The sequence below is a fragment of the Chromohalobacter sp. 296-RDG genome, from assembly GCF_029889885.1.
Taxonomy (GTDB): domain Bacteria; phylum Pseudomonadota; class Gammaproteobacteria; order Pseudomonadales; family Halomonadaceae; genus Chromohalobacter.
In genome coordinates, this window is sequence record NZ_JARANY010000023.1 from 1 (window position 1) to 42,413 (window position 42,413).

The 42,413-nt window shown below is 61.2% G+C and carries 39 protein-coding genes; 26 read left to right on the plus strand and 13 right to left on the minus strand.

The genetic code is table 11. The features are described from left to right. From OP495_RS10175 to OP495_RS10185, 3 genes are all read left to right on the plus strand, one after another. Window positions 1-573, plus strand: a 573-nt coding sequence (locus OP495_RS10175; RefSeq protein ID WP_280568931.1) for an electron transfer flavoprotein subunit alpha/FixB family protein, incomplete at its 5' end; no start/stop codon positions are given. Next, window positions 563-1,366 carry an electron transfer flavoprotein subunit beta gene (locus tag OP495_RS10180; protein ID WP_280561841.1) on the plus strand — a complete coding sequence of 268 codons (804 nt, stop codon included), beginning with the start codon at window positions 563-565 and terminating at the stop codon, window positions 1,364-1,366. The genes OP495_RS10175 and OP495_RS10180, both read left to right, overlap by 11 nt. 148 nt (window positions 1,367-1,514) lie before the next feature. Beyond that, a complete protein-coding gene (locus OP495_RS10185) occupies window positions 1,515-2,450 on the plus strand; it encodes an ABC transporter substrate-binding protein (protein WP_280568934.1) in 936 nt (311 codons plus the stop codon). A gap of 26 nt (window positions 2,451-2,476) precedes the next feature. Here OP495_RS10185 and OP495_RS10190 read toward each other — a convergent pair whose 3' ends face one another. Beyond that, window positions 2,477-3,298, minus strand: a complete 822-nt coding sequence (locus OP495_RS10190) for an alpha/beta hydrolase fold domain-containing protein (protein ID WP_280568937.1) — start codon at window positions 3,296-3,298, stop codon at window positions 2,477-2,479. Between the two features lie 40 nt (window positions 3,299-3,338). Continuing rightward, window positions 3,339-4,502, minus strand: a complete 1,164-nt coding sequence (locus tag OP495_RS10195; RefSeq protein WP_280561836.1) for an MFS transporter — start codon at window positions 4,500-4,502, stop codon at window positions 3,339-3,341. A 269-nt stretch (window positions 4,503-4,771) separates the two neighbouring features. Here OP495_RS10195 and fdhA point away from each other — a divergent pair, with 269 nt between their 5' ends. From fdhA to OP495_RS10235, 8 genes are all read left to right on the plus strand, one after another. After that, complete coding sequence (gene fdhA, locus OP495_RS10200; RefSeq protein WP_280561835.1) at window positions 4,772-5,965, plus strand: formaldehyde dehydrogenase, glutathione-independent; 1,194 nt, start codon at window positions 4,772-4,774, stop codon at window positions 5,963-5,965. A 93-nt stretch (window positions 5,966-6,058) separates the two neighbouring features. After that, window positions 6,059-6,259 (plus strand): molybdopterin dinucleotide binding domain-containing protein, encoded by a 201-nt coding sequence (locus OP495_RS10205; RefSeq protein WP_280568948.1) that lies wholly within the window; start codon window positions 6,059-6,061, stop codon window positions 6,257-6,259. A gap of 141 nt (window positions 6,260-6,400) precedes the next feature. Then, complete coding sequence (locus OP495_RS10210) at window positions 6,401-7,651, plus strand: sarcosine oxidase subunit beta family protein (protein WP_280568950.1); 1,251 nt, start codon at window positions 6,401-6,403, stop codon at window positions 7,649-7,651. A 12-nt stretch (window positions 7,652-7,663) separates the two neighbouring features. Next, window positions 7,664-8,074 carry a sarcosine oxidase subunit delta gene (locus OP495_RS10215; RefSeq protein ID WP_280561831.1) on the plus strand — a complete coding sequence of 137 codons (411 nt, stop codon included), beginning with the start codon at window positions 7,664-7,666 and terminating at the stop codon, window positions 8,072-8,074. Continuing rightward, window positions 8,071-11,130 (plus strand): sarcosine oxidase subunit alpha family protein, encoded by a 3,060-nt coding sequence (locus tag OP495_RS10220; RefSeq protein WP_280568952.1) that lies wholly within the window; start codon window positions 8,071-8,073, stop codon window positions 11,128-11,130. The genes OP495_RS10215 and OP495_RS10220 overlap by 4 nt, the downstream gene beginning before the upstream one ends. Further along, window positions 11,123-11,797 carry a sarcosine oxidase subunit gamma family protein gene (gene soxG, locus OP495_RS10225; protein WP_280568955.1) on the plus strand — a complete coding sequence of 225 codons (675 nt, stop codon included), beginning with the start codon at window positions 11,123-11,125 and terminating at the stop codon, window positions 11,795-11,797. Before OP495_RS10220 ends, soxG begins: the two co-directional genes overlap by 8 nt. Then, window positions 11,784-12,650 carry a formyltetrahydrofolate deformylase gene (gene purU, locus OP495_RS10230; RefSeq protein WP_280561827.1) on the plus strand — a complete coding sequence of 289 codons (867 nt, stop codon included), beginning with the start codon at window positions 11,784-11,786 and terminating at the stop codon, window positions 12,648-12,650. Before soxG ends, purU begins: the two co-directional genes overlap by 14 nt. A gap of 152 nt (window positions 12,651-12,802) precedes the next feature. Beyond that, window positions 12,803-13,051 carry a hypothetical protein gene (locus OP495_RS10235; protein ID WP_280561826.1) on the plus strand — a complete coding sequence of 83 codons (249 nt, stop codon included), beginning with the start codon at window positions 12,803-12,805 and terminating at the stop codon, window positions 13,049-13,051. Window positions 13,052-13,128: 77 nt separating this feature from the next. Here OP495_RS10235 and OP495_RS10240 read toward each other — a convergent pair whose 3' ends face one another. Continuing rightward, on the minus strand, window positions 13,129-14,415 hold the full coding sequence (locus OP495_RS10240) for an aromatic ring-hydroxylating dioxygenase subunit alpha (RefSeq protein WP_280561825.1): 1,287 nt from the start codon (window positions 14,413-14,415) through the stop codon (window positions 13,129-13,131). Between the two features lie 283 nt (window positions 14,416-14,698). On the opposite strand from OP495_RS10240, the gene OP495_RS10245 reads away from it, so the two are divergent. Continuing rightward, on the plus strand, window positions 14,699-15,805 hold the full coding sequence (locus tag OP495_RS10245; protein WP_280568957.1) for a hybrid-cluster NAD(P)-dependent oxidoreductase: 1,107 nt from the start codon (window positions 14,699-14,701) through the stop codon (window positions 15,803-15,805). A 33-nt stretch (window positions 15,806-15,838) separates the two neighbouring features. On the opposite strand, the gene OP495_RS10250 is transcribed toward OP495_RS10245, so the two are convergent. Further along, a complete protein-coding gene (locus OP495_RS10250) occupies window positions 15,839-16,492 on the minus strand; it encodes a cation transporter (protein ID WP_280561823.1) in 654 nt (217 codons plus the stop codon). 166 nt (window positions 16,493-16,658) lie between these two features. Here OP495_RS10250 and OP495_RS10255 point away from each other — a divergent pair, with 166 nt between their 5' ends. Then, window positions 16,659-18,962: a CehA/McbA family metallohydrolase gene (locus tag OP495_RS10255; RefSeq protein ID WP_280568960.1), complete on the plus strand. Its 2,304-nt coding sequence runs from the start codon at window positions 16,659-16,661 to the stop codon at window positions 18,960-18,962. 165 nt (window positions 18,963-19,127) lie between these two features. Here OP495_RS10255 and OP495_RS10260 read toward each other — a convergent pair whose 3' ends face one another. Then, window positions 19,128-20,360: an MFS transporter gene (locus OP495_RS10260; RefSeq protein ID WP_348521307.1), complete on the minus strand. Its 1,233-nt coding sequence runs from the start codon at window positions 20,358-20,360 to the stop codon at window positions 19,128-19,130. A gap of 80 nt (window positions 20,361-20,440) precedes the next feature. Between OP495_RS10260 and OP495_RS10265 the strand changes: the two genes are divergently transcribed. Continuing rightward, window positions 20,441-21,418, plus strand: coding sequence for an AraC family transcriptional regulator (locus tag OP495_RS10265; RefSeq protein ID WP_280568963.1), 978 nt, complete (start codon window positions 20,441-20,443; stop codon window positions 21,416-21,418). Between the two features lie 60 nt (window positions 21,419-21,478). Here OP495_RS10265 and OP495_RS10270 read toward each other — a convergent pair whose 3' ends face one another. Beyond that, complete coding sequence (locus OP495_RS10270) at window positions 21,479-21,958, minus strand: HPP family protein (protein ID WP_280568965.1); 480 nt, start codon at window positions 21,956-21,958, stop codon at window positions 21,479-21,481. 105 nt (window positions 21,959-22,063) lie between these two features. On the opposite strand from OP495_RS10270, the gene OP495_RS10275 reads away from it, so the two are divergent. Then, window positions 22,064-22,654 (plus strand): TetR/AcrR family transcriptional regulator, encoded by a 591-nt coding sequence (locus OP495_RS10275; protein WP_280568968.1) that lies wholly within the window; start codon window positions 22,064-22,066, stop codon window positions 22,652-22,654. A 159-nt stretch (window positions 22,655-22,813) separates the two neighbouring features. Next, complete coding sequence (locus OP495_RS10280; protein ID WP_280568971.1) at window positions 22,814-24,535, plus strand: thiamine pyrophosphate-dependent enzyme; 1,722 nt, start codon at window positions 22,814-22,816, stop codon at window positions 24,533-24,535. A gap of 115 nt (window positions 24,536-24,650) precedes the next feature. Here the strand turns inward: OP495_RS10280 and phnE (OP495_RS10285) are convergent, their stop codons facing one another. The 4 genes from phnE (OP495_RS10285) to phnD form a co-directional block, all read right to left on the minus strand. Then, on the minus strand, window positions 24,651-25,454 hold the full coding sequence (gene phnE / locus OP495_RS10285; protein WP_280568974.1) for a phosphonate ABC transporter, permease protein PhnE: 804 nt from the start codon (window positions 25,452-25,454) through the stop codon (window positions 24,651-24,653). Further along, the gene (phnE, locus tag OP495_RS10290) at window positions 25,451-26,251 is read right to left on the minus strand and encodes a phosphonate ABC transporter, permease protein PhnE (RefSeq protein WP_280568977.1); all 801 of its coding nucleotides are present in this window, start codon (window positions 26,249-26,251) and stop codon (window positions 25,451-25,453) included. The genes phnE (OP495_RS10285) and phnE (OP495_RS10290) overlap by 4 nt, the downstream gene beginning before the upstream one ends. Continuing rightward, window positions 26,248-27,039, minus strand: a complete 792-nt coding sequence (phnC, locus tag OP495_RS10295) for a phosphonate ABC transporter ATP-binding protein (protein WP_280561815.1) — start codon at window positions 27,037-27,039, stop codon at window positions 26,248-26,250. Before phnC ends, phnE (OP495_RS10290) begins: the two co-directional genes overlap by 4 nt. A gap of 77 nt (window positions 27,040-27,116) precedes the next feature. Next, on the minus strand, window positions 27,117-28,172 hold the full coding sequence (gene phnD, locus OP495_RS10300) for a phosphate/phosphite/phosphonate ABC transporter substrate-binding protein (protein WP_280568980.1): 1,056 nt from the start codon (window positions 28,170-28,172) through the stop codon (window positions 27,117-27,119). A 198-nt stretch (window positions 28,173-28,370) separates the two neighbouring features. Here phnD and OP495_RS10305 point away from each other — a divergent pair, with 198 nt between their 5' ends. From OP495_RS10305 to gstA, 4 genes are read left to right on the plus strand one after another with little or no spacing between them, the layout of a single operon-like run. Beyond that, window positions 28,371-29,204, plus strand: a complete 834-nt coding sequence (locus tag OP495_RS10305) for a DeoR/GlpR family DNA-binding transcription regulator (protein ID WP_280568983.1) — start codon at window positions 28,371-28,373, stop codon at window positions 29,202-29,204. Continuing rightward, window positions 29,201-30,004, plus strand: a complete 804-nt coding sequence (locus tag OP495_RS10310; protein ID WP_280568986.1) for an HAD-IIB family hydrolase — start codon at window positions 29,201-29,203, stop codon at window positions 30,002-30,004. Before OP495_RS10305 ends, OP495_RS10310 begins: the two co-directional genes overlap by 4 nt. Before the next feature lie 31 nt (window positions 30,005-30,035). Continuing rightward, complete coding sequence (locus OP495_RS10315) at window positions 30,036-30,842, plus strand: MBL fold metallo-hydrolase (protein ID WP_280568989.1); 807 nt, start codon at window positions 30,036-30,038, stop codon at window positions 30,840-30,842. Between the two features lie 45 nt (window positions 30,843-30,887). Further along, entirely contained in the window at window positions 30,888-31,493 is a 606-nt protein-coding gene (gstA, locus tag OP495_RS10320) for a glutathione transferase GstA (RefSeq protein ID WP_280561807.1), read from the plus strand. A 28-nt stretch (window positions 31,494-31,521) separates the two neighbouring features. Here gstA and OP495_RS10325 read toward each other — a convergent pair whose 3' ends face one another. Continuing rightward, on the minus strand, window positions 31,522-32,688 hold the full coding sequence (locus OP495_RS10325) for an HlyD family secretion protein (RefSeq protein WP_280561806.1): 1,167 nt from the start codon (window positions 32,686-32,688) through the stop codon (window positions 31,522-31,524). A gap of 62 nt (window positions 32,689-32,750) precedes the next feature. Continuing rightward, entirely contained in the window at window positions 32,751-34,304 is a 1,554-nt protein-coding gene (locus OP495_RS10330) for a DHA2 family efflux MFS transporter permease subunit (RefSeq protein WP_280561805.1), read from the minus strand. 460 nt (window positions 34,305-34,764) lie between these two features. Here OP495_RS10330 and OP495_RS10335 point away from each other — a divergent pair, with 460 nt between their 5' ends. The 3 genes from OP495_RS10335 (at window position 34,765) to OP495_RS10345 (ending at window position 37,950) form a co-directional block, all read left to right on the plus strand. Continuing rightward, window positions 34,765-36,162, plus strand: a complete 1,398-nt coding sequence (locus OP495_RS10335; RefSeq protein WP_280561804.1) for a GntP family permease — start codon at window positions 34,765-34,767, stop codon at window positions 36,160-36,162. 97 nt (window positions 36,163-36,259) lie between these two features. Then, on the plus strand, window positions 36,260-36,964 hold the full coding sequence (gene mtgA / locus OP495_RS10340) for a monofunctional biosynthetic peptidoglycan transglycosylase (protein ID WP_280568992.1): 705 nt from the start codon (window positions 36,260-36,262) through the stop codon (window positions 36,962-36,964). Window positions 36,965-37,023: 59 nt separating this feature from the next. Continuing rightward, on the plus strand, window positions 37,024-37,950 hold the full coding sequence (locus OP495_RS10345; RefSeq protein WP_280568995.1) for a Gfo/Idh/MocA family oxidoreductase: 927 nt from the start codon (window positions 37,024-37,026) through the stop codon (window positions 37,948-37,950). 23 nt (window positions 37,951-37,973) lie between these two features. Here the strand turns inward: OP495_RS10345 and OP495_RS10350 are convergent, their stop codons facing one another. Further along, a complete protein-coding gene (locus OP495_RS10350; protein ID WP_280568998.1) occupies window positions 37,974-38,912 on the minus strand; it encodes a LysR substrate-binding domain-containing protein in 939 nt (312 codons plus the stop codon). Between the two features lie 160 nt (window positions 38,913-39,072). On the opposite strand from OP495_RS10350, the gene OP495_RS10355 reads away from it, so the two are divergent. The 3 genes from OP495_RS10355 to araH form a co-directional block, all read left to right on the plus strand. Continuing rightward, entirely contained in the window at window positions 39,073-40,101 is a 1,029-nt protein-coding gene (locus OP495_RS10355; protein WP_280569001.1) for an arabinose ABC transporter substrate-binding protein, read from the plus strand. A 55-nt stretch (window positions 40,102-40,156) separates the two neighbouring features. Then, the gene (araG, locus tag OP495_RS10360) at window positions 40,157-41,650 is read left to right on the plus strand and encodes an L-arabinose ABC transporter ATP-binding protein AraG (RefSeq protein ID WP_280569003.1); all 1,494 of its coding nucleotides are present in this window, start codon (window positions 40,157-40,159) and stop codon (window positions 41,648-41,650) included. 53 nt (window positions 41,651-41,703) lie between these two features. Beyond that, the coding region (gene araH / locus OP495_RS10365; protein ID WP_280569006.1) for an L-arabinose ABC transporter permease AraH at window positions 41,704-42,413 on the plus strand (710 nt) is incomplete at its 3' end.

The window sequence follows — 42,413 nt, forward strand, 5'->3', positions numbered from 1 at the left end:
GGTGCGGCCGGATCGCTGGACATTCGGCGCCCCTTGCCGCGTCTCGCCCTGGCCCTGGCCGAATGTGCCGAGCCGGTCAGCGAAACGCGTCACACCGCTGCCGAACTGGCCTTGCCTCAGCCGTTGCCGTCGACCTTGTCGCGCATTCAGGATCTCGGCCAGGTGAGTGTCGACCCGTCAGGCGTGGCGCTTTCCGAGGCGGAATTCATTCTCTCTGCCGGCAATGGCGTCAAGGATTGGCAAGGGTTTCACCATGCTGCCGAGGTGTTGGGGGCCACCAAGGGCGCCTCACGCGTGGCGGTGGATGATGGTTTCATGGCCCGTGACCGTCAGGTGGGCGCCACCGGCACCTGGGTGACGGCGCGGGTCTATGTGGCCGTGGGTATCAGCGGCGCCATCCAGCATCTGCAGGGTATTCAGACCTGCGACAAGGTGGTAGCGATCAACATGGATCCCGGTTGCGACATGATCAAGCGCGCCGATCTTGCGGTAATCGGGGACTCGACTCAAATACTCGAGGCGTTGGTCACCCTGGTGGCTCAGGCACGAGAGGAGAAACGCGATGCAGCCTGAATCGGCCATGACGCCAGAACTCGAAGTGACGGTGCTGGTTTCCGTCGGTCGCCACCCGCTAACGGGAAGGGCGCGGCGTGCCGACCAGGATGCTCGGGGCGTGGAACTGGCGCGCTCCCTGGCGGATGCCCAGGTACGTCTGTTACATGCCGGCCTGCGGGATGAAAGTAGCGAAGCGGCATTACGCGGCTATCTGGGCATGGGCTTCACCGAGCTGGCGCTGCTTGAGCAGCCCGAGAGCGCCGATATACTCCCTGCGCTTGCCGAGGCTCTGGATGCGACGTCGCCGCATCTGGTGATCGCCGGTGAACGTGCCGAGCGAGGCGAAGGGTCGGGCCTGTTGCCCTATCTGTTAGCAGAGCGCCTTGGTTGGCCTCTGATAAGCGGTCTGGCGGCGGTGGAAAGCGTCGAGGACGGCATGGCGACCTTGCTGCAGGCCTTGCCGCGAGGTCAGCGGCGGCGACTCAAGGTCCGCCTGCCCGTCATCGTCACCGTCGACGATGCAGCCCCCACGCCGCGCCAGAGCGCCTATGGGCCGGCGCGACGCGGCGCGTTCGAAGCGACGGCAGGACCGGTGAGCGATGATGAAGAGTGGGCTGCATGGCAAGTGCAACCCGCGCGCCAGCGTCCCAAACGCCTCAAGATCGTCAAGGCCGCCTCGGCACGAGACCGCTTCAAGGCCGCCGCTGCCAAGGCCGAAGGCGGCGGCGGGCAGGTGCTGACGGACGTGACCCCGACCCAGGGCGCTGAGGCGATCCTGACGCTACTGCGCGAAGAAGACGTGTTGCGTTGAGGCTCGCATCGCTCCAGTAGGGTGGCGCCAGGCGTCGATGCAAGTTCATGTTAGACGCTTGGCGTGTATTTTTTGTCGTTTTATGGCAATAGTTCATCATTAAGTTGCGCAGAGTAAGAGGGTTACTAGTAACCAATGGAGTCCTCTTATGCGCAAGATGCCATTTCGCCATTCGCTTGCCTTGTTGCCGTTGGCGTGGATCGCTGCCGGACCGGTGCAAGCTGATCTCGATACCGTACGCTTCGGTGTACCGCCGTGGCCGGGGGTGACGGTCAAGTCGGAGGTTGCGTCGCAACTTCTTGAGGCGATGGGATATCACACCGAGCAAAGCGAGTTGGCGGTTGGCGTCATCCTCAATGGTCTGACCAGCGACGATCTCGACGTCTATCTTGGTGGCTGGTACCCCATTGAGGAAGAAATGGTCGAGCCGCTGGTGGCCGACGATAAAGTGGTCAAGCTTACCAAGAACATCGACGATGCCAATTCGGGGCTGGTGGTGCCGGAATACGTCCACGAAGCGGGCGTCGATAGTGTCGCCGATCTCGCCCAGTACCGGGAACGTTTCGATGGCGAGATACAAGGCATCGAGGCAGGTACAGGCATCAACGATGCGATTCTGGCGGCCATCGACGACGATAAAGTGGGGCTCGGTGACTGGGAGCTGCGAGAGAGTTCGACCTCGGCGATGCTCGCCTACGCCGACCAGCGCATCGCCAATCGGGAGTGGGTGACGTTCGTCGGTTGGGAGCCGCACTGGATGAACGTCAGCTACGATCTTTATTACCTCAAGGACGATAACGATAGTGGTGTCGCCGAGATCAAGAGCACGGTCTGGACCGTGGTGCCGCCCGAGCTTCAAGCGGAGGATGCCAATCTCTATCGTTTCCTGTCGCAGTATCGGATCTCGATCGAGGATCAGAACGACTGGATCTACGAGTACAGTCATGAGGAACGTCCCGCCGACGAAGTCGCCAGCGAGTGGATCCGCAACCACTACGATACCGTAGCCCAGTGGCTCGAAGGCGTGACCACCAAGGCGGGCGAGCCGGCCATCGATGCAGTCAAGGCACAACTGGGAAGTTGACGGTCGGGCGAGATGACAGGTAAGGCCTAGGCGTCGTCCAGGCGCGCCCGCAGCGCCTGACAGAAATCCTGCCAGGCGGCGGTCATGTCGGGCAGCTCGGCGTGGCCGTGCAGTGCCGAATGCACCATGTTTGGCGCGCAGCGGTAGCCGACCGAGGCACCGGCTGCACGCCAGCGTTCGATGGCCTGCTCCAGTGGCCGCGTCAGTGGGTCGTGCTCCACTGCCAATGCCTCGATGCGCATGGCGGGTGGGGCATGTGGGTCGAGCTTGGGCACGTCGTTAGCGGCCATCTCCCACAACGAGAGAATATCCGCGCACGAGAGCAGCGGGGCGTCCGGGCCCAGAGTCTCGGCTGTCGGCGTGCCCACCAGCGGATAAATCACGCCCAGGAGTCCTGACCACGGGCTAGTACCCGCGATGTCGAGTGCCAGGCGGCCGCCAGCGCTATCGCCGAGCACGGCGACGGGCGCGAGCGCTGCCACCACCATGTGGCAATCGTCCAGTGCCTCACCGTAGTGCGCCTCCGGCAGCAAGCGGTAGTCGACGCTGACGACCTCGCGTTCGAGCCGCTCGGCGAGATCGGCGGTGATCCCGTGGTGGCTCTTCGCCGATCCCAGATTCCAACCACCGCCATGCATATAGACGATACACTCGCCCACGGTCTGTGCCGGCAGGAAGCGGCGTACGGCGACACCGGCCACAACGTCGTCGTTGACCTGCATGCCCTCCGGGTCGGTTGGACGATATTCGGCATGCAAACGCTCGTAGATGCGCCGACGTTCGCCAAGCGGGGCATCGGCGTAATCGTCGATCAGCGCCAGACGCCGAATGAACGACTCGATCTGCATTCGAAAGCTCCTCCTATATCTCCACTCATGCTATCCCTGACTAGGGTTTCCTTTCCATGTGCTCGGGCAGGCCGCTGGCCAGGAAGATGCTGATTACACCGCCGCCCAGGGCGATCCACAGTGGCGCGGCGGGCGCCCAAAGCGCGGCGATCGGCCCCAGAAGCATCACGCCGAGAGCCGCCAGTGCGTTGGCCAGGCCCAGCGCCATGCCCGACCCCAGCGAGCGGTTCTCGGGCAGGATGTCCTGGGCAATGAGGATACCCAGCGGCAAGGTCGCGAACAGGCTGATGCCCAGCACGCCGAGCACGATCCACAGCCAGATGCCTTCGGCCAACAGGAAAGCCGTCAGCATGATGACCGAGACGCTCATGGCGACGATCAATACCGGGCGGCGACCGAAGCGATCCGAGAGTCGCCCGCCGCCGAGATTGCCGATCACACCAACGACCATCAGGACGGTGATGAAACTGGCGCCGGTGGTCAGGTCGCCGCCGCCCTGGGCCCACATCAGTGGCACATAGGTCACGACCGAGAGAATCATTAGCGAGCGTAGCGTGGAAAATGCCACCAGCCGCGATAACGGGCCGGCATGCAGACGCCAGGCGATGGGGGTGGCATCCGTGGCGCGTGGCGGCAGACGTGGCGCCCAGTGCAGCATGAACGGCAGCGTGACGAGCGCGGGCAGGGCGAGCAGCCACAGATACCCTAGGCCCCACTGCACTACCACCCAGCTCGCCAGGGCCGGCCATACGCCGCGTCCCACCTCGCCGCCGACCATGAAGATCGACATCGCGGTCCCCGGGCGCTCGCCACCCAGACGACGAATGCCGGCCAGTGCCTGGGGATGGAAGAAGGCGTTGGAGATTCCAATCAACAGCAGGGTGCCGAGCAGAGGCCAGAAACCCGAGGCGAAGCCTACCAGGGCGCCGCCCAGCGACGAACCGGCGAGCCCCAGGGCGACCATGACACGACCACCGACACGGTCGGCGAAAATTCCCACTAGTGGTTGCAGCGCCTGGCCCATCAACAAGGCCGCCATGATCGTACCCGCTAGTGCCACGGATAGATTGAGCGAGATCAAAATCGCTGGTAGTACGCCCGGTAGATAATTGGCGGCGCCGTCGTTGAGAAAATGCGCCCAGCTCATGCCGGTCAGGCGAGCAGGCTGGGAACGAGACGAGGTGGCGGCGGTCGAGGCCTCCATGGCGAACTCCGGTGGCGAATGGGTGGCAGATACGCTCCGGGGTAGGGCGTATTTCGATCATTGCTTGAATAGCACGCCCCTGGAGCCGGAACAAGTCGCGCTTATGGTAAGGGCGCGAACGATAAGCGAGGCTGCGGTTGGCATGGCAATGTCTCTTTTGAGCATGGCGATGACTCGCTGGGAACAGTACGCGCCAGCAAGAGGGCTATGGTCGAAGAGTGGCGTTGACGCCACGACGCCTCTCACTACGAAACCAAAGGATAATAGCCATGAGTGCAGCCAACCGCGGCGTGATCTACATGGGCGCCGGCCATGTAGAGGTCCAACCGATCCCTTTTCCCGAACTGGCGCTGGGCAATCGCAAATGCGAGCACGGCGTGATTCTCAAGGTCATCACCACTAATATCTGTGGCAGCGACCAGCACATGGTACGCGGACGTACCACCGCACCGAGCGGCATGGTACTCGGGCACGAAATCACCGGCGAAGTCGTCGAGTGCGGGCGTGACGTCGAGTTCATCGGCGTCGGCGATGTCGTTTCGGTGCCTTTCAACATCGCCTGCGGGCGTTGCCGCAACTGCAAGGAAGGCCAGACAAGTATCTGCCTCAACGTCAATCCCGCGCGTCCGGGTGCCGCCTATGGTTATGTCGACATGGGCGGCTGGGTCGGTGGCCAGACCGAATACGTCATGGTGCCCTATGCGGACTTCAATCTGTTGAAGTTCCCCGACCGCGATATCGCCATGGATAAGATCCGCGATCTGACGTTGCTATCCGATATCTTCCCCACCGGCTTTCACGGCTGCGCCACCGCCGGCGTCGGCCCTGGCAGCACCGTCTACATCGCCGGGGCCGGCCCGGTCGGCCTGGCCGCAGCGGTTTCCGCCCAACTACTGGGTGCCGCCTGCGTCATCGTCGGCGATATGAACCCGCAGCGTCTCGGTCAGGCCGAAAGCTTCGGCTGCGAGACCCTGGACCTGCGCCAGGACACGCCGATGGCCGATATGCTGGAACCTATCCTTGGCGCGCGCGAAGTGGACAGTGCGGTGGATGCAGTAGGCTTCGAGGCGCGCTGTCATGGCCATAACCACGCGCATGAGCAGCCCGCCACGGTGCTCAATGCCTGCATGGACGTCACCCGAGCTGGTGGCCAGATCGGCATCCCGGGACTGTACGTCACCGAAGACCCCGGCGCCGAGAGTCAGGAAGCCCAACATGGCAACCTCTCGATGCGTCTTGGCCAGGGCTGGGCCAAGTCCCACTCCTTTCATACCGGCCAGTGCCCGGTAATGAAGTACCACCGGCAGCTGATGCAGGCGATCCTGTTCGACAAGGTGAACATCGCCGATGCGGTCAATGTCGAGGTCATCTCCCTGGACGACGCGCCGCGCGGATATGCGGACTTCGACGGTGGCGTGGCCAAGAAATTCGTCATCGACCCGCACGGCAGCGTAGCCGCTTGAGCGGCATTGAATGGCCCCGGCACGAGACCGGGGCTAACATGCAACGAGGCGCCTGTCGCAAGACAGGCTGGCCAAACCCCGGGGCTGCTCTTGATGGCGCCCCATCCCGCCGGAAAGCGCATTCGAATCCCATTGATGCAGCAAGGCATGGTGTTCGTGCCTTTCTGCTATCTGGAAGCGGCGGCCAATATCCTGACCAACTCGGCGATCGACCCTTTCGGCAAGATTCCCGAGTTCAAGTATGCCGCCAGCCGTTTGCATCGCGGCGAGGTGTCGACGGAGCTTGATGGCTGATCCGAGTCGGTGTGTCGCAAACGCATCCGGCCGTGACGTTTGCAAGCACTCCATCCAAGGGGCGACAGGGCTACCATCGCGGCATGTAAAGACACGTCGTCGTGCCAGTCCAGAGCACGGGGGCCGCGGAGGGGAGAGGGTATGCAACGTTATTCAGGCTTCGGGCTCGTCAAGCACGCGCTGCGTCACCACGAGGGTTGGCAACGCCAATGGCGCAATCCTACGCCCAAGCCGCGCTACGACGTGATCATCGTCGGCGGCGGGGGGCATGGCTTGGCGACCGCTTACTACCTGGCCAAGGAGCACGGCATCACCAATGTCGCGGTGGTGGAAAAGGGCTGGTTGGGTGGCGGCAATACCGCGCGCAACACGACCATCGTGCGCTCCAACTATCTATGGGATGAATCGGCGGCACTCTACGAGCATGCCATGAAGCATTGGGAGGGGCTCTCGCAGGAACTCAATTACAACGTCATGTTCTCCCAGCGTGGCGTGTTGAATCTGGGCCATACGCTGCAGGACATGCGTGATATTCAGCGCCGGGTCAATGCCAACCGCCTCAATGGTATCGATGGTGAAGTGCTCGACGCCGAGGGCGTTCAGTCGTTGGTGCCGATCATGGACTGCTCGAAGCGTGCTCGGTATCCGGTCATGGGCGCTTCCTGGCAACCACGCGCCGGCGTGGCTCGCCACGATGCCGTGGCCTGGGGCTACGCCCGCGCCGCCGACGCGCTGGGTGTCGATCTTTTGCAGAATACCGAAGTCACCGGCTTCAAGATTCGCGACGGGCAGATCCAAGGCGTGCACACCAATCGCGGCGACATCGAGGCCAAGACCGTTGGCTGCGTGACAGCGGGCAATTCCAGCGTGATGGCGGGTATGGCCGGTCTCAATCTACCGCTGGAATCGCATCCATTGCAGGCATTGGTTTCCGAGCCGCTCAAGCCGGTGCTGGATACCGTGGTGATGTCCAATCACGTGCACGGCTATATCAACCAGTCGGATAAGGGCGATCTGGTTATCGGTGCGGGCATCGATGGCTACAACGGCTACGGTCAGCGGGGCAGCTATCCCACCGTCGAACATACCTTACAGGCCATCGTCGAGATGTTCCCGATCTTCTCCCGGGTACGCATGAACCGCCAGTGGGGCGGCATCGTCGATACCTGCCCGGATGCCTGTCCGATCCTTTCCAAGACGAAGATCAAGGGGCTCTACTTCAACTGCGGTTGGGGGACGGGCGGTTTCAAGGCGACGCCAGGATCGGGGCATGTGTTCGCCGCGAGTTTGGCCAAGGGCGAGATGCACCCCATCGCCGCGCCGTTTTCCATCGACCGTTTCCACAGCGGGGCGTTGATCGATGAGCATGGCGCCGCTGGCGTCGCGCACTAAGGGAGAGCCATCATGTTCCATATCTATTGCCCCTACTGCGAAGAATTGCGCGAGGAAGAGGAATTCCATCCCAAGGGCCAGGCGCACATCGCACGCCCCGAGGAGCCGGACACCTGCAGCGACGAGGAATGGGGCGATTATCTGTTCTTCCGCGACAATCCGCGCGGCATCCATCACGAGATGTGGCTGCACGCAGTGGGCTGCCGCAAGTTCTTCAACATCACGCGCAATACCGTGAGTTACGAGATCCTCGAAACCTACAAGATGGGCGAACAGCCGACGATCACCGCCGAGCATCTGGCGCGTGAGGAAAAAAACGCGCGTGAGGAAAAAACCAATAATGCGCAGGTTGCCGAAGGCGGCCAGCAGACCGTAGGTGCCAGCGACGCCGCCGTGGCGTCGGTCAAGGGAGCGCAGGCATGAGCCAGACAGCATCACAGCCCAACCGCCTGGCGCAAGGCGGCCAGGTCGATCGCACGCAGGCGTTGACTTTCACTTTCAACGGTCATACATACACCGGCCATCCCGGCGATACCCTGGCCTCGGCCTTGCTGGCCAATGGTGTGGATCTGGTCAATCGCAGCTTCAAGTACTCGCGCCCGCGCGGCATCGTCGCGTCCGGCGCGGAAGAGCCTAACGCGGTGGTCCAGTTGGGCGCGACGGAGGCGACTCAGGTGCCCAACGTACGGGCGACCCAGCAGGCGCTGTACGACGGCCTGGTTGCGCGTAGCACCAACGGTTGGCCTGACGCGCAGCGCGACATCATGCGCTGGATCGGCAAACTGGGCAGCCCGTTCATGCCGCCGGGGTTCTATTACAAGACCTTCATGGCACCGGCGTCGATGTGGATGACCTATGAAAAATTCATCCGCAAGACGGCCGGTCTGGGGCGCAGCCCGACACAGTCCGATCCGGATATCTACGATCACATGCATCGGCATTGCGACATGCTCATCGTCGGCGCTGGCCCCGCAGGCTTGAGCGCGGCGTTAACGGCGGCGCGTGCCGGGGCACGGGTGATTCTCGCCGACGAACAGGAGGCGATGGGCGGCTCGCTGCTCGATACGCGCGAGACACTGGACGATCAACCCGCCGCGCAATGGCTGAAGACGACACTGGCGGCGCTGGCGGAACACGACAACGTCACCTTGCTGCCGCGTACCACTGCGCATGGTTATCATGATCATCATTTCGTGACCCTCCACGAACGCCGCACCGAACACCTGGGCGATAGTGCCCCGTCCAAGGCCGGTTACCGCCAGCCGCGCTCACGGCTACACCGGGTACGCGCCGGGCAGGTGATCCTGGCGACCGGCGCTCATGAGCGTCCGTTGGTGTATGCCAACAACGATGTCCCCGGCAATCTGCTGGCAGGGGCGGTGTCGACCTACATTCGCCGCTACGGCGTGGTGCCCGGCGAGAAGATGGTGCTTTCCACCAGCAACGACCACGCTTATCGCGCCGCATTGGATTGGCAGGAAGCTGGACGCGAAGTGGTCGCCATCGTCGATGCCCGCACGGCCCCGCAGGGCGATCTCGTTGCGCAAGCCAAAGCGGCAGGCATCCGTGTCATTACCGGCAGCGCCGTGCTCGAAGCCAAGGGGGCGCAGCGCGTCTCGGCGGCACGTGTGGCGGCCATCGACGTGGACGCCTTCAGGGTCACCGGAAAGGTCGAGACGCTTGAATGCGACACCATCGCCAGCTCCGGCGGCTACAGTCCGGTGATTCACCTGGCCTCGCATACCGGTGCGCGTCCGGTCTGGAGCGATGCCATCATCGGTTTCGTGCCTTCGACCGTGGCGGGTGTCGCCGCGAGTGGTGGCGCGCGTGGCGTTTATCCACTGGATGAGGTGCTGGCGGACGGCGTCGAGGCCGGCGTTAACGCGGCCACGGCACTGGGATTCGATGTCACCGTTGACGATGCGGACCTGCCGCAGGTCGCGTCGCGCCATGAGGGCCCGGTCTGCGCGCTGTTCCAAGTGCCACATGAGAAAGCGACGCTGCGTGCACCCAAGCAGTTCGTCGATCTGCAGAATGACGTTACTGCTTCCGCCATCGAAGTGGCGACGCTCGAAGGGTTCGAATCCATCGAGCACGTCAAGCGCTACACCGCCATGGGCTTCGGTACCGACCAGGGCAAACTGGGTAATATCAATGGCATGGCGGTCACCGCGCGCTGCCTGGGGCAGAGCATTCCCGAAACCGGTACCACGGTATTCAGGCCCAACTACACGCCGGTGACCTTCGGTGCCGTGGTCGGTCGTCACTGCCGCGAGCTCTTCGACCCCGAGCGCTACACGCCGATGCAGGCCTGGCATGTCGCCCGAGGCGCTGAGTTCGAGGATGTCGGGCAGTGGAAACGCCCTTGGTACTATCCACGCAAGCGCGCCGATGGCGGGCTCGAAAGCATCGGGGAAGCGGTTGCCCGCGAATGCCGCGCGGTTCGCGAGGGCGTGGGCATTCTCGACGCCTCGACGTTGGGCAAGATCGATATCCAGGGGCCGGATGCTCGCGAGTTTCTGGGTCGCATCTACACCAACAAGTGGCAGAAGCTGGCGCCTGGTCGCGTGCGCTACGGACTGATGTGCGGCGATGACGGCATGGTGATGGATGACGGTACCACCAGTTGCCTGGCCGAGAATCACTTCCTGATGACCACCACCACGGGCAACGCCGCACCGGTGTTGGAATGGCTCGAACTTTGGCACCAGACCGAATGGCCGGAACTCGATGTGTACTTCAACTCGGTCACCGATCACTGGGCGACGATGACCGTGACCGGCCCCGAGGCGCGCAAGCTGCTCACCGACTTGACCGATATCGACCTCGATCGTGAGGCGTTCAAGTTCATGGACTGGCGCGAGGGGCACGTAGCTGGCGTACCTGCGCGGGTGTTCCGTATCTCCTTCACCGGGGAACTGGCCTTCGAGATCAACGTCCAGGCGCATTACGCCATGCACGTCTGGGAGGCGTTGTTCGCACGCGGCGAGGCCTTCGATCTGACCCCCTATGGCACGGAAACCATGCACGTCCTGCGCGCCGAAAAGGGCTTCATCATCGTCGGCCAGGACACCGATGGTTCAGTGACGCCCGAGGATCTCGGCATGCACTGGGCTATCGGCTACGACAAGCCGTTCCCGTGGGTTGGCAAGCGGGCGCTGACGCGTGCCGATACGCGCCGCGAAGGGCGCAAGCAGCTCGTCGGCCTCAAACCCAAGGACGCGAGCGTGGTACTGGAAGAGGGCGCCCAGATCGTCTTCGAGCCAAATCACGCCATTCCCATGCCCATGGTGGGCCATGTCACCTCCAGCTATTACAGCCCCACGCTGGAAAGCGGCTTCGCGCTGGCAGTGGTCAAGGGCGGGCATCAACGCATGGGCGAGAGCGTTTACTTGCCCATGGTCGATGGCCGTGTGCATGAAGCCGAAATCGTCAGCACCCAATTCGTCGATCCCAAGGGAGAGCGCCAGCATGTCTAACTCGGTCCATGTCTACGACGCCCGCACCGATCACGCTACCGTTACCGCCGAGTCGCCGCTGGCGTATTCCTTCCAGCGCAGCGGTATGCCCGCGCCCGGAGACGCGTCTGGAGAGGAAAGCCGTGCGGTGATTGGCGAACGAGCATTCCTGGGGCATCTCATCCTGCGCGGCGGAGCCATCGTGCTCGACGAGGCATTGCGCGAGGTGCTCGGTATCGGCCTGCCCGGGCGTCCCAATTCGCTCACCGTGGACGCCGATGGTCAGCGCTCCGTGCAATGGTTATCGCCCGATGAATGGTTGCTGATCGTCCCCGGCGACGAGACCTTCGGTCTCGAGACGCGGCTGCGTGCACATCTTGGCGGGGCGCATGTCGCCATCGTCGACGTCAGCGCGGGGCAGACGCTGATCGAGCTCTCCGGGGAGGCGGCGCACGAAGTCCTGATGAAGTCGACGGTCTATGATGTCGACCCGCATACGTTCACGGTGGGCAAGGGCGTGACCACGCTCTTCGCCAAGACCAGCGTCATTCTACGTCGCCCGGACGCGTCGCGCTGGGAGCTCATCGTACGGCGCAGCTTCGCCGACTACGTGTATCGCTGGCTGCTGGATGCCGGCGAGGAATATGGCATTGGTGTCGCTCGAGAAAGCCGCCATGAGCCGCAGTGACGATACCTGGATCATCGCTGCGCAGTGCCCCAGCCGCCTGGGCACCGTGGATGTCGTGACCCGCTTCCTCAAGGAGCGCGAGTGCTACATCACCGAACAGCAGTCATTCGATGACCGCCTGGGCGAGCGATTCTTCATCCGTACCGAATTTCGGCCTCTGGCCTCCGATTTCGATGCCGAGGCCTTCCAGGCCGACTTCGCGACCCGGGCCTTCGAGTTCGAGATGGATTTCGAACTGACCCCGCCCGAGCGTCGCACGCCGGTGGTGATCATGGTCTCCAAGGCGGATCATTGCCTGCACGACCTGCTGTATCGCTATCGTACCGGGCAGTTGCCGTTGGATATTCGCGCGGTGATCTCCAATCACCCCGATCTCGAATCCTTGGTAGCCGGACATGGACTGCCATACCACCATTTTCCGGTCACGCCCGAAACCAAGGCGGCGCAGGAAGCTCGCGTCCTCGAGGTGATCGAAACCACCGGCGCCGAGCTTGTGATCCTGGCGCGCTACATGCAGGTACTTTCCAGTGAGATGTGCGCGCGTCTAAGCGGGCGCGCGATCAATATCCATCACTCGCTATTGCCGGGATTCAAGGGCGCCAAACCGTATCATCAGGCCTATGAAAAAGGCGTCAAACTGGTCGGTGCCACCGCGCACTACATCAACGACGATCTCGACGAAGGCCCGATCATCACCCAAGGCGTGGAGCCGGTCAGTCATGCCGATTATCCCGAGGATCTGGTGGCCAAGGGGAAAGACATCGAATGCTTGACCCTGGCGCGGGCGGTATCGCTTCATCTGGAGCGCAGGGTGTTTTTGCATGCCAAGCGCACCGTGGTGTTCAAGCGCTGACGATGCGGGGGCGGGCATTTTGCCACCGCTCTCCTAAACTTTGATAACGCCGGTGGCGATAGGCGTTCACGACAGTGATTGCCCACAACACCACCATCGCGGTCGCGGCCGGTGACACATACCGGCGTGCCGTCACTCGAGGAGGGTAAGACATGATGCTCGCGGAACTGATCGACGGCGACGACTTTCGTCAACGCCTGCAAGCGCTGGGCGTGCGCATCCCCGACGGTGCTTGCCCCGAAACCTGTGCCCGCATGGCGGCATGCAAGCACAACGAAGTCGGCGTAGAAGGCTTGCCCGAAGCCATTCACGACATGCTGCAGCACAGCGATGAAATGCTGCCGTCGGTACGCCAGGCAATCGACACCCACCTACTGCCTCGCCTGCGAGCGAACGAATAAATAAAGCAACCAACGTCCACCGCCGCGCCGGTATCGGCGCGGCGGTGGTGTACATTGCTAGCGCATGATGTCAGGGGTCAGCCCTGTACGACCTGCAACGAGGGCGTCTCTGCTTCCAGGTAGGAGAGCAGGGTTTCGCTATACCAGTCGACGAAGTCGATCACGCCGAACTCGTAAGTCTCGGAGTAGGGGCCGGGCTGGTAGGCGATGGAGTTGATGCCGCGCTGGTTCTCCTCCGCCAGTTGCCGGTCCTGATCGTTGGTGGCGTCCCACACCTTGCGTAGCCATTGCGGGTCGTAGTCGACGCCTTCCTGGGCATCTTTGCGGACTAGCCACTTGGTGGTCACCAGGGTCTGTTGCGGGCCCAGTGGTAGCACCCGGAAGACCACGGCATGATCGCCCATGAAATGGTTCCAGGAATTAGGCAGGTGCAAAATGCGCAGCGAGCCCAGATCGGGACTCGTCAAGCGTCCCATCAACTTTCCGCAGCCAGGCTTGCCGTCCATGGTCATCGACATGACGCCGTCGATCATCGGCGTGCGAGTCAGGCGTTGGCGCTTGCCGAAGTACTTGAGCTCCCAGGGCACCTGCAGGCTTTCCCAATGCGCTTGCTGGCGGGCGACCAGTTCGCGATAGGCAGGCGTGGCACGTGGGTCGTCGGTGTCGTCGTACTCGATCAGCGAGTTGAGCAGCTCCGGGTGGGCACCGTTGCAGTGATAGCACTCGCGGTTGTTCTCGATCACCAGCTTCCAGTTGGCCTGCTCGACGATGCTGGATTCCGCCGCGACCTTGACGTTGTCCATCTCGTAAGGCGCTAGGTACTCATCCAGTGTCGCTAGAAAGTCGTCGATGGCCGGTGGCTGGTCGGCGAGGCTGATGAAGATGAAACCGCCGGCGCTCTTCACTGCCACCGGCTTGAGGCCATGAGCTGAAAGATCGAAATTTTCGCCCATGTCCTGCCCGGCGAACAGCAGGCGGCCGTCGAGTTCATAAGTCCATTGATGATAGGGGCAGACCAGCTTGGCGACCTTGCCTTTCTCCTGTGTGCACAGCCTTGATCCACGGTGGCGGCAGACGTTGTGGAAGGCATGCAGCGTGCCTTGATCGCCACGTACGACGATGATGGGGTTGTCGCCGATCTGTACGGTCAGGTAATTACCCTTGGTGGGTAGCTCGCAGGTCATGCCGACGAACAGCCACTCATGGGTGAAGATTTCCTGCATATCCAGCGCGAACACGCGCGGATCATTATAGAAGGGTTGCGGCAGCGAATACGTGCGCCGACGCTGGCGAAGCATGTCGGCGGTCGCGTCACGCGCGGCGGCCAAGGGATCGTCGAGTGCGGATGTAGCGAGCAGATCCATGAAGGCATCCTCTTCGTGCGCCGTGTCGGATAACGGAGGCGCCATGACATTGAGTGAGTGTGCTTGAGAGGCGTGAGTGACACGGAGTGTGGCGTATTGCTACCAGTGGGGATTGTCTGCCCGCGACATTGGCCGATGCCGTGACGACGTCAGTTGGCGGTTGCCCTCGTGATGGCGGCTGGAGCAGGCATGCGCGTGTCGTTGGCAGGCAAGTGGTCGGTGCGGGGGGCGCCCACAATGCGCCTGACAGTCAGATACCGCCGTGCGACCGGGTAGCCATCTTATGACCTTGAACTATTTCAATCCCGTCAATACCCAGACCTGGACCAATGGGCGCCATAATGTGCGTTGCGTAAAGGTCATCCAGGAAACCTGGGATGTGCGCACCTTCTGCTTCATGGCCGATCAGCCAGTGCTGTTCTTCTTCAAGCCCGGGCAATTCGTGACACTGGAACTGGAGATCGATGGCGAGCCGATCATGCGCTCCTACACGATTTCCAGCTCCCCCTCGGTGCCCTATAGCTTCTCGATCACGGTCAAGCGTCTTCCCGATGGACGCGTTTCCAACTGGCTACATGATAACCTGCAGGTCGGCAGCGAGTTGGTCGTTCACGGGCCGGTGGGGGATTTCAACGTCATCGACTACCCCGCCGACAAGGTGCTCATGCTTTCCGGCGGGGTCGGTGTCACCCCCTTGATGTCGATGACGCGCTGGTTTTTCGATACCAACGCCAATGTCGACCTACAGTTCGTGCACAGCGCACGCGAGCCACGCGACATCATCTTTCACCGCGAGCTGGAACATATCTTCTCTCGGATCCCCGATTTCCGGCTGCATATCGTCTGTGAGCGCGGCGATGAAAACGGTGTGGCCTGGGCGGGATTCCGTGGCTATCTGGCGCAGTCGATGCTCGAGTTGATGGTGCCGGATTACCTGGAGCGCGAAATCTTCTGCTGCGGCCCCACACCGTACATGAAGGCCGTCAGGCAGGTGTTGCAGAGCAACGGCTTCGACATGAGCCACTATCACGAGGAGTCGTTCGGGGCCACGCCCGCCGATGTCCGGGCGGATGTGGAAGAACTCGCCGAGCAGGCCGAAGCGGAATTGGAAGCGGTCGACACCGCCGACATGCTGCAGGTCGAATTCAGTAATAGCGGCAAGAGTATTCGCATTCTGCCTGAGGAGACCGTGCATTCTGCCGCCGCCAAGCTCGGTCTACACATCCCCAAGGCCTGCGGGATGGGCATCTGCGGAACTTGCAAGGTCAAGAAGCTCTCGGGCGACGTCAATATGGAGCACAACGGCGGCATTACCGAGGACGACGAAGCGGACGGTTACATCCTGAGCTGCTGCAGCACGCCCAGGAGCAACGTCGCTATCGAGTTCTGAAGAAGAGGGAGTAATGACCCGGCGAGGAACCGTTCAACGAGGTTCGGTGGACGGCATGCCGGGTCTTTCTTTCGCGTGCGCTTGACGCAGCTCGCCACGCGCCTGGCGGGCGATCTTCCAGCCGCCGGACAGCGAGAGAAACGCGAATACCCCACCGACGATCAAGTCGGGCAGGGCGGTGCCGCTGCCGAATACACCCAGCGCGGCGAGCAGCACGGCACCGTTGCCGATGACATCGTTGCGCGTGCAGATCCACACGCTGCGCATGTTGCTGTCGCCCTCGCGATAGCGCATCAACAGCAAAAGCACCGCGAGATTGGCGATCAGTGCCAAAAGCCCCACTGCGCCCATGGTCGGCGCGTCCGGATAACTGCCCGCTATTAGATTATGCAGCGTCACTCCCAGTACAACGACGCCGAAGCCTGCCAGCGTCGCGGCCTTGATGAGTGACGCGCGAGCACGCCAGATCAGGCCCATGCCCAGTACGCCGAGGCTGATGGCGTAATTCGCCGCGTCGCCGAGAAAGTCGAGCGAATCGGCCATCAGCGAAGTCGAATCCGCCTTCATCCCCGCCAGCATCTCGAAGCCGAACATCACCGCGTTGACCAGCAGTGCTATCCACAGTACGCGCCGGTAACGCGATGTCGATTGTGGTGGAGGGGAAGAAGGACCGCAGCAGCATGCCATTAGAGACCTCGTATCGTTTGTCGATCAATATGCCCTGATTTTACAACCCTAAAGTGGGCTCCAGGGCAAGCGCTCTTTCACAGATGAGCGTAATTTGAACGAGAAATCAAAATTATGAATAATGGAAAAGACAATCTTGGATAATAATTCAATATTAGAGGGGCTCATGACACGTTCAAGATGGAACCTCTTGCCGCTGGCGGCACTGACCTTGGGCGCTGCCTCACTGACGCAGGCCGATGTCAGCGTGACGCGCGGCGCAACCGACATTCCCGATGGCGAGGCCTCTCACGTCGAGGACATTACCGTCGCCAACGACAAGCTGGCCTTCGCGCTGGCCGTCGAGTCACGGCCGCCCTGGGGCGTGCCGCGTGGCACATTGGTCGACTTGGCGGCGGTAAAAGGCGGCGAGATCGACCTCGACCGCGTTGCCTTCGCCGATTTCATTCCCAACAACTGGTCTGCCTGGCCCAACGACGGCAAGAACGTCGAAGTCGTCGATAAGTCGCCCGAGCGCGCGGTGGTCCGCGTTAGCCGCAACTTCGGCGAGGCGATGGTCACCACCACCTACACGCTGGATGCCGACAGCGACCGAGTGCATCTGGAAACGGTGCTCGACAACCAGGGCGACGAGCCGTTGGACGCCATTCGCTCCGGCTTCACGCTGTGGCCGGATACTGGCTATCTGTTCGGCGTACCCGGCCTGGGCGACGCCAAGGAGACCGAAGCCAGCGACGCACTCACCGACCGCATGGTCGCTTACGACCAGGATTGGGCCTTCGCCCTGCATGCGCCATATTTTGATCGCATCAACTACGAAGGCCAGGACATGTACCTGGAACACAGCCTGAAAGCCGGCGAGTCGCGCCGTTTCGAAGGCTGGTTGCAGGTGGTGCCGGAAGGCGATCTGGTGCCGGTGGTTGCCAACGAGATCGAACGCAAGAATCTCGATAGCGGCGAGATTCATGGTCGGCTAAGTGATGGCGACGGCGAGGCGCCCGCCAATGGTCTGGTGATGGTCGAGAAAGAAGGCGCGCCTTACGCTTGGACGTTGGCCGACGATGGCAAGTTCTCGATGCCGCTGCCGGCGGGCAAGTACCAGGCTTACGCCACTGCGGAAGGCTTTGCCAACTCCGAGCCGGTCGAACTGAATGTCACCGACGGCAGCGAGCGCGAGCTGATCTTCGACGACATGCGCGGTCCCGGCACCTTGTCGCTGGATATTCGCGGCGCTGACAATGACACCCCGCGCGACGCACGCCTGACGATTCTCGAAGGCCAGCAGCCGCCGGTGGAATTCCTCGGTAAGCAGACCTTCTTCACCGAACTGGACCCGGCCGGGCATGCCGAGCTCAAGCTGGCGCCCGGCGATTACCGCTTGGGCGTCAACGCCGGCGCCGGTTTTACGGCCCGCGAGAAAACGCTGGATGTCAGTCTTGAGACCGGCGAAGAAATCGACAGGACCATTGAGATCGAGCGTCTCGTCGAACCCAACGACGAACACTGGTATGGCGCCGATCTGCACCATCACGCCAATGTGCTGGAAGGCACTACACCGCCGGACATGGTGGTGCGTGCACAGTTGGCCACGGATCTCGATCTGACCTTCATCAGCGATCACGATTCCACTGCCAATCACGCTACCTTCCGCAAGCTCTCCGCCGAGCGCGGCGTGCCGTTCATACCCTCCATCGAGATTTCGCCCTCGTGGGGCCACATGAACCCGTTCCCCATCGAAATGAACGGTGAGCTCAAGGTCGATCCCGGTACCGATGACGTGCAAGACATCCTCAAAGACGCGCGCCGCCTGGGTGCCGAGGTGATTCCCATGAATCATCCGTACAACGCCTATGGTTATCTGCAGAACTTAGGCGCTGGCAAGGTACCCGGCGGCTTTACCACCGGCTTCGACCTGCTCGAGCTCAACGCCGAGGTGGATAACGCGCCGACCTTGAAGGCCGCGCATCGCTTGTGGGATCAAGGCACGCGCATGTACTTCACGGCGGGCACGGATACCCACGATGCCTGGAACGACCTCACCGGTCGCATCCGCATGATGGGCCACGTGCCCGGTGAGTTGAGCCCGAGCACCTTCGCTCGTGCCCTCAAGGATGGCCACGGCTACGCGACCCAGGGGCCGCTGCTGTTTCCCGAGAACCACATGTTCGGCGACAGCCTACGTCTGGTGGAAGACGCCAAGGGCGAATGGACCCTGAACGCCACCGCCGTCAACGGCCTCAAGGAAGCGCGCTTGATCGGCCAGGGAGGCGAAGTGCTTGCCACGCAATCCCTCGACGGCACTGACGCGACGTTGACCTTCGATATCCCCGGCGACGCCAACGGCTGGGTCGCTCTCGAAGTCGACGATGCCGATGGCGATACTGCCTGGACGAACCCGCTGTGGCTCGAACGTTCTAGCAAGACCGATTATCTTGGTAATAAAGACGGCGCCGACGAGGAAGACGCCTGATCCCGCTATCCGGCCCTCGTCACCACAACCACGATAACGCGTCGTCAAACCCCCTGCTCAAAGGGGCTTCAAGGGAATGCCACGCCTTCGGGCGTGGCTTTTTTGTGGGCGGTCGGGGAGGGCCGTCAACCGTGCTGTTTCTCGATTGACGGATGCTTGTCTGCTTTATTGGCAGGCTACCGCGACGGCATCATCATCGGTGGAGACAGTCGGCTGCGTTCTCACGCCGACAAGCACCAGAGCGGCGGCAGCCAGCAATAGCGTGCCGGCCGTCGCGCACACTCCCAGCACGCCGCTGATATCGAACATCACCCCACCGACGGCGGCGCCCAGCGCGATCGCCAGCTGGATCGAAGCGACAATCAAACCGCCGCCGCTTTCTGCCTCATCCGGTACGACGCGGGTGATCCAGGTCGACCAGGCGACTGGCACGGCACCGAAGGCGAAGCCCCATAGGGCCACCATGAGGACATCGGTGCCCATTGAAATGCCGCCCAGCGTGGCCAACAGCCAGCCCAGCATGCCCATGATCAGCGGCATCAGCAGCAGTGTCAGTCGCAGGCTGCGCTCAAGTAGATAACCCGCGACCAACGTGCCGACGAAGTTCGCCACACCGAACGCCAGCAGGGTCGAAGAAAGCTCGTTGATGCCCATCCCGGACACGGCTTCGAGAAACGGACGAACATAGGTGAAAAAGGCGAAATGGCCGCAGAACACCAGCAGAATGGCGACGATGCCGACTGCCATGCCCGGCCGTTTTATTACACTCACCAACGTACCAAGGGGTGTCGGACGCTCAGGTGTCATCCGTGGCAGGGTGGCGTACTGCAGTATCAGCGTGAGTACTGAGAGCGCGGTCGCGAGAAGGAAAACGTTGCGCCAGCCAATCATGTCGCCGAGATAGCTGCCCAGCGCAGCGGCGCTAATGGTGGCGATGGGGACGCCGGTAAACAGCAGCGACAATGCGCGCGGAACGTCATGTTCCGCCACTAGCCGCATCACCGTGGCGGTCGACAGTGCCCAGAAGCCGCCCAGTGCCACACCGAGCAGTATCCGGCCGATCAGCAACCAGATCAGATGCGGGGCGAAGGCTACCACCAGGTTGGCCGCGATCATCAGCACGGAGAATCCTAGTAGCACGTGGCGCCGGTCGAGGCGTTGCGTCACGGACGTCACCAGCAAGCCGGATAGCAGCGCCACCACCGCCGTGACGGTAACGGCCTGCCCGGCTTGGCCTTCGCTGATCATGAGCGAATCCGCCATCGGGGTCAGCAGACTGGCCGGCAGGAATTCGGCCATCACCAGGCTGAAGACGCCCATCGTCAGCGAAAGCACGGCGACCCAGCGCGATGGCGTGGGCGACGCGTACGTCGAGCGTTGAGGTTCTTGCGTCGTCATTTCGATAGTTCCGATCAATACTTGGGATGGTGCATAGACTAAAGTATTATCTTAGGATCTCCTATCACTAAAGCACCGACATGATTGATCAAGAGTCCGAAATTTTTGCCGCTGACGGCGCTGGAGTGAGCTCCAGCGAATGGATCAACGAGCTGCTCCTCGGTATGCGCCTGTCGGGGTTGAACTATCGTCGTCTCCAGGTCGCACCGCCCTTCGGCATTCGTTTCGATACTCACTCCAGCTGCGCGCAATTTCACTTCGTCGCCCAAGGCCCCGTCATACTGCGGATCGGTGTAGAGGAACAGAGCCTGGAGACCGGCGATGCCGTACTTTTACCTCGGGGCGGCCAGCACTGTCTGCTTTCTTCGCCCGAAGTGAAGAGTCGCGATATCGAGCAGATCGACGCGCTGCCTTTATGTGACGATTTCAGTTGCGTCAATGAATGCCCGGACACGCTCGACGGTACGCCCCCGGTGCGACTTTTCAGCGGCTGCATGCAGTTCGATCTAGGCGGCATGCAGCCGCTGTTGACGCTGATGCCCGCCGTGATGCACGTCGACACGTTACTCTCGCGCTATCCCGAAATACTGCCGATGCTGGAAGCGATGGCGCGCGAGGCGAGTCTCGAGCGGGCTGGCGCCGCCGGCATTCTCTCGCGATTGGCCGACGTGGTAGCCGCTAGCATCGTGCGTGGCTGGGTCGAGTGTGGCTGCGCCGACATCGGTGGCTGGATCGAGGCGTTGCGCGACCCGCGCCTGGGCAAGGTCATCGCCGCCGTTCACCGCGAGCCCGGCGGCGATTGGACGGTCGCCGCCATGGCGGCGGAGATGGGCAGTTCGCGCTCGGTATTCGCCGAACGCTTCCGTGGCTCGCTGGGCGTGTCACCGCTCGGCTACGTCACCCAGCTTCGCATGCGTCTGGCTACGCAGTGGATCGCCGAGAAGCAATTATCGATCGATCAGGTCGCTTGGCGCCTAGGCTATGGCTCGCAGGCTGCCTTTAGCCGCGCGTTCAAACGCTCGACCGGACAGACGCCGGGAAAGTTGAGGCATGGCTAAGCGACCGCGCCAAGCATGGCAGCCGAGGCCGATTCGGAGCCTTGTGGTTGATTATGGGCCTCAGCGATGCGAGGCCGCCGGATATTCGTGACGGCTGACCAAGCGATGGTATAGCAAACCGAATCCTAATATGGCCAAGGCTCCCACTCCCACGGGAAAAACTAAAAACTGCCAAGACTGGCCGGTTAACATGATTACGAGCGGATTGGCGCCAGCGGGTGGGTGAGTGGTTTTGGTCATCAGCATGAAAAAGACCCCCAGCCCTACTGCGAGCCCCAGTGTCAGCGGCGACACGCCGAAGACATGCAGAATAACGACACCCACCGCGGAAGTGATGAGATGCCCAAACAGTATGTTACGGGGCTGGGCCAAAGGGCTTGAGGGTAAGCCGAATAAAATCACCATCGTCGCCCCAAACGGGGCCATTAACCACACTATCGATGTGTCGAGGTGTTCAAGATAGGCAAGTAGCGTGATGCATGCCATGGCGCCGAATCCCGCAACGGCGGCTGAAAAGATAGGTGGGAGAAGAGATTTCATGGGGGCGGCTCCTGATGCTGAATGTATACCGATCTGTCTACTTGCTTATGGTAGACAGATCGGTATACAAATATCAAGCTATGTTGATCCACCGGGAGCAAAGCTTTGTCTCAAGCAAACAACAGGTTGGAAAAGCGTGACCAACTGATCTCTACAGCATTTTCGCTTTTTTATCGCTATGGCATACATGCCGTCGGCATCAATCAGGTCATCGACGCGGCGGGCGTCGCAAAAAGAACGCTGTATCATCACTTCGATAGCAAAGAAGCATTGATCGCGGCGACGCTGGCGTATCGAGATCAACAATTCCGCATATGGCTTGAGGCACGCATTGAGCAGGTACCGCCAGGAGGGGGCGCGCTTTTAGCGGTATTCGATGCGCTGGATGACTGGTTCAACGAGCGTGACGAGGCCATCATGCCGTTTCACGGATGCTTCTTTATCAATACCTGCGCGGAATACACCGACCCACAGAACGTTCATCATCAGCAGTGCCAAACGCATAAGCGCCTTGTGCATGAGATGCTATTGCGTCATGCGTACCAGGTGAATGCCGAGAGAGCCGACGCATTATCTCAAGAACTCGTCTTTCTAAAGGAAGGCGCGATTGTCCAGGCGCATGTCATGGCGGACCCTCAAGCGGCTCTCGTTGCCAAGGGCGTAGCCAAACGTCTACTCCAGTCGTATACGACATAACTTGGTGCGCTCATGGCGCGTCTATGCGCTTATGCCGTCAAGCAACATTGGGCTTGGAGATAGACCTTCGTCGGGCATAGAGTAAGAGCAAGACGCCATGCATCGATGTGGCGATCACGTTTATGCGCCTCTCAAGGGCGCCAATGCGGAGGGAATCGCATGAGCAGTCACAGTAACGTGGCCGATATCATTGTCGAAACACTGGCGGATGCGGGCGCCAGGCGTTGTTACGGTGTCGTAGGCGACACCATCAATCATTTCACCGACGCCATTCGGCGCAGCGATGCCCTGGAATGGGTTCATGTGCGCCACGAGGAAGTCGGCGGCTTTGCGGCGGGCGGCGAAGCGTACATGACGCGCGAGCTGGCACTTTGCGCCGGCACTTGCGGTCCCGGCAGCCTGCATTTCGTCAATGGGCTGTTCGAGGCGCATCGTAGCGGCTCACCGGTGGTGTTGATCGCCTCCCAGGTCGCTACCCAGGACACCGGCATCGGCTTTCCGCAGGATGTCGATCCCGCGCCCATTTATGAGCAGTACAGCGTATTCTGCGAGTCGATCGTCAATCCCGATCAAGCGCGGCGCATGACCGCCTTGGCCGCACAGGCGGCCTTGGCTAACAACGGCGTGGCGGTGCTGGTCGTACATGGCGACATATTCACCCAGAAGCCGAGCCAGGACTTGCCGTTTCGCGCGCATCGCTTCGATCCCATCGTACGGCCCAACGCCGAGGAATTCGTCCCCGCCGTTAAACAGCTCAACCAGGGGGGCAAGATATCCATTTTTGCCGGGTTCGGCTGCGAGCACGCACGTAGCGAAGTCATGGCGCTGGCGGCCAAGCTCAACGCCCCGGTGGCTTGGACCTCGCGCGCCAAGGACTTCATCGAACCCGACAATCCCTTCCAGGTAGGGATGACCGGCGTATTCGGCCTGGCCGGCGGCTATCACGCCGTGTCCGAATGCGACACGCTTTTGCTGCTGGGCTGCAACTTCGCCTGGGGCCAGTTCTATCCCGAGAAGGCGACCATCATTCAGGTAGATATCGATCCGCAACAGATCGGCAAGCGTCACCCGGTGGATATCGGCCTGGTCGGCAGCGTGCGCGATACCTGTCTGGCGCTGGCGAAGATGGTCGATGAGCAGACCGATACTCGCTGGGTGGATAACTGCCGCAAGCAGTATTTGGACGCTCTGCAGCATGATGCTCACGAATCCAAGGACGACACGCTGATCCACCCCCAGGCGCTGACCCTGGCGCTCGACGAGCAGGGCGCCGATGATGCCATCTTCACGGCGGATGGCGGTAGCCCCATGGTCTGGATGTTGCGTCACATTCACGCCAACGGCCAGCGCCGTACGCTTTCCAGCCTCGTTCACGGCACCATGGCCAATGCCTACCCGCAGGCCATCGGTATTCAGAAGGCGTTTCCCGAGCGGCAGGTCATCGCCATGTGCGGCGATGGCGGTCTGACCATGCTGATGGGCGATCTTCTCACCCTCAAGCAAGAGAAGGTACCGCTAAAAATCGTCGTTTATAACAACAGCTCGCTGGGCTTCGTCGAACTCGAACAGAAGGTCGAAGGCCTGCTCGACAGCTACACTGACCTCGAGAATCCCGACTTCGATAAACTTGCGCAGGCCATGGGTATCTGGGGCAAACGCGTCGAGGAATCCCACGAACTCAAGCCCGCTATCACTGAATGGCTCAACCATGACGGTCCCGCGCTACTCGACGTCAAGGTCAACCGTATGGAGCTTGTCATGCCGCCCAAGGTAGCCGCCGGAGAAGTCGCTTCCACCGCGCTCTACTCCACTAAAGCCGTCCTCAACGGCCGCATGGAAGACGTCGTCGACCTCGTCAAAAGCAACTTCTTCAAGCGCTAAGCCGTCAAAAAGTTAATGCTCACTCTCAACCGGGCGCCGCCAAGCGCCCGGTTTTTCGTAGTGTCAGGCTGGGTGACGGATATCGCGACCAACTTGATCTCGTAGCGCCATGTCTTCAGATCACCTTCTTGCGTAGCCAGGCGGCGACGGCCTCACCGGCGATGACGAGCACGATGATAGCCAGCAATACGGTGGCGACGGTGGGCCAGTCCAGCGTGTCGATGGCACCCTGGAGAATCACCCCGATGCCGCCGGCGCCCACCAGGCCGAGCACTGTGGATTCACGCAGGTTGATGTCCCAGCGCAGGATGCTGACCGCGAAGAAGGTCGGGACCACCTGCGGCACGATGGCATAGAGGATGACCTTGGCGCGCGAAGCGCCGGTCGCTTCCAGAGCCTCCACCGGGCGACGATCGATCTCCTCGATGGCCTCACCCATCAGCTTGCCGAGAAAGCCCAGCGAACGGAACATGATGGCAATGATCCCTGCCAGCACGCCCGGTCCGAAGATCGCAACGAACAATAATGCCCAGATGAGCGTGTTCACTGAGCGGCTGGAGACCAGGATGAAACGTCCCAGCCACAAGGTGAACCGGTTGGGAGTCGTGTTCTGTGCCGAGATGTAGGCGATCGGCAGCGACACGAACACCGCCACGAAGGTCGCCAAGGTGGCGATATTGAGTGTTTCGATCAGTGCCCAGAAAATCGCCCGCCAGTTGCTGAATTCCGGCGGTACCATGCGCCGAAACAAGTCACCGATCTGCAGCGGCGCATCCCAGACCCAAGCCCAGATGACATCCAGGGTCGCCACCGACCAGGTGACTGCCAGCGCCACCACGATAAGGCCGGCGAAACGTTTCCAGCGTTGCTGGGGGCTATAGCGCGACCAGGCGCGCTCGGCCACGGATGGTTGTGTCACCAGATCGCCCTCCTGATACGTCCACTTATGGCCTCGCTGACTAGAATTACGGCGATGATCACCAACGTGATGGCCAGTGCGAAGTCATAATCGTAGCGACCGAAGGCGTTCATCAACGTGGAGCCGATACCTCCTGCGCCCACGATACCCACGACGGCTGAAGCACGCAGATTGCTGTCGAGCTGATAGATCGACAGGCCTATCTGACGTGGCATGATTTGCGGCAGCACGGCAAATTGCAGCACCGTGAGATAGCGTGTGCCACTGGCGCGCAGTGCCTCAACTTGCCCCCAATCGATTTCCTCGATGCGCTCGGCAAGCATCTTGGCGACGAAGCCGATCGAGTAAATGGTGAGCGTCAGGATACCTGCCACCGGGCCGAAGCCCACCGCCTTGACGAACAGAATGGCGACGATCACCGGATGGAAGCTGCGGGTGATGATGATCAGTGCACGTCCGATCAGGTAGATCGGTTTGATGGCGATGTTGCGTGCCGCCATGAACGCGATCGGAACGCTCAGCGCGAGCCCCAGCAAGGTGGCGAGAATGGCGATCTGGAGACTCTCCAGGAAGCCTTTGATCAACAGGTCGTGACGCGAAAAGTTGGGTGGAAAGGCACCCGAGAATATACGCGCTGCACGCTCCATGCCTTGGCTGACCCGCGCCCAGTCGAATGGGAGGGTGGAGGCTGCCCAACTCAGGTAGACGAGCGCGACGACGATCAGCCCCCAGCGCAGCCACGGGTTGGCTATGAAGGGCGGTTTACGCCAAGTGCGGGATGGAGTGGCGTCGTTCATGAGACCACCGCCCGGGATGTGTCCTGTTCGGCCTGTTGCTGATCGTCCGCCGGTGTGCCGCTGTAAACGGTATCCATCGCGGATTGATCGAGATCCTCGGGCTTGCCGTCGAAAATCAGTCGCCCGAAACGCATTCCCACGATGCGCTGCGTATATTCGCGAGCCTCGGCGACATTGTGAATGTTGATCAGTACTGGCAGTTGTAGCTCCTGTGCGAGCGTCTGCAGCAATTCCATGATCTGACGTGAGCTGACAGGATCGAGCGAGGCGGTGGGCTCGTCGGCGAGCAGAATTTCCGGGTTCTGCATCAGGGCACGCACCACGCCGACGCGTTGGCGTTCGCCACCGGAGAGTTCATCGGCGCGTTTATTGGCGTATTGGGCTATCCCTACGCGTTCCATGAGCGTGTAGGCCCGCTCTATGTCCTCGGTTGGGTATTTACGTAGCGCGGCGCGCCAGTAGGGGATATAACCCAGGCGCCCGCACTGCACGTTTTCCATGACGGTCAGTCGGTCGACCAGGTTGAAGCCCTGAAAAATCATGCCGATGCGCCGTCTCGCCTTGCGGAGTTCATTGCCATGTAGCTGGGTCAGCTCTATATCGTTGAGCTCGATACTTCCCGAGGTCGGCTCGACCAACCGATTGATGCAACGTAGTAAAGTACTTTTACCAGCCCCTGAAGCGCCGATGATCGAAACTACCGATTCCTCGGGTACTTCGAGATCCAACCCCTTCAATACAGGCTCGTCGTGGCCGTAGCGCTTTACGAGTTGCCGAATTCGCAACATATTTATCCTCCTCGTTCGGATGCCTGTGACGGCACCCGAACGGTATTCACGAAAGCCTGCTGAACGTATCGCGCGGATCAACCATCGAGGTTGTCGGGGGTGTACTCCACGTCGTTGGCTTCCTGAATGTCACGGATGACTTCCCAATCCTTCTTGTAAGTCACGGGAACGAACTTGGTAACACCCTCGAATTCCTCGCCGAGTTCGGTACCGCGCATGTCGAAGGTAAAGAACGCTTCCTTGATCTTGTCGATCAGCTCGGGCTTCAAGTTGTGGGCGTATGTGTAGGCTGTAGTGGGGAATGGCTTGGACTCATAGATGATCTTGACCTTTTCTGGATCGTAAAGATCGCGATCCGCCATGCGGTCGACGACCTCGGAGGCCACCGGCGCGGCATCGTAGTCACCAGCGACAACGCCGAGCATCGATTGATCGTGCGAGCCCGAGTAAACCACCTCGTAATCCTCGCCCGGTACGATGCCTTCTTTCGGGAATAGCGCGCGCGGGGCAAGGTTGCCGGAGTTGGAGGTGGGTGAGGTATGGGCTATGCGCTTGCCTTCCAGGTCTTCCATGGTGTCGATGCCGCTGTCCTTGCGCGTATATAGCTGCAAGGTATAGCCGAATTCGCCATCCTCGGAGCCCATGATTGCGAAAGGCACGGCGCCGGCGAGATTGACCGCGAAGGGCGTCGGGCCGGTGGAGAAGCCTGCAACGTGAATGCGATCGCTGCGCATGGCTTCGATCTCGGCGGCATTGGACTGCACGGCATAGAAGCGCACGTCCTTGCCGGTCACCTCGCTGAGATGCTCGATGAACGGGTCCCAGATATCGGCATAGATGGCCGGATCCTCGACCGGAGTGTAGGCGAAGACCAGCGTCTCGGGATCGATGTATTGGTTGGGGTCGCTGGGTGCATCGGCGACCAGATCGCCGTTGGTATCGCAGTAGATCGAGGCCAGTTTACCTCGCTGCGAGCAATCCTCCGCTGCTTGAGCCGTGAGTGGCAGGGTCGCCAGCAGTGCCGTTGCCAAGAGATTGCGAGGGCGCAGTACGCCGCGGAACAAGGCAGAAAGGGCATTGGTGAAAGTGATGGATGGCGCGTGTTCAAACGCCTGAAAAGCATCGTGGGTCATGGCGTGGACTCCTTGTATCCCTGACTGTGATTGTTCGTTTGGGATTATCTGGAGGCTAGACTAGCTAAATTGGTATTTACAACAAAAATGCAGCATTGTTCGCCTATAGTCGCAATACAATGTGGCGAAACACAGATTAAAGTGTGGGAAACAGCGACCCAGGTAGCCTTGCTAAATGTGTTAAGGAGTCTTAGCGTCATGAGCCGCAAGCCGCGCAAGGACGAACGTCATGCTCAGATTCTCGAGGTTCTGCGCTATACGCCCCATGTGCGCATTGCGACGCTTGCCTCGCGCTTTGGGGTGACCACCGAGACGATACGCCGCGATCTGGACGCACTCAGCGACCAGGAGCTACTCGACCGTGCCCATGGCGGAGCCGTGGCGCGCCCGATGGGAATCCAGCCGCCCATTGATGAACGCGAGCGGGCGACTGTCGACGAGCGTCGGGCTATTGCCCATGCCGCTGCCCGGCTGGTGGAGCCCGGTCAGGTCGTGATGATCGACGCCGGCTCCACGACTACTCAGCTTGCCTGGCAACTGGCGGCTAACGGACAAACGCTGACCGTCATCACCAACAGCTACCCGGTAGCACGTGCGATGGCGTCCTCGGCGTCTCGACTGATCTTGTGCCCCGGCGACTTCAATGCCCGTGAAGGCGGTATTTTCGGGCAGGACACGACCGACTATCTGACCCGTTTTCACGCCAACATCGCCTTTATCGGCGCCAGCGGTTTGACGCAGGAAGGCATTCTCGACGTTAACCGTGACGCTGCTTGGGTCAAGCGCACGCTGATCGAGCGCAGCGAAAGGACCTACCTACTCGTCGACCACACCAAATTCGCCCAGACCGTACTCGAGCGGGTGGCACCGCTGAGCGTACTCGATGGCATCGTCACCGACCGAGCGCCATCCGATGCCATGGCGCAGCGTCTGAAACGTGCCGGTGTGGCCGTTCATATCGCCACTCTCGAGGTTCTCGACAACGCGCTATCGGCGCGTGCCCCGGACACTGCCTGCGAGGATACTGCATGACCGCTCCCCAACCGTTGCAATGTGCGCCACGTGAGGCATTGGCCGGTGTGTCGGTGGTGCTGACCGATGTCGATGATACCTTGACTCGCCATGGTCGTCTGGCGAGTACGACGCTGGCCGCATTGGAGCGACTCGATGCTGCCGGCATTACAGTGATTCCGGTCACCGGCGGTTGCGCTGGCTGGTGCGATCATGTCGTTCGCGCCTGGCCGGTCGCGGCAGTAATCGGCGAAAGCGGTGCCTTCCGATTCCGGCGCACGCAGGCGGGGGGACTGGATATTCACAGCGTGCGATCGCTGGCAGCACTGAATGAGGAGCAGCACCAACTTCTAGCGATTGCCGAGCAAGCGATGCGCGCCGTACCCGGAGCCCGCCTGGCCGCCGATCAGCGTTACCGCCTGGCCGATGTTGCTGTCGACCATGGGCAAGATGTAGCGCCCCTTGATGATGACGCGATTGCGCGGTTAATCGCGGCTTTTCAGGACGCCGGCGCTAGTGCCCGAGCCAGTTCGATTCACGTCAATGCCTGGTTCGGCGATCATGACAAGGCCACCATGGCGGACTGGGTGCTTGAGCATGACCTTGGTCTTCGCCCCGAAGAGCGCCGAGATCGCGTTTTGTTCATCGGTGATGCGCCCAATGATGCGTCTCTTTTCCAGCGTCACCCGTTGAGCGTGGGCGTTGCCAACTTAGTCACGCGCCTCGATCAATTGCCTCGTCCTCCTCGCTGGCTTTGCAATGCTAGCCATGGCGATGGCTTCGTGGAGATGGCGGAGGCGCTGCTAGCGGCGAGAACGTGACTAATCGCTAACGCGAGGGAGGAGCGTGGAGATGTCATCGGGATTTCTATGTGCGACATGCGGGGTGCAGTATCCCACGAGTGAAACGCCGCCGGCGCGGTGTCCGGTGTGTGAGGACGAGCGCCAGTACGTGCCGGCGTCGGGCCAGCAGTGGACGACGCCGACGGCCCTGGCGGCGGGACATACTAATACTTTTCGCGAGATGGCGCCGGGGCTGTTGGCATTGGCCACGGTACCGAAATTCGCCATCGGCCAGCGGGCGTTCTTGCTGCGCACGCCCCACGGCAATGTGCTGTGGGATTGCCTTAGCCTGCTGGATGCGGCGACGGTCACGTTGATCGAGGCGCTGGGCGGCTTGCGCGCCATCGTCATTTCGCACCCGCATTATTACGCCACTATGGCGGGCTGGGGGCGTGCGTTCGATTGCCCGGTATATGTGCACGCAGCGGATCGCGAATGGATCATGTGTTCGGACGAGACGTTGCACCCGTGGCAGGGTGAGACGCTGGAGGTACTGCCCGGAGTGACGGCGCACCGCCTGGGCGGTCATTTCCCCGGCGCCAGCGTGCTGCATTGGGAAGCACGTGGGCTATTGTTGACGGGAGACACGCTGCTGGTCACGCCGGACCGCATGGCATCCTTCATGTGGTCGTATCCTAACAATATTCCGTTGCCTGTCGACGAGGTGGCACGCATTGGCGCGCGCTTGCAGCGTCTCGACTTCGAGGCCGCCTACGCGGCATTCTGGGGCAGTGAGATCACCGCCGATGCCAGCGCCGTGGTGGCGCTGTCGGTAGCGCGTCATTGCCAGGCACTTGATGCGCCTCGGGCGAAGTGAACGCACACTCTTGTAACACCATATGACGATCATGGAGCGCATGATATGAAGCTGTATCTCAAGCCGGGTAGCTGTGCGATGGCCGTGCACATCGCGCTGGAAGAAGCGGAGCTGACCTACGAGATCGATAAAGTGGATCTGGCCGCCAAGAAAACGGAAAGCGGCGAGGATTATCTGGCGATCAGCCCCAATGGGTATGTGCCCGCTTTGGTGTTGGACGACGGCGAGGTGATGACCGAGGCGGCAGCGATTCTTCTCTACGTCGCTAACCTCGCACCGGAGGCCGAGATGGCGCCTTCCCCGGGTAGCAAGGCGTATTTTGAGCTATTGGGCCAACTGGTATTCATCTCCACCGAGTTGCACAAGAACTTCAGTCCTTTCTTCAAGCCCAACAGCGGCGACACCTGGCGCAGCATCGCGCAAAAAAATCTCGAGACGCGGCTATCGCTGATGAACGAGCGTCTGGCGTCGTCTGACTACGTGATGGGCGAGCGCTTCAGCGTGGCGGATGCCTACCTGTTCACGGTGCTCAGTTGGACGCAGGTGGTGGATATCTCGCTGGACGCGTGGCCCCATCTACAGCGTTATGTGGCGCGCATCGCCGAGCGGGACTCGGTTCAGCGCGCCATGCAGGCCGAAGGCTTGAAGTGAGCAATCGCTTGCTCTCGACCCGTTGCGATCAGCCGTGATCGCGCGGTTCGGCGTCGCTGACGTCGATATCCACCTCGACCATCATCCCGGGGCCGATCAGCTCGGTCGGCCCATCGTCGAATTGAATGCGCACCGGCAGGCGTTGGGTGATCTTGGTGAAGTTGCCGGAGGGATTGGGGTCCGGCAGTAGCGCGAACTGGCTGGTGGCGGCACGGCCGATGACGCTGACGTGGCCTTTGAAGGTGGCGTCCGGGTAAGCGTCGACAGTGATCGCGACCGATTGGCCCTTGCGCAGTTCGCCGATATCGGTTTCCTTGACGTTGGCTTTGACCCACAGCTTGTCGGGATCGTGCATCATCAGGATCGGCTGTCCGGCGCTGACGTACTCGCCCTGATCGGCCAGTGTCTTGTTGACTACGCCGTCGACCGGGCTGGTGACGTGTAGGTCGTCGAGGCGCAGCTCTTCCTGGTCGCGCTTGGCCTCGGCCGAATCGAGATCGCGCTCGGCGATCTTCACTTGCTGGCGGAGCACCTCGGGGTTGGGAAGCGGCATCTGCGAGCCATTGATGAAGCCTACCTGGGCGTTATCGGCCAGTGCCTGGCTGACTTCCACTTCTTGCTGCGCTTGAGCGTGCTCGGCCTTGGCGGCCTGGTAGGCGTAGTAATCCTGATCGCGGCGTTGCTCGGAGACCGACTTCTTCTTGTACAGGGCATCGGAGCGCTTGAACTCGCGCTGGGCCTCGGTGAGCCGTGCCTGGGCGGCTTTCTCGGCGGCTTGGCTGGCCTCGAGATCTTGATGGGTTAGCTCCATGCCGCCTTCAAGCTGCTTCTTGGCCGTCGCTAAGCGTGCCTTCTCGTAGGCGAGTTGCGCGCGCTGGGCGGCGACGTTGGCTTCAAGCGATGCCAGTTTGCGCTTGTCGGGTTTGCTGTAGAGCGAGGCGACGGCGTCGCCTTGCTTGAGCGTATCGCCCTCAGTGAGCGTGAAGTCGGTGATGCGACCGTCCAAGCGGCTACTGACGGTGATCTGGTCGGCCATCACGCGGGCGTCCTGGGCACTGACATGTGACAGGCGGTGGGCGATAGCGAAGCCGATCCAGATCAGGCAGAGCACGACGAGAATTGCCAGAATCAGCCATTTTCCGCGCGGCAGTAGGCGGCGTTTGTGGGTTTCCTGAGGTGTTGTGTCGTCGGTCATGAGACAGTGTCCTTGGTCGAAACATGCGTCGCTTGGACGTTGTGGTCACTTAGGTGTCGTGGTCACTTAGGTGTCGTGGCGCGCCAACGGCTGAGTAGAAGCGAGGGAATCGCGACGATGAACAGACTTCCCGTCAGTACCCAGAAGCCGTCCTGGTAGGCGAGGATCGAGGCCCAGATAGTCTCGGTACGCTCCATCAGATATCCGGCCATGGCGCTTTGCTGAGTGGCTGAGGTGCCGAAATGGCCAGCCAGCTCGGCGAGCTTGTCGAGCTGTAGGTTGGCGAGCGCATTGTCGGCGTTGACGCCGGCATTGAGAGACTGTCCGTGCTGGGCCGTCTGTCGGTCGAGCAGGATGACCAACGCTGCTGTGCCCAGTGCGCCGCCGAGTTGCAACGCGAAGTTGATCGCCCCGGAGCCGTGGCCGGTCAAATGCCGGGGCAGACCGGCGATGGCGTTGGAAAGCGTCGGCGGGGGAAACGAGGCCATGCCGATGGAAAGAATGCCCATCGACGTCGCCAGGTACGCGAACGAGGTGTTCCAGTCCATCTGCGCCATCAGCCACACCGCATACATGGTGCAGGCAAGCCCCGGTATCGTCAGGCGATGCGGCGGATGACGGTCGCTCAACCAGCCCACCAGTGGCACCAGTACGCCCAATACGGCAGTGGAAGGAAGAAAGATCTGTCCGGCGGTGATCGGGCTGTAATGCAGCACCGACTGCACGAATTGCGGCAGCAAGTACATGATGCCGTAGAAGGTACCGCCGAAAAGGAACATCGCCAGAGTACCGACCACGAAGACGCGGTTGCGGAAGATCGCCAGATCCATCAACGGATGCCGGGAGCGATTCTGCCAGATCACGAAGGCGGTGCCACAGACGAGAGCGGTGAGGATCAGCGTCGGTACGCGTGGGTCGTACCAGCCCCAGCGCTGTCCGTTGGAAAGTGCAGCGAGTAGCGAGAACACCGCAACGAATAGCAGCACGACGCCGGCCCAGTCGAAGGGCGGGCGCGGCCCTTTCTGCTCCCGCGAAGGCAGGAAGAAATAGCCCATGATGGCTGCCGCCACGCAGATCGGCAGGGTGATGAAGAACACATAGCGCCAGGTGAAATGCTCGACCAGCCAGCCGCCTATTACGGTGGCCAGCGTCAGCGGCAGGCCCAGGCACATGCCGTACATGGCGGTCGCCATGCCGCGCCCCTCGGGTGGGTAAGCCGCGAACAGCGCCTGCATGGCCACCGGGCGGATCAGCCCCGTCATTCCACCCTGAATGACGCGCGCAGCGATGAGCATGCCCATGCCTTGCCCAAGGCCGCCGAGGATCGAGGCGGCGATGAACACGATAAGCAAGCCGATGAAGGTGGCGCGCTGGCCGACGGCAGAGACCAGCCACGGTGCGACGAGCAGGGAGACGGTCGTCGAGGCCAGAAAGCCGGTGGACAGCCACTGTACCTGGGAGTCGCTCATGCCGAACGCGCCTTTTATGTAAGGCACCGCTACATTGACGATGGTGATCGACATGCCTAATGCCACGAGCCCCAGCATCACGGTCAGGGTGACCCAGAGGCGGTAGCGGGGACCATAACGTTCGAAAAGTTGATCGACCTGCGTCATGCACGACCGCCGACACAGCGGGAACGGCGACACCGTGACGAGGGTGCCAACGAGAGAGAATGCAAAGCCTTGTCCTTGTGAGTCGTGAACGTTACGCATGCCAGGCGTGCTGTCATGAAAACCGCAAGCAGGCAAACCGATAACGTGACGATATTTTGTCAGCTAAGTGATTATGACGGCTTGTCAGGTCGTCTTTCAACGGGTCGGGGCGCGACCAAGACACGTCTCGCGGCGGCCATCGGCTGCGCTGAGGTGAGTTCATACTGAAATAAAGACTTTGGTCTTACGCCTTTGGTCGCGGTCTGGAAGTGCAATGCCCGGTCTTTAGGAGGCATACGATTCTGATAATCGAATAGTTATCGTTTTAAGTCACAAAACGCATTAGATGGCTATCGGTTTACGCATTAGGTTGGCGCCTCGTCGTCGCTGAGCGGCGTTCAGCCACCAATGCGAGGACCGTATGGACACCGCATTCGCTTTCTCTTTGTCGACGCCGGGTCTGCTTGCCGTGGCTGCGGGGGCGATCGCCGTCCTGTTATTTCTGATCATCAAGGTAAAGCTGCACCCTTTCCTTGCCCTGGTGATCGTGAGTATCGCCACGGCGCTGGCGACCGGCGTGACCTTGGACGACCTTCTCCCGACGCTGCTTTCCGGCTTCGGCAAGACCTTGGGCAATGTAGCGTTGTTGATCGGCTTCGGTGCGATTCTTGGGCGCATCGTGGCGATCTCGGGGGGCGCCAAGGTATTGGCCGATACGCTGATTCGCATCTGCGGTAAGAATAAGGCGCCACTAGGGCTGTCCATCGCCAGTTTATTGTTCGGCTTCCCGATCTTTTTGGACGCCGCCTTCGTGGTGATGCTGCCGATCATTTATACCATCGCGCGCGAGTTGCGTGGGTCGCTGCTGATCTATGCGCTGCCCGCGACGGGGGCGTTTCTGGTGATGCACGCGTTGGTGCCACCGCATCCCGGCCCGGTGGCGGCAGCGGTTTTCCTCGAGGGCGATATCGGCAAGGTGTTGCTGGTGGCGTTGATCGTGGGACTGCCGACCTGGTATCTGGCGGGTTATCAGCTATCGCTGTGGCTGGCCAAGCGCACGCCGTTTCACCCGGTGCCGGATCTAATGGGCGGCGCCGAGAGCGACGAAGTCGATCGCACCTCGCTACCACGGTTCTCGACGATTCTGCTGGTGTTGTTGTTGCCGCTGGTGCTGATCTTCATGAATACCGGCATCACCACGTTGATCAGCGCGGGCACCTTGCCGGAAGGCAATCCCGTGCTTGGCGCGCTGACGCTGATTGGCGAGACGCCGGTGGCGTTGCTGATCAGCTTGTGCCTGGCGATGTGGCTGTTGCTGCTGCGCGGCCATGAAAAGGGCGCCATGGGCGCCGTCAACGAGACCATCGAGAAAGCGCTGGCTCCGGTGTGCAGCATCATCCTGATCACCGGCGCGGGCGGCATGTTCGGTGGTGTGCTGACGGCCAGTGGTATCGGCGAGGCGCTGGCCGATAGTCTGCAGACACTGGGGCTGCCCATTCTCGTGGCCGGGTATGTGATCGCGGCGGTGATTCGTATCGCGCAGGGGTCGGCGACGGTTGCCGGGACCACGGCGGCGAGCATTATCGCACCGGCGGTGATCGATTCCTCGCTGAGCGGTATGCCGCTGGCATGTGTGGTAGTAGCCACGGTGGCAGGCGCCATCGGCTATTCGCACGTCAACGACTCTGGCTTCTGGTTGGTTGGGCGCTTCCTGGGCATGGAAACCAAAACCATGCTCAAGACCTGGAGCGTGGTCTCCACTGCGATTTCGCTGATGGCCTTCGGCCTCGCCTGGGTACTGTTTACCGTGCTGACGTGAGCACGTTCGATGCCGCCACCGCACATGCGGCGGCGGCATGCCAGCGAAAAGGCCTGATATACTCCTGCGTCATGATGCGATCAAATAAGGCTAACGCATGACGCGGGATTGGTTGCGCAGGGGACTGCGCTTTTTGCTGTTCGTGATATTCGGCTTCGTGGGGCTATCGGTGCTCCTGGTGCTGGTGTTTCGCGTGGTGCCGGTATTCGGTTCAACGGTGATGCTGGAGCGCAAGATCGAGTCGTGGGTGAGTGGCGAACCGATCGTGATCCACCAGCAGTGGCGACCGTGGGCGAGGCTTTCCGACGATGCCAAGCTGGCGGTGATCGCCTCCGAAGACCAGCGTTTTCCCATGCATCACGGATTCGATTTCGATCAGATGCAAAAGGCGCTCGACGCCTGGTTCAGCGGTGATAGCTTACGCGGCGCCAGCACCATTAGCCAGCAGACCGCCAAGAACCTGTTCCTGTGGACCGACCGCAATTGGGTTCGCAAGGGGTTCGAAGCCTGGTTCACGGTGTTGATTGAGCTGCTGTGGCCCAAGGAGCGGATCCTCGAGGTGTATCTCAATATCGTTGAGTGGGACCGAGGCGTGTTCGGCCTGGAAGCTGCCGCGCAGCATTACTTCGGTGTGAGTGCCGATCAGCTCAGTGCCGCGCAGGCCAGTCGTCTAGCGGCAATTCTGCCCAATCCGCGCGAGTGGAGTGCGTCGCGGCCGTCGACGTACATTCAGCAACGCAGCCAGTGGATTCGGCAGCAAATGCGTCAACTGGGCGGTAGCGCCTACCTTGAACGCTTGTGAGCGTTGGCATCGTGCTGGCCGCTGTCATTGCAGTCGCCTTTATCAGATAAGGAGCTTTCATGATTTCCACTTCCGTGGCCATCGTCGGATTCGGCAAGATCGCACGCGACCAGCATGTGCCCGCCCTGCATGACAATGCGGCGTTCACGCTCGATGCCGTGGCTAGCCGTAATGCGTCGCTGGAGGATGTCGCGCATTTTCGTGATATCCAGACCCTGCTCGATGAGCGCCCGGATATCCAGGCGATCTCGCTATGTGCGCCGCCGCAAGTGCGTTATCGACAGGCGCGTGCGGCCATCGCCGCAGGCAAGCATGTGATGCTGGAAAAACCACCCGGCGCGACGCTCAGCGAGGTGGAAGACTTGCGTGCCCAGGCCGAGCGCGCTGGCGTGACGCTGTTCGCGACCTGGCATTCGCGTTACGCGGCGGGGATCGCCCAGGCTTGTGAGTGGCTGAGTGAGCGTCGCGTGAGTTCGGTCAATGTGCAGTGGAAGGAAGATGTACGCCGCTGGCACCCCGGCCAGGAATGGATCTGGGAGGCCGGCGGCCTGGGCGTGTTCGATCCCGGCATCAACGCACTGTCGATCATCACCGCCGTTCTGCCTGAACCGTTCTTTCTCACCCGGGGCGAGCTGGAAGTGCCGGCTAATCGGCAGGGACCGATCGCGGCGACGCTGGCATTCCGCGATGTACATGATGCCGACATTCGGGCAGAGTTCGATTGGCGCCAGACGGGGCCGCAGACCTGGGACATTCACATCGAGACCGATGCCGGACCGCTATCGCTGACCCAGGGCGGCAGTCGTTTGGCCATCGGTGATGAGGTGGTAATGGAAGGCGGCGATGCCGAGTATCCCGGACTCTACGCACGCTTTGCCGAGCTTATCGCCAATGGCGAGAGCGATGTCGATGTCGCGCCGCTACGGCATGTCGCTGATGCCTTCCTGCTCGGCCAGCGCGTCAGCGTCGACGCCTTCCATGAGTAATCTTGCGTTGCTGAGGGCATGATTCATTGCCCCCGGATGATCTCGCGCAGGGTCGACATCAACGCCGCCGCGCCGGGTGAGAGACGTTGTTCGCGCAGGCTGACCAGGCCGTAGGGCTGCACGCTCAGGGCTTCCGGGAACGGGAGGATGCGAAAGCGCGGTTGATTGCAGAGTAGCTCCGCGACTTGTCGTGTGGTGACCGTCACGGTATCCGATTTATCGACCATTGCCAGAGCCACCAGGATGTCCGGCGTGTCGACGATCTGGCGCGGCAACGCCACGCCGTGATGCAGGAACAGATGATCGACCCGCTGGCGCATCAAGGCACCCGGTGGCTGTAACACCCAGGGATAGTCGACCATCGCCGCCAAGTTCAGCGACTCGCGCTGGGCCAGTGGATGGTCGGCGCGACATACGAAGCACAGTGCCTCCTCGCCGATCTCCTCAAAGACGAAATCGCCCGCCGGAAGCGTCGAGGGAATTCGCGCGATGGCGAAATCGAACTCGCCCTCCATGAGGCGCGGAACCAGCTCGTGACTGACATCCACGTCGATGCTGACCTTGAGGTTGGGGCGGTCGCGATGCACGCGCTCCACCGCGCTGGTTAGCAGCGTGACGGCGGGCGCCATTACCGTGCCCACCGAGACACTCCCCGCGCTGCCCGCCTGCAATGCGTTCAACTCGTCGCCCGCCTGGTGGAGCGACGACAGGATGCCGCGCGCGTGTCGAATCACCGTCTCGCCGTACCAGTTGGGGGCGATGCCGCGCGGGTGGCGGTCGAACAGCACGAGGCCGAGCTGACTCTCTAGCTCTCCCAGCAGCTTGGACGCCGCCGGCTGACTCATTCCCAGGCGCTCGGCGGCGCGGTGCAGGTTACGTAGCTCGTCCAGTGCGATGAACAACTGCAAATGGCGCAACTTTAGTCGCACCTTCATGAACCAGTCAGTGGGCAAGGAGCTCATGGTGTCTGGCCTCAGGAGAAAATAATAACAAAATAGATATCGGTCTTCCTGTCAAGTGGCATTAGCCGGTTATTTCACTGATGCCTATTGTTCAGACTGTTAAGTAACCTTCTTAGCAACACAACAACAATCCCCTTCGAGGGATCCAGGAGGACGCCGGATGTCATTAACAACACCGATGACGCGTACGCTACGACCCATGATACGTACGCTACTGGGAATGGCCGTGGGCCTGGCGCTAAGCGCTGGACCGTTGACGGTACAAGCCCAGAGTGATGCGGACGTCAAGATGGGCTTTATCGTCAAGAAGCCCGAGCAGGCGTGGTTCATCAATGAGCAAGAGGCCGCGACCAAGCTCGGCGAGAAAAAAGGCTTCGAAGTGGTGCGCTTGTCGGGCGAGGACGGCCAGGAAGTGCTCAGCGCTATCGACAATCTTAATTCGCAAGGTGCCCAGGGTTTCGTGATCTGTCCACCGGATGTGCGGCTGGGACCAGCGATCATGAACCGTGCCAAGCAATATGGCATGAAAGTGGTGACCGTTGACGACCGCTTTATCGGCGGCGATGGCGAGCCGATGGAGAACGTGCCGCACTTGGGGATGTCCGGCTACAAGATCGGTGAGCAAGTCGGTAACGCCATCGCCGAGGAGATGGACAACCGCGGCTGGGATCCGGACGAGGTCGCGGCGCTGCGTATCACCAACTATGAATTGCCCACCGCGAAAGAACGCACCGATGGTGCCACGGCCGCGCTGCTCGAGTCCGGGTTCAAGAAAGACAACATCTTCGATGCGCCGCAGCAGAATACCGATACCAGCAGCGCCTTTTCGGCAGCATCGCCGGTGTTCTCCAAGCGTGGTGATTTCGAGCACTGGGTGATCTACGCGCTTAACGAAGAGAGCGTGCTGGGCGGCGTGCGCGCGAGCGAACAGTACGGACTCGATCCGGAACAGGTCATTGGCGTGGGCATCAACGGCTCCGGCGCGGCGTTCGCCGAATTTTCGCGTGAGACGCCTACTGGCTTCCACGGTACTGTCGCCGTGAGCTCGACCATGCATGGGCGCCAGTCGGCGGACAACCTCTACCAGTGGATTACCGAGGGCGAGAAGCCGCCGGCCAATACCGAAACTACCGGTAAGCTGATGACACGGGACAACTGGCAAGACGTACGGGAAGAGCTGGGCTTGTAAGACCGATGCCCGCGCCCCGGCGCGCGGGCATGCTTTTTTCCTTCAGGAGTGCCGTATGTCCGAGGCTTTTCTTCGTTTCGACGATATTACCGTCGAGTTTCCCGGTGTGAGGGCACTCGATGGTGTGAGTTTTGCTGCAAAAGCCGGCGAGGTGCATGCCTTGATGGGCGAGAACGGGGCCGGGAAGTCGACCTTGCTCAAGGTGCTCAGCGGCGTCAATCGTCCCTCCTCGGGTCAGCTATGGATCGACGGTCAATCGTATGTCTTTGCCAACGCTCGGGAGGCGCTGGCTCAGGGTATCGCGATCATTTATCAAGAACTCACTCTGTCACCCAACTTGTCGGTGGCCGAGAACCTGTTGCTGGGACAATTGCCGGAGCGTCGCGGCTTCATCGACCGCCGCACCATGAAGGCGCGTGCTCGGGAGATTCTCGAAGATCTCGGCGAGGGAGAAATCGACCCGGCCACCAAAGTGCGGGAGCTTTCCATCGGTCAGCAGCAAATGATCGAGATCGGTCGTGCGCTCTTGCGCAACGCCAAGATCATTGCCTTCGACGAGCCCACCAGCAGCCTTTCTGTGCAGGAGACGCGGCAACTCAAGCGCATCGTCGCGCGTTTGCGCGAGGAAGGGCGCGTGGTGCTGTACGTCACGCACCGCATGGAAGAGGTCTTCGAGATGTGCGATGCGCTGACGGTGTTCCGCGATGGTCGCCATATTCGCACGCACGAGACGCTGGAAGGCGTCGATCAGGACACCTTGGTCGGGGAGATGGTGGGGCGTCAGATCGAAGACGTATATGGCTTTAGAGAGCGCGCCATGGGCGATGTGTTGATGCGTATCGATGACTTCCAGGGGCGCGGTGTGAACGAGCCGGTCAGCCTGGAAGTGAAACGCGGCGAAGTGTTCGGTCTCTTTGGACTCGTCGGCGCCGGACGCAGCGAGTTGATGCGCCTGGTATGCGGCGTGGAAACAGCCACCCAGGGAGAAGTGACGTTTCGCGGCAAGACCGGCGTCTTTACCTCGCCGGGCGAGGCGATTCGTGCGGGCATTGCCATGTGCCCCGAGGACCGCAAATCCCAGGGAATATTTCCCGTGGCGAGTGTCGCCGACAATCTCAATATCAGCTGTCGGCGTTTCTTCAAGCGCTGGGGCATGTTTCGTCATGCTGGGCGCGAAGCCGATAACGCCAAGACCTATATCCAGCGTTTGAGTATCAAGACGCCGAACCATCGCACACCGATCAACACCCTCTCGGGAGGGAATCAGCAGAAGGTGATTGTTGGGCGCTGGCTGGCGGAGGAGATCGACTTGTTCGTGATGGACGAGCCCACGCGGGGCATTGATGTGGGGGCGCGACGTGATATTTACACCCTATTGTATAACTTGGCGGAACAGGGCAAGGGCGTGATCGTGATTTCCAGCGACCTCGCCGAGGTCAGTTCGATCTGTGACCGCATCGGCGTCATGCGCGATGGAGCCCTGGTCGATATCGTACCCCGCGAGCAGGCGACTCAAGAGCGTCTCCTGGGACTGGCGCTTCCCGCTTGAGTTGCTGCCCAACCGCGTTGCTCACCCGCTAACAACATGAAGAGATTGACCACATGAGCACAGACAAACTGGCCGCGTCCGATACTTCGTCGACGGCGCCAAAACCGCGGCCCAAGGCATTGCGCACGCTGCTTGATACCTCCGGATTGATTGCGATCTTTTTCGTCCTCTTTATCGCCTTGGCGATTTTCGTGCCGGACTTTTTGACCGGTCGCAATATCGTCGGCTTGCTGCTCTCGGTCACCCTGATCGGGACCATCGCGACCACCATGATGATGGTGCTAGCACTCGGCGAGGTGGATCTGTCGGTAGCCTCGACCGTCGCTTTCTCCGGTGTGGTGGCTGCCGTGGTGACCTCGACTTCGGGCAGCGTCTTCATCGGCGTGCTCGCCGGGGTGGGCGCCGGCGGCGCGGTGGGCGCTTTCAATGGTTTCGTGGTATCCAAGTTTGGCATCAATTCATTGATTGCCACGTTGGCCGCGATGGAGTTCGTGCGCGGTTTGGCCTATATCACTTCCGGCGGTGATGCGGTCATGGTCACGGTGCCGAGCTTCTTCGATCTGGGCAGTGCCTCGTTTCTAGGGCTGACGCTGCCGGTGTGGACCATGATCGCGTGTTTCGTGATCTTCGGTATCGTGCTCAACATGACGGCGTTCGGGCGCAACACCCTGGCGACCGGTGGTAATGCCGAGGCGGCGAGCTTGGCTGGGGTCAATGTCCGGCGTCTGAAGATTACCGTATTCGCCCTGCAGGGCGTCGTCGC

Excerpts from the sequence above, each read along its gene's own strand:
- OP495_RS10190 (WP_280568937.1), bottom strand. The coding sequence starts at position 3,298 with ATGCAGATCGAGTCGTTCATTCGGCGTCTGGCGCTGATCGACGATTAC.
- OP495_RS10185 (WP_280568934.1), top strand. The coding sequence starts at position 1,515 with ATGCGCAAGATGCCATTTCGCCATTCGCTTGCCTTGTTGCCGTTGGCG.
- OP495_RS10260 (WP_348521307.1), bottom strand. The coding sequence starts at position 20,360 with ATGACGACGCAAGAACCTCAACGCTCGACGTACGCGTCGCCCACGCCA.
- OP495_RS10205 (WP_280568948.1), top strand. The coding sequence starts at position 6,059 with ATGGCGCCCCATCCCGCCGGAAAGCGCATTCGAATCCCATTGATGCAG.
- phnC (WP_280561815.1), bottom strand. The coding sequence starts at position 27,039 with ATGTTGCGAATTCGGCAACTCGTAAAGCGCTACGGCCACGACGAGCCT.
- OP495_RS10330 (WP_280561805.1), bottom strand. The coding sequence starts at position 34,304 with ATGACGCAGGTCGATCAACTTTTCGAACGTTATGGTCCCCGCTACCGC.
- OP495_RS10270 (WP_280568965.1), bottom strand. The coding sequence starts at position 21,958 with ATGAAATCTCTTCTCCCACCTATCTTTTCAGCCGCCGTTGCGGGATTC.
- OP495_RS10310 (WP_280568986.1), top strand. The coding sequence starts at position 29,201 with ATGACCGCTCCCCAACCGTTGCAATGTGCGCCACGTGAGGCATTGGCC.
- OP495_RS10265 (WP_280568963.1), top strand. The coding sequence starts at position 20,441 with ATGATTGATCAAGAGTCCGAAATTTTTGCCGCTGACGGCGCTGGAGTG.
- soxG (WP_280568955.1), top strand. The coding sequence starts at position 11,123 with ATGTCTAACTCGGTCCATGTCTACGACGCCCGCACCGATCACGCTACC.
- OP495_RS10305 (WP_280568983.1), top strand. The coding sequence starts at position 28,371 with ATGAGCCGCAAGCCGCGCAAGGACGAACGTCATGCTCAGATTCTCGAG.
- araG (WP_280569003.1), top strand. The coding sequence starts at position 40,157 with ATGTCCGAGGCTTTTCTTCGTTTCGACGATATTACCGTCGAGTTTCCC.
- OP495_RS10280 (WP_280568971.1), top strand. The coding sequence starts at position 22,814 with ATGAGCAGTCACAGTAACGTGGCCGATATCATTGTCGAAACACTGGCG.
- OP495_RS10180 (WP_280561841.1), top strand. The coding sequence starts at position 563 with ATGCAGCCTGAATCGGCCATGACGCCAGAACTCGAAGTGACGGTGCTG.
- fdhA (WP_280561835.1), top strand. The coding sequence starts at position 4,772 with ATGAGTGCAGCCAACCGCGGCGTGATCTACATGGGCGCCGGCCATGTA.
- purU (WP_280561827.1), top strand. The coding sequence starts at position 11,784 with ATGAGCCGCAGTGACGATACCTGGATCATCGCTGCGCAGTGCCCCAGC.
- OP495_RS10210 (WP_280568950.1), top strand. The coding sequence starts at position 6,401 with ATGCAACGTTATTCAGGCTTCGGGCTCGTCAAGCACGCGCTGCGTCAC.
- OP495_RS10235 (WP_280561826.1), top strand. The coding sequence starts at position 12,803 with ATGATGCTCGCGGAACTGATCGACGGCGACGACTTTCGTCAACGCCTG.
- OP495_RS10325 (WP_280561806.1), bottom strand. The coding sequence starts at position 32,688 with ATGACCGACGACACAACACCTCAGGAAACCCACAAACGCCGCCTACTG.
- OP495_RS10255 (WP_280568960.1), top strand. The coding sequence starts at position 16,659 with ATGACACGTTCAAGATGGAACCTCTTGCCGCTGGCGGCACTGACCTTG.
- OP495_RS10345 (WP_280568995.1), top strand. The coding sequence starts at position 37,024 with ATGATTTCCACTTCCGTGGCCATCGTCGGATTCGGCAAGATCGCACGC.
- OP495_RS10240 (WP_280561825.1), bottom strand. The coding sequence starts at position 14,415 with ATGGATCTGCTCGCTACATCCGCACTCGACGATCCCTTGGCCGCCGCG.
- OP495_RS10250 (WP_280561823.1), bottom strand. The coding sequence starts at position 16,492 with ATGGCATGCTGCTGCGGTCCTTCTTCCCCTCCACCACAATCGACATCG.
- OP495_RS10350 (WP_280568998.1), bottom strand. The coding sequence starts at position 38,912 with ATGAGCTCCTTGCCCACTGACTGGTTCATGAAGGTGCGACTAAAGTTG.
- mtgA (WP_280568992.1), top strand. The coding sequence starts at position 36,260 with ATGACGCGGGATTGGTTGCGCAGGGGACTGCGCTTTTTGCTGTTCGTG.
- OP495_RS10315 (WP_280568989.1), top strand. The coding sequence starts at position 30,036 with ATGTCATCGGGATTTCTATGTGCGACATGCGGGGTGCAGTATCCCACG.
- OP495_RS10355 (WP_280569001.1), top strand. The coding sequence starts at position 39,073 with ATGTCATTAACAACACCGATGACGCGTACGCTACGACCCATGATACGT.
- gstA (WP_280561807.1), top strand. The coding sequence starts at position 30,888 with ATGAAGCTGTATCTCAAGCCGGGTAGCTGTGCGATGGCCGTGCACATC.
- OP495_RS10335 (WP_280561804.1), top strand. The coding sequence starts at position 34,765 with ATGGACACCGCATTCGCTTTCTCTTTGTCGACGCCGGGTCTGCTTGCC.
- phnD (WP_280568980.1), bottom strand. The coding sequence starts at position 28,172 with ATGACCCACGATGCTTTTCAGGCGTTTGAACACGCGCCATCCATCACT.
- OP495_RS10215 (WP_280561831.1), top strand. The coding sequence starts at position 7,664 with ATGTTCCATATCTATTGCCCCTACTGCGAAGAATTGCGCGAGGAAGAG.
- OP495_RS10220 (WP_280568952.1), top strand. The coding sequence starts at position 8,071 with ATGAGCCAGACAGCATCACAGCCCAACCGCCTGGCGCAAGGCGGCCAG.
- OP495_RS10195 (WP_280561836.1), bottom strand. The coding sequence starts at position 4,502 with ATGGAGGCCTCGACCGCCGCCACCTCGTCTCGTTCCCAGCCTGCTCGC.
- OP495_RS10245 (WP_280568957.1), top strand. The coding sequence starts at position 14,699 with ATGACCTTGAACTATTTCAATCCCGTCAATACCCAGACCTGGACCAAT.
- phnE (WP_280568977.1), bottom strand. The coding sequence starts at position 26,251 with ATGAACGACGCCACTCCATCCCGCACTTGGCGTAAACCGCCCTTCATA.